We start from the raw sequence: 56,252 nt of genomic DNA on the forward strand, positions 1-56,252 counted from the left end.
ATATCGGGAGTTGGGTGGGAGGAACGGGGTCGAGGCCTCCGGGATGGAAGGGGTGGCAGCGCGCCAGACGTCTGAGTGTCAGCCACAGGCCGCGCCCGCAGCCGTGCGCGAGCACGGCCTCGCGGGCGTAATCCGAGCAGCTGGGATGGAAGCGGCAGGATGGCGGCAGCAAGGCGCGCCCCGCCTTCTGGTAGATGGCCAGCGCCGCCAGGACCAGAGGCTTCACGGCCTGTACACCCCCGCCTGGCGGGCCAAGTCCAGGATGTCCCGCTGCGCGTCGGCCAGGCCCTCCCAGCGGCAGCCGGGCCGCAGGTAGACGACGAAATCCCCCGGCTCGAAGCTGCCGCGGTTGAGACGGAAGCATTCCCGGACCAGCCTCTTGAGACGGTTGCGTCGGACCGCGCCGCCCACCTTGGCCGGGACGCTGAGTCCCAGCCGGGCCTGGGCTGGCGCCTGCGGTATCGGAAGTTCCGCAGGTGCCGGCCGGACGGATTTCCTTACCGCCGGCGGAGCGCACCAGAGAATGAGGCGCCGTCCGACGGACTTGCGGCCGTCGGTGAACACGCGCTGGAAGTCCCGTCGCGAACCCAGGCGGGCGCCCGGTCCGAAACGCGCACCAGTCATGGCGGCGCCTTCCTCAAGCGTCAGGCGTCGACCAAGGTGCGGCGGCCCTTGGCGCGGCGGCGGCTGAGCACCGCCCGGCCTCCGGCTGTGGACATGCGGGCGCGGAACCCGATCCTCCGGGCACGCTTGAGTCTATGGGGCTTATATGTCGGTTGCATGGTCAAGATTATATAAAATGTGAACATGTCCAGTTGGAAAGAATCTGGCGGGGGCGTCCTTTCGTGACGCTGGTCTGGCTGCGGAGCCTGGCCTACCTGGCGATGGCCCTGGCCCTGGCCTGGTGGCTGCTGACCCTGCTCGAACTGCGGCACGGCCCGGTCGCGGTCCGCGCGGAAGAGAATCGGGGGCCGGATCCGGCGGTGGCCGTGCGCTGGGCCCTGTTCTGCCTGCTGGCGCTGTTCGCTTCGCTGGCCCTGAGCTGGGTCGAGGCCGGCCCCCGGCAGCCTATCCAGGCCTTGTTCCTCACCATGGCTTGCGCGGTGGTGGCCGCCGCGGCGTCGGCGGCCTCGGCCTGCTCGGCCGCCCCGTCCGGCAGGGCAGACCGCCCGCCTTTCAGCGACGGCGGCCCCAGCGCCGCCGCCGCCGGGCCGTGGTCCGCGCTGCTCGCCGGGGCGGGGCTGGCGCTACTCTCCAGCGCCGAGGGCTACTGCGCCTGGAGGTGGGTCCCCATGATCGCGGCCATCGGCCGCCTGGGCACGGGTTTCGCCGGGCAGTCCCTGGCGGCCGGCCTGCCGCTGGCTCTCGGCGTCTCTTTGGCGCTCACCGCGGCGGCTTGCCTGCATCCGGAACTGCGCGGCGTGCGCCTGAGGGTGGCAGCGGCGCTGCTCCTGGCCTGGGCGGCGCCCACGGCCCTGGCCGAGTGGCGGCTGCGCTCGGCCTGGGGTTTCGGCCCGGAGACCCTCGGCGAGGCGGCGGGAGTGCCGGCGGCCTCCGCCGCGAGGCAGGTCGAGGTGGCGGTCCTGCGGCGTTCCGCCGCAGGCGCGTCCTTCCGATGGGAGCGGCGCACGCAGGCCGCCGAGGGCGTCGACGCCTCGTCCGAGAGCCTGGAGCGGCTGGCCGCCTACCTTAAGGAGCACGGCCATCGCGGCGTCTTCGCCCGCCAGGCCTTGGCCGCTGTGCGGCGGGGCTGGCTGCTCTGGTGGGATGCGGACCGGGCCCTGGAGGCCGCTTCTCTGGGCGTGCCCGGGAACTACGCCCCCGATTATCGCACGGCCCTGGCCCTCATCGCGGCGGGGCCGCTGACGCCCGAGCGCTTCGTGATTCTCAAACGCCTGCACGAGGTCGCGGTCTCCAGCCCCGCCGGGTTCGAGGACGTCAACGGCGCGCAGCTCGCTTTCGAGGCTTTTTCGGCGGCCTTCGCGCGCTTCGACGACGAGCCCCGGGCCCAGTACTGGCTCGGGCGCGTGGGGAACCTCTGGCCCATCAATGAGAAGAAGGTCGAGGTGACTCCCCTGCAGTCCCTGCGCGGCGGCTTGGTCCAGGGCACGCTGCTCATCGACGGCCGGCCCGCCTCCTCTGTGCGCGTCGGGCTTTTCCTGGAGACGACGAGCGAGGTGACCAAGAAGACCAAGTTCTCCTTGAGCGCCGGAGCGTTCCCGGACTCCGATGGGAACTTCCGCTTCGAGCATCTGGGCGGCGGCCGCTATCACCTCGAACTGCAAGGCACTCCGGAACAGATGCGCGGGGATATCCTGGGCAGCCCCGGCCCCATCGAGCTCTCCGAGGCCTCGTTCGTCGCGCGCCTGGGACCCGTCCGCATCTACACGCACGGACAGCCATCGGGCGAGTTCAAAGCCGCCGCCGAGGAGTGGCTGCGCGCCGAGCCGCAGGGCCTGGGCGGCCTGCTCGTCCCGGTCGGCAAGCGTTAGCCGACTATTCTGTATAATAAACGGATGTCCGCGCATGGGATGGAGCGAATCCGCGAGCTGGCCGGGACCGGCGCCTACGCCGAACTGCGTTCGTGGCTAGCCAGAGCCGACCGCGCGGATCTGGCGCGCGGCTGGCCGCGGCTGAAGCCCCTGCACAAACTCATCGCCTTCAAACTCATGGACGCCGCCTCCGCGCTCGATTTCTACCGGCGCCTTCCCTACGAGGAGAAATACTTCCTCTTCTCCGGGTTCCCTGCCGCCGCCATCGCCCCGGTCCTGGAAGACTCCCCTCCCTCCGTCCGCCGCCTTTTCGTCCAGCTCCCCGCCAAGTTCCATGGGGTCATGCTCCAGGACCTGGCGCGCGCAGGCGCGAATGTCAAATTTCAAGACCTGACCCCATGATACTCAACGACAACGCCGTCGTGCTGCGGCGGGGCGACTCGGGCGAATACGGCCGCTGGGCCGTGCTCCTGAGCGAGGGGCACGGCCTGCTGCCGGTGCGCTTCGCCGGCGTCAACCGGCCGGCGGGCAAGCTCAAGGCCCTTTCCGAGCCCATGGTCTGGGGCGAGTACCGCCTCTTCTTCAGCGGACGCTCGCCGGCGGTGCATGTGACGGGCGGCCGCCTGGCGTCGAGCTTCCCGGGCATCCGCGCCGAACTCTCCCGCACCCTGACCGGGCTGACGCTCTGCGAGATGACCTGGCGGCTGGCGGCCGAGCGCGTGCCCAGCCCGGCCAAATACCGTCTGCTCTGCCGGGCGCTCTGCCTCCTGGACCAGGGAGCCAGCCCCTGGCTGGAGACGGCCTTCGGGCTCAAGCTCCTCGAAGCCGCAGGCTACAGCCTGCGCGAGCTGCCCTTGCCGCCCGCGCAGGCCCCGCTCTGGCGCAGCCTGCACGAGTCCGCCCTGGAAGGGCTCGGCGACTTGCCGTGGGAGGCCGAGGCCGGCGGCCGCTTCCTGCAGGTGGTGCACGACCATGTGGAGGCGCACGCGGAGCGGCCGCTGCGTTCTCTCGAGGTGGCGCGGAGCCTGGAGCTCTTCGCCGCGAGATCCCGTCGCGCAAAGGAGTCCGTCCCATGCTGACATTCCAAGAGGTCATCCTCGAGCTGCAGAGGTTCTGGGCGCGCGAAGGCTGCCTGCTCATCCAGCCCTACGACATGGAGAAGGGCGCCGGCACCTTCAACCCCGCGACTTTCTTCGGGGCCCTGGGCTCCAAGCCCACGGCCGCGGCGTACGTCGAGCCCTGCCGCCGGCCCGGCGACGGCCGCTACGGCGACAACCCCAACCGGCTGGGCAAGTACTTCCAGTTCCAGGTGCTGCTCAAGCCCGCGCCGGCGGACATCACGGACCTCTACGTGCGCTCGCTCAAGGCCTTGGGCCTCGACTCCAGCAAGCACGACCTGCGCTGGATCGAGGACGATTGGGAATCCCCCACCCTGGGCGCCTCGGGGGTGGGCTGGGAGGTCTGGCTCGACGGAATGGAGATCACCCAATTCACCTATTTCCAGCAGATGGGCTCGCTGCCGCTGTTCCCCATCTCGGTCGAGATCACTTACGGCCTCGAGCGCATCGCCATGTACCTGCAGAAGAAGGACAACGTCTACGACCTCGCCTACAACGACGCGGTGACCTACGGCGACCTTCATAAGGAGCAGGAGCGGCAGTTCTCCACCTACAACTTCGAGGCGGCCGACGCCGCCATGCTCGCGCGGCACTTCGACGACTACGAAAAGGAGGGCGAGCGCATCGCGGCCCTGAAGCTCCCGTTGGCCGCCTACGACTGCGTGGTGCGCGTCTCGCACCTGTTCAACGTGCTCGAGGCGCGCGGCGCCATCTCGGTGACGGAGCGGGCCCAGTACATCGCCCGGGTGCGGGGCCTGGCCAGGAAGGTCATGAACCTCTATCTGGAGCTCAACGAAGCCAAAGCGGAGGCCGCCCATGTCTAAGGATCTCCTGCTCGAGATCGGCACCGAGCCGATGCCGGCCCGCTTCGTGGCGCCGGCCCTGTCTCAATTGCTGGAGAAGTCCCAGGCGGCGCTAAAGGCGAACCGTCTGGGCTACGCCGGCGCCCAGACTCTGGGCACGCTGCGCCGCTTGGCGGTCTGCGTCCGCGGCGTGGAGGAGAAGTCCTCCGCGCTGGAGAAGGAGGTGCAGGGCCCGCCGGCGCGTCTGCTCAAGGACGCGCAGGGCCGCTTCACGCCCCAGGCCGAAGGCTTCGCGCGCAAGCAGGGCGTGGCGCCCGAGGCTCTGGAGACCGTGACCACGCCCAAGGGCGAGTTCCTCCTGGCGCGGGTCCACATACCGGGAGAGTCGGCGCTCAAGATCCTGGCCCGCATCCTGCCCGAAGTCATCACGTCTTTGGAGTTCCCCAAGTCCTTGGAATGGGAGGAGTCGCGCCTGCGCTTTGGGCGGCCGATCCGTAGCCTGACGGCCCTTTTCGGCAAGAGCGTGGTCCCGTTCCGGCTGGCCGGGGTGAGCAGCGGGCGCAAGATCGCCGGCCTGCCCGGGCACGGCCACAGGCCGGTCACCTTGTCGGGCGGCGCCGAATACCACGACAAGCTGCGCGACCTGCTGGTGCTGGTGGACCCCGATGAGCGGCGCCAGTCCCTCCTCAAGCGGCTCGAGAAGGCGGCAGAGGAGGCGGGCGGGCGGCTCGACCTGGAGGGCGGACTCTTGGAGGAGACGGTCTACATGACCGAGCACCCGGTGCCGGTGGTGGGACGCTTCCGGGAGGAGTTCCTGCGCCTGCCCGCGCCGCTGCTGAAGATGGTCTTGAAGAAGCAGCTCAAGTTCTTCCCCTTGCTCGGCCCCCAGGGCCTCATCTCCTCCTTCGTGGGGGTGCGCGACGGCGTCTCCGATGGGCAGGCAGCGGTGCGGGAAGGCTTCGAGCGGGTGCTGACCGCGCGCCTCAGCGACGCGGCCTTCTTCCTCGGTCGCGACGAGAAGACCACGCTGGAGGCCAAGCTCCCGATGCTTGCGCGCGTGACCTATCAGAACAAGCTCGGCTCCATGGCGGAGAAGGCGGAGCGCGTCAAAGCCCTGGCCGCGTGGATGTGCGCGGAACTGCGGCGCCGGGACATGCCCTTGAACGATGACGCGGTCGGCGCTATCGCGGCCCTGGCCTACGCGGACCTGGTCTGCGAGACGGTCAAGGAGTTCCCGGAGCTGCAGGGCACCATGGGCGGCCATTATGCCCGGCACGACGGCCTCGACGAGCGCGCGGCCCTGGGCATCGAGGAATTCTACTTCCCGGTGGCGGCGAAGTCTCCGGTCCCGGTCACGCTGGAAGGCGCCGCAGCCTCCTTGTCGGGCAAGCTCGACAGCCTGGCCGGCAGCTTCGCGGCCGGAGTCGTGCCCACCGGCAGCGCGGATCCCTTCGGCCTGCGCCGGCAAGCCACGGGCTCTTTGCGCATCCTTCTGGAGAAGCAGCTTCCTCTGGACCTGGGCGCCGCGGTCGACGCGGCGTTGCAGAGCCTGCGGGGCCGCCTCAAGCTCGCGGCCGAGGACGAGCGCCGCATCGCCGCCGAGCTGCTCGATTTCATCTGGGTGCGGGCCCAGCACCTTTTCGAGGAACAGGGCTTCCGGGTCGATGAGATCCGCTCGGTGCGGGAAGGCGGCCTGCGCCACCTGCCCAATACCTATCTGCGCCTGAGCGCCATCCATGGCGTGCGGCAGAACCCGGAGTTCGAGCCGTTGGCCGCGGTGTTCAAGCGCGCGGCCAACATCCTCAAGCAGGCCGCTCTGCGCAAGGATGCGGTGCCCGAGAGCGGCCCGGAGCGCTCAGCCCTCAAGGAGCCGGCCGAGATCGCGCTGATGGATTCCCTGGACCGCGTCAGCGGCGAGATGGAGGAGCATCTGACGGCCGGGCGCTACGACCACTGCCTGCGCAGCGTGGTGAGTCTCAAGCCTCGGCTCGACGAATTCTTCGAGAAGGTCATGGTCATGGTCGACGACCCGGCTTTGAAGGCCGCGCGCCTGGCGCTGCTGGCGAGGCTGGTGCGGCTCATCAGGCGGGTCGCGGACCTCTCCGAGATCCAGGGTCCCGATAAGCAGGACCCCCACTAGCGAGGCAGACAGGCCTTGCCTGTCTGCCTCGCAACCGCCCCGCGCAGCGGGGCGGCTGCGCCCGATGCCCCGCATCGGGCGCTCTTCTGTTGGGCTGTCCTATGAGTCCTGCTACGGCAACCCGCGCTCGCAGGCCCGCAGTCCCTCCAGGTCGGCGACCAGCCGCTGCGCCGTCTCGTCGGAGCGGGCCTCTTCGCGCAGCGCTCTCTCGGCCACGGTCACCGCGGTCAGGAAGGCGAGCCTGGAGTAGTCCAGGTTCTCCTCCTGGGTGTCGTTCGCGTTGGCGAGTTCGATGAGGTAGGTCTTGAGCCAGGAGCCCCAGAAGCGGGTCCCCTGGTAGGAGGCCTTATCATCGTGCACGCGCCGCCGGAGCTCCGAGATCAGGGCGCGCAGCGCGCGGCCGCGCGGCGGGTCCTGGGACTGGGCCTGCTCGGCCAGGGCTTCCAGCCGGCGGGCCAGGGCCTCGCCGTGCTCTCCGTCCTGGAACAAGGGCAGGAGCCGCGCCAGGATGAGCCGCGCCTCGGGCTTGAGGTCGTCGACGGGCAGCAAGAGTTCGTCGACGGAGAGGTCCCTCTGGAAATCGGCCGCGGTCGCGCTGGAGGCCTCGGGGTCCCAGACTTCGTCTTCGGGCAGTGCGGCCATGGCGAGCGTGGCCGAGGAGACGGCGCCGTCCCGGCTCCAGGCCAGGCGCAGGATGGGGATGCAGTCGGCCGGCGGCCAGCCGGCGTCCGCTACGGCGCGGTGCAGGAAGAACGCCGACTGGTGCAGCCCGTCGCAGGCGGGCTCGGCGTCCCGGGCCTCGGCCTGGCAGCCCACGACCGAGACCTCGGGCTGCGGCAGGACGCGGCCGTCGCGCAAGGCTTTGACGACGCGGGCGTTGACGAGGTCGGCGTAGAGGACCGTGCCGTCCGGCAGGAGCTTGCGCGCGAGGCTGTGGTAAGGATAGGGTGCGCGGGCCTGCCTGCCCAGCCAGCGCGCGGCCGGCCCATAGAGCAGGAAGTAGTCCGAGGAGAGCATGGGGATGTCGTAGCCGGCGGGCTGGGCGACCACGCGGCCGTGGACTTCGCGGTAGTCGCGCTCCAGACCGCAGGCGTCCGCCCGGGCCGCGGCGAAGAGGTAGTCGAGGCGTTCTTCGGAGCGGTCCTCGTAGCAGCCTTCGGCCTTCTTCTCCGGCAAGGTGGAGAAGACGCCGCAGGCCGGGGCGAGCCCCGGGGCGGGCATGAGCGCCTCGGCGAAGCGGCCGCCGTAGCAGGTGAGGAACTGGCCTTTGACGGTCTTGCCCGCGCGGCGGGCCGAGGTCACGGCGTCGGTCAGGTCTTCGAGCCCTATCCAGCGGTCTTCCCCCTTCTGGTCCGTGCCCAGCCAGACGCCTTCGGGCCAACCGTGGCCCGTGAACAGGAGCCGGATGGTCTTCTGGGGCCTGGCGGCGAGGCCCTTGAGTGCGTCGGCGGCTCCGAGGGGGTCGGAGTAGGGGTTCTTCGTGGAGGAGCGGTGGGTGGCCGTGGAGGGCGCCGGCGCGAAGAGGGCGAGGCGGTCTTTGGGCACGCCCTCGGAGACGGCGCGCAGGTTCTCGAGGCCGAAGTCGTCGGAGGAGTCCTGTCCCGGGCCGACCAGGCCGAAGACGAACTCATCCGGCTTGGGGCGCTGGCAGGCCGGGAGATGGAAGGCCGCCGGCGACTTGGGGGATTTGGTCTTGGCTTCTGATGCCGGGGCGCATAGGAATGCCAGCGTGGCGGTCAGGAAGAAACCAGCCCATGAAATCCGTCCACGGAAGCTTGTCATCCGCAGCAATTCTACTAAATGGTCAGGAAGGGACATGATGGGGATGGAACAATTCGCCTTCTGAATCGTATTCATATTGAGGGGCCGTGGTCGGTACGGAGGCAAGTCGCGGACTATTGACTTTCTATATCGAAAGAGGTATCCTATGGCTAGAAACTTCATTCAGGCGGCTCTTGGGGCTACTGGCCCGGTCGGGGGCGAGCAGATAACGCTCTTCATCCCGAGCAAGAACCGTGCGGGGGAGGCGATAGACCAGGAGCGCTGGGCGGATGAGGCTCTGGACTTGCTGGGGAGATTGTTCCGCGGAGCGACCGCTTTCCCCCCCGGCAAGGGTGTCTGGAGGGACGACGCGAAAGGCGGGGAGTTGTTGCGGGAGATCACCGTGATGGTCGTTTCGCATGCGCCTCGGACGCTGCTGAGTGATGGACTTGGGACGCTGCGGGAGTTCTTGCACCGTTTTGGGCGCGAGGCCGGCCAAGGCGAAGTGGGTGTCGTCATCGACGGCCGCTATTTCGGTGTCTCTGCGTATGACGAGTCGTAGGAGGCGATATGGCGGGAAAGAAATTGACTCCAGATGCGATCGCAAGAGCGCTGGGAGCGTCACGTGTGGTCCGGCTGAGCAGCCGGCGTTCGAAGGGGCCGCTGGACTGGTTCGCGCTGGCGCAGACTCTGCAGGGCCGGCTCGTCTCGCGCGGCGGGAGGCCGAGCGATCCTCATTGGGACACCAAGCGGCTGGTGCCTTTCAGCCGGGAGACCTGGGAGCGGCTATCGGATGAGGCGGAGGAATTGAGCGCGCACGGCCGCAAGGTGGGGCCGGCTCAGCTTGCGGCCATCTTCATCGAGGAGCGGCTGGCTTCGTGGAAGGGGCGTCAGCCGGGCGTGTAGACGCGTTTTAAAAATGGTTTGAGAGAGCCGGTGCGTCCTTTCTTGATGTCCTTGAGCCCCTGGCCGATGGCCTTGATGTAGGTTTTTTCGTGCTTGAGCACCAAGTCGGTCTCCCTAATGGGAACGATGGCGACGGCGGGGTGGCCGTGCTGGGTCACGATGGCGGGCTCTTGGGAGGAGACGACCATCCGGATGACCTTGTTGGTGTCGTTCTTTAGGGTGACGGTGTTTATGAATCTCATAGCTATATTCCTGGCTATTATTTTAAGCCGTCCCCTGGCTGCTGTCAAGGCCCATTCTGACAAGGTCGGGATGTGCGTGTCTCTGTCGTCCTACTATTTACATCCATTGGTCAGCTTGGCATAGTTTTCTGGACTCAGGTCAACCCGGAGAGGACGGCCCATACCGTTAGGCGTTCGCGGACGCCCGGCACAGAGGGACCTTCCCGATAACATGACCAACCGGGCTTCAAGTCAATGCGGCTCCGAGCGGTGAGCCGTTAATACTTAGTAGTGCCTCCCCCCGTCTGGTCCTTCGGGTTGGCCGAGCCAACACAATGATTTGTGCTAAAAAAGTTAGCCCCGATTGGTATTCCAAATATCGTGACGCCGCTCTTGCAGGCAGCCAGCAACTTCATATCGCTATCGTAGGTTTTGACATATGAGGTGCAACCAGCCATAGCGCCCAACCCGAGCAGTCCAACCAATGCAATCACTTTTGTCATGCGAATCTCCTCTATCCTGTCAATCTGGACCGTAATATGCCTTTTATACCCCTTGTGTCACGGGGGCGTCAAGCAATTCGCCGATTTGAGCCGGCCCCGCCGCCGTTCGCCGGGCAACGATCCATCACTTCACTGACGTTCCCGCGAAGACTAGGTCAATTTGATTTGTGCCTTTTCGGTGATTAGCGTCACCTGGCCAAGAAAAAGAAAAGCCCACCTTTCGGAGGGCTTCATTTGTGCTCCCGTCAAATCTCTGCGGGATTAAGACTCGAACCTTTTCTTTGGGCGACCCCGGCCGCTAGAAGCTTCCCCGCGCAATAGGCATCCGCCTGCCCACCCCGAAGGCCTTGGGCGAGATCTTGAGGCAGGGCGCGGCCTGGCGCCGCTTGTACTCGTTGCGGTCGATGCGGCGGATCACGTCGCGCACCAGGTCTCCCGAGTGCCCCCGCCGGGAGATCTCCCCCGCGCCCCGGCGCTCCTCGATGTAGGCTGTCAGCACCGCGTCGAGCGTCTCGTACTCCGGCAGGTCGTCCTGGTCCTTCTGGTCGGGCCGCAACTCCGCCGACGGCGGTTTGTCGATGGAGCTCTGCGGGATCACCTCAGCTTCGCGGTTGATCCAGCGCGCCAGATCGTAGACCGTGGTCTTGGGCACGTCCGCGATCACCGCCAAGCCCCCGCACATGTCGCCGTAGAGCGTGCAGTAGCCCACGGAAAGCTCGGACTTGTTGCCCGTGGACAGGACGATGCCCCCCTCCTTGTTGGACAAGGCCATCAGCAGGTTGCCCCGGATGCGCGCCTGGATGTTCTGCTCGGCCAGCCCCACTTCGCCGCCTCCGAACGGCTTGCCCAAGGTGCGCAGGTAGGCTTCGTAGGCCTCGGTGATGGGCAGCTTCAGGAACCGGATGCCCAGGCTTCGGGCCAAGGCCTCGGCGTCAGCCACGCTGCCCGGCGAGGAATACAGGGAAGGCATGGCCACGCCCGTCACCGCTCCCGGCCCCAGGGCCTTCACCGCCAGAGCGCAGACCACGGCCGAGTCGATGCCCCCGGAGAGGCCGATGAAGGCCTTGGGCATCCCGCATTTGCGCAGGTAGTCGCGGATGCCCAGCGCCAGGGCCGCCTCGACCTCGGCGATGTCGGAAAGGCCGTAGGCAGCGGCGGCCTCGGGCAAGGCGTCGGTGTCCACCACCACCAAGTCCTCGGCGAAGGACACGCCGCGCGCCGCCACCCGGCCGCGGCCGTCCAAGACCAGGCTGTGCCCGTCGAAGATGAGCTCGTCGTTGCCTCCCACCTGGTTGCAGTACAAGAACGGCTTGCCCGCGCGCCGGGCATGCGCGCGCAGGAGCTTCTCGCGCAGGGCGCTCTTGCCCCTCTCGAAAGGCGAGGCCGAGAGGTTGACCAGGATGTCGGCACCGGCGCGGACCTGCTCGGCCACCGGGTCCGTCCGGTAGAGGCGCCGCGACTCGCCGGGGGCCCGGCTCCAAGCATCCTCGCAGATCGTGATGCCGACGCGCAGCCCGCCGAAGCGCACCGGGGCGTTGGCTGAGGCAGGCTCGAAATAGCGGCGCTCGTCGAAGACGTCGTAGGTCGGCAGCAGAGTCTTGCCGCGCAGGGCCGCGACCTTGCCCCGGTGCAGCAGGGCGGCCGCGTTGAGGATGGGCTTGCCCACGGGGCGCGGGTTGCGCACCGCGGCGCCCACGACCAGCGCCATCTCGCCCGTGCCGCGCGCCAGGTCCTTGAGCGCGGCCTCGCCGGCGCGCAGAAAATCCCCGTCTTCCCAGAGGTCGAGCGCCGGGTAGCCGCCCAAAGACTGCTCCGGGAACACCACGAGCTGCGCGCCGGCGCGGCGCGCGCGGGCCGCGCCGTCGCGGATGCGGCGCAGGTTGCCCGGGATGTCTCCGACCGTGGTGTCGATCTGGGCGAGGGCGACGCGCATGCCGGGCCGCGCCTCAGGGATGGCGGTCTTGGGCGGCCTTGACCAAGAGCCCGCCGAAGACCTCCCCGGTCCCTATGAAGTTGTGCTCCAGCGCTTCGCGGACGTTGGCCCCCACCTCCGGATGCCCCAGCACGCAGACCTCGGCGATGGCTTCCATGGCCCAGGTCATCAGATCGCCGGGGTCAAGGTGGGCCTCCTGGCCGAGGTGCGCCATGGATTTGACCAGCTCGACAGCTGTCAGCACCAGGTCCTTCTCGATGAGGAGCATGCCGGACATGACTCCCCGGCAGACCCCCGTGATCATCAGATGCGGGTCCTGGCGCCGGGTCGTGTCGGCCACGGCCGCGATGATGATCTTCTTGGCGACCGCCGCGGCGGTCTCGGCGGCGGCCTCACCGGGGATCCCCTTGAGCCGGCCGGTGACGGTCTCGCGGGCCAGTTTTTCGAAATCCGGGCTGTCTGGAGCGGCCATGAGCGGATTATACAACAAAAGATTTGAGTTATAATGTCTCCCATGCCGCCAGAAGACCGGCCTCAGCGCAAGCACCAGCGCTTCCTCATCGACCTGCCGCTGACCCTCTGGGATCATTCACACCGCCTCCTCGACAGCCACGCCTTGGCCCACGACGTGACTCCGGCGGGCTTCGGCTTCGAGACGCGGACCGACCTTGGCCATGTCGCCTGGGTCTATTTTGAGCTGAGGCTCCCGGACGGGGAGAGCGTCTCCGGCGCCGCCCGCCTGGCATGGCGGCAGCGAGGCGATTGGGGAACCTGGGCCGGGGCCCAGATCGTCTCGCTATCCGCGCGCAACCGGCGCAAGGTGATGCGGATCATCCACGGCGACGGCTATGACTGGATGGGCTTGGCGAACCGGGCGGTCGTCGCCGGGGTCATCATCATCTTGGTCGTGGCGGTCCGGATGGCGCTGAGCCGAGACGCCGACCTCTGGATGGGATTCCCGTTCCTGGCGCTGGCGGCCTGCGCGGTCGCGGCGGCCTATTTCAACACCCGCTGAAAGCTAGAAGCCCTCTCGGCAGCGGGGGTCCATGGCGTCGAAGAGGAACAGCTTCGGGCCGGTGCTGCGCAGGGAGAAGCCCCAGCGCTCTTCGCCCCACAGCGGCGGGTTGGGCGTGTATGCCAGGAGGAACGGGCTGTCCTGGCCGCTCGGATCGTAGGCCAAGAAGCGTAGCAGCGCCGTTTCCGCCATGAGCTTGTTAGGCATCTCCACGCACTGCCCCACGAGCCTCTCGCCGTCGGCAAGGCGCAGACAACGGCGGAAGGTCGCGGAGACCTGAGAAGCCTCGACGAAGGCGAAGGCGTCGGTCAGGCCCCGCACCGACAGCCGCGCGCCGAAGTCCATCTTCATCTGGATCTGCTCAGGCCTGGGGTCCTGTCGGAGCAGAGGGTTGGGGTCGTCGTCGAGGGCGAAGATGAACGCGCCGCTCTTGATGTCCGAGACCGTCGCGGACTTGACCGGGTCGCCCAGTCTGGAGTAGGTCCCTTCGTTGACCTCATTGGGAAGGGGCAGGTATCTGGCCTGCGACCCTTCGATATTGAAGTCCGTCCTGACTTTGATGCCGATGATGGGCGATCCGACCGCGCTGCGCGGCCCTCTGAGCAGGGCCGCGCGCAGCTTGACGGGCCTGTTCTTCCGGCAAGCGCCGCCGTAGGTGGCCGAAGTCCGGGCCACCGTGAAGAGCCCCGAGCCCCGGCTGCCCACGACCAAGAAGCGGGTCCCCAAGTCGAGGGGAGACGTCTGGCGGGACTTGGTCGGTCCGGGGTCCTTGTCGAAGATGACCCACTGCCCAGCGGTCTCGTAGACCGGATAGATGCCCTTGGACCCGTAGGCCTCCTGAGCCCGACCGGGTGCGGCGCAGGCCAGCACCAGGGCGGTCAGCAAGGCGCGCATGCTTTTTAGGATACCAAAAAAGGGGGCTCAAGGCGGCAGGGAGAGGGAGCGCGGCGCATGAGGCTTGGCCTTGGCCGGCATCTGGGCCTCGCTCCAGCGTCCCAGGACCGTCCCACTGCGAGCGTCGAAGAGCCAGGCCCCGTCCCCCGGCGTGATCATGGCCACGCGCTTGCCGTCCGCGCTGTATTCCATATGCGTCCCGGTCCCGGGGTGGATGAGGCCCTCCGCGCGCCGCTCCCCGAAGAGGCGGTAGCCCCAGACCTCGCCTTCGTGCAGCATGAACCATACGTCGTCGCTGCGCCACCACCAGCGTTCTGCGTGCCACAGCCAGGTGGGTTCGTCGGGCGCGGTCCACGCCCACCAATTCTTGCCGGATTTCTTGAGCCAAAGCCAGCCGCCGTCGTGCTGCAGGCCCCAGGCCGTCCCCTCATGGTAGGCGGGTTCGGGCCCGGAGTGCCAATGCGGACCGATCTTACGGCAGTCCGCGGCCGCCCCTGCCGGAGGCCGCACATCCTCGAGAGCCGTGGCCTCCGCGGGAGACTGGATCACGGGTCTGCCGTCGGGGCCCGTCCTGGGTGTGTCGCGGGCCAGGCGGCTGAAGTCCGGCGCTTGGCCCGCGGTCTTCGGGGGCCGGATGGCGTTGATGCCCAGGACCTTGGACAGCAGCACGGGGCGCAGCCGCGGCGGCTTGATGCTCATGGTCTTGCGCGCGATCTTGGCTTTCGGCTTAGCCTTCGGTTTGGGCCCAGCCTTGAGCTTGTGCGCACCCTTGGCCCTGAGATCGGCGCGCGGGAGCGCGGCGCGCCTGGTCGAGTCGCTCAGCGCGTGCCGCGACTGACGGCTGGAGGCGCGCGGAGCCCCCGTCAGCGCTGGCGCGGAGGCCCGAGCAGCGCGTATGCGGCGCAGCAGGTCTGCCATCCGGCGCGAGAGCTTGTCCGGCGAGAAGGTCTGGGCGGCATTCTCTTGGGGCCTGAAGACCTGCCCCGCCGGCCCTGCAGCTCTCAAGGACCGCCCGTTCGGGAAAGCATCGGCCTGCTTCAGCGGCGCTGACGCCCGCGGGCCGCCGTCCTTGGAAACGCGGCGGTAGGTGGCCGGGAGATCCTGTGCGACGGGCACGGCCGCCGTCTCTCGCTTCGTCACTCCCCAATAGGCGCGCCAGGGCGCCTGGATCAGTTCCCCTCCGGCCGGAGCCGCGCGCCAGGGCCCGTCGGCGACCGCGTCGCGGACCGGCTCGCCCGCCGGATCGGATCGCGTCCGGGCCTCGTCCGACGCCTCGTCGGAGGTCGGGTCCTCGGCCTCATCGCTGGGCTCGGTCCGTCCTGGGGGAGCTGACGCGGCGGCTGTCGGGCCCTCTGCCGAGGATGCGGAGTCGGGCGTCTGCGCGGCGATGACCGGGCCCAGCCGGGGGATGTCCTGCGCCGGCCAGAACAGGGCAGCCGCCACGGCGCCGAGGCAGGCGACGCAAACCGAGGACCTGGTGAGGCGAGAGATGTGTCGCAGCATGATGGCATGGAGATTTTGACGCGCTCTCCCGGGTCCCGGCAGGGTCCGAGGTCCCAGGAGGACTTGGGTCTCCCGGCCCCCGATCCGGGCCGCGGGCCTGGCGAAGACTTGAAGATGTAACAGGGCGGCCGTATACTGAGTCCGCCATGGAGCCTTACCATATCTGGCGGGAGGAGTACCGTCGCGAGGTGGAGAAGGTCCTCGATGAGATGCGCGCCGGCAAGGATGAGGCCTCGCCCGGCCCCGTTGTGATAGACTTGGTCGACGGGATCATCCCCCCCTCCAAGGTGCACAAAGAGCTGCAAGCGGCCTTGGCCGACGCCGCGTCCCTACGGAGGCGGGTCGAGGAGATGACCTCCGGGCTCGAAGCCAAGTCCCGTGAGCTGGAAGCGGAGCTGCGCCGCCGCGGCCGCCTCAAGGATCTCGCCATCAAGCTCCATCTCCAGGTGGACGCCCTCGAGCGCGAAGCCGAGGAGGCGCGTCATGGGGCGCAGGAATGCGGAGACGAATCCCGGCGGTCCGCCGAGGCCGCTCAGCAGGCGCAAACCCGGCTCCAGGAGGCCCTGCAAGAGCTGGAGGCCGAGCGGCAGCGCACCCGGCAGGCCCAGGTCCGGGCCGCCTCCTTCCAGAGCGGCATCGACGATCTGCAGATGCAGCTCGACGCCAAGGGTCGCGAGCTCAGCACCCTGCAGGCGCGCGCCGACGTCGCGGAGCAGGACTTCCGGGAGCGCCTGCAGCGTTTCGAGGCCAGGGGCATAGAGCTCGAGGGCGGGCTCGAAGAGGCGCGCCGGAGGGCCGCCGGGGTCGACGCCCTGGAAACGGGCTACCGGCGTCAGCTCCAGGAGGCCCGGCAGGCCCAGGACAGCTTGGAGGCACGCCTGGAAGCCGCGCTCAGGCAGAACGACGAATTGCGCCAGCAGGCCACCCAGACCCGTCGCGAGGCCCTGAAGCTCGAGGACGAGGCGGCGCAGCGAGCCCTCGATGAGGGGCGCGCGCTGCAGGCGGCCGGGCTGCGCCAGCAACAGGAGACGGAGCGGGCCCAGCGTGAGTCCGCGGCGCGCCGGGCCGAGGCCGAAGAGCTGATGGCCGAGGCGCAGCGCCGCGAGGCGGCCGCCGAGAAGTCGCTGCTCGATGCCGATCAGGTCAAGGCCGCGTCCGCGGAGGTCGCCAAGGCCCTGTGCCGCGAGAGTGAGCGTCTGCGCGACGAAGCCATGGGCGGGAAGGAGCGGCTGCGGGCCGAGTGCGAGGCTGGGCGAGCCCAGGCCGAGGCGGAGGTGCGGACGGAATTGGAGAGCCTGCGCCTCCGGCTGCGCCAGCTCACCGAGTCCCAGGCCGCGGCCGAGACCGAGCGAGAGCAACTGCGCGCGGAGCTCGTCAAGCAGAGGCAGGAAGGCGTCGAGAAGCAGGACCGCATCGCTAGCCTGCTCAAGCAACTTGAGGAGACCGCCAGCCCGATGGCGCCACCCGCCTTGTCTGCGCCGCCCGCGGCAGCCGTGGCGGTTCCCCACGCCACGGGCGGTCAAGACAGCGCCGCTGCCGCGTCGCCGCGGCGCGGGCTGCGGGCTTGGATCTTGCTTGGTGCTGCGGCGTTGATCCTGTTTTCGGGGTGGTGGTTCGGAAAGCCCTTGGGAACTGCCGGGCGGGACTATCCCCTTCCTTTCGCCCGGCCCGGGGCCTTGGCATGGCAGGGAGACATGCTGTGGGTCGCAGACCCGCAAGCCCAGGCGCTGCATAGATTCAAGCTGGAATCGGGCCGCCTGCGTGAGGATCGCAGTTTCCCCCTCCCCGGATCGCGCGTCGCCGGCTTGGCCGTGGCCGGGGGCGCGCTCTACGTGGCCGACGCGGGAGCTAATGAGATCCAGAAGCGCCGGGTCGACGATGCCCTCACTTTGGATAAGTCTTGGCCCGTGGCGGCCCAGGACATCTCGGCTTTGGCCAGCGACGGCAAGAGCCTGTTCGCGGCCTTCTCCAAGCCGGGGCGCATCCGACAGTATGCGCTCGATGAGAACCTTTCCTTCGTCAACACTTTCTTCGGCCCTCCGAACCCGGTGGGCATGGCCGTAGAAGGCGGCGCGCTCTGGACGGCGGATGGGGACTCCCGTCTGCTCCTGCGCTACAGCGTGGACTCGGCGCTGAGCCTCAGGGAGACCCGGGCCGTGCCGGGCCTCGGACCAGGCGCCCTGTCCGGCTTTGCGCTGCGCCGTCGCGCCGTCTGGTTCGTCCAGGACGGCCGGGCCCTGGTCCTGGAGCGGCCGCTGGCCATGCTGGAAGACCGCGCCCTGACGGATATCCCCGCCGAGGCTCCAGCCGCTCCACCCTCTCCCGCCCCAGGACCCTGATCGGCACTCCTTATCGGTTACGGTTATTTCCCTATTAAGGTCTTGGCTGACCCGCCGGAATTTGATATCATCATTGGCCTCAGAGGGACCGACAGTCCCGATTTGGCGTCAATCCAGAAGGAGTCAGGGAGGATAAGCACAGCGGATGATCAACGTATCCATGAAAGCCATGTTGGAAGCCGGAGTCCACTTCGGCCATCAGACCCGGCGCTGGAACCCCAAGATGGGCCGTTTCATCTTCGGCGAGCGCAACAGCATCCACATCATCGACCTGCAGAAGACGGTCAAGGAACTCAAGAAAGTCTACGCGTGGGTGCGCGACCAGGCGGCGGCGGGGAAGTCCTTCCTGTTCGTCGGCACCAAGAAGCAGGCGCAGGAGATCCTGCGCGCCGAGGCTCAGCGCTGCGGCGCGGCGTACGTCTCCGACAAGTGGCTGGGCGGCACGCTCACCAACTTCATGACCATCCGCAAGTCCATCAAGCGGCTCGAGGAGCTCGAGAAATGGCAGTCCGACGGCATCCTGGCGGTCATGCCCAAGAAGGACGCGGCCCGCGCCGGCAAGGAGATGGCGAAGATGCAGAAGGTCCTGACCGGCATCCGCGCCCTGGCCCGCCTGCCCGACGTCATGTTCGTGGTGGACCCCGTTGAGGAGGACCTCGCGGTCGCCGAGGCCCGGCGCCTGAACATCCCCATCGTGGCGGTCTGCGACACGGACTGCGATCCGGACCTCATCGACCACCCCATCCCGGGTAACGACGACGCGGCCCGCTCCATCAAGCTCTTCTGCGGCCTCATCGCCGACGCCGTGGCCGAGGGTACGGCGGCCTACGCCGCCGCCCAGACGGCCGCGTCTATGAGCGAGGCCGAGGCGGCGATGCTCGCCGCGGAGGGCGCGGCCGCGGAGGGCGGCGCCGCACCCGAGGGCGGTGTGGCCGCCGCTCCGGCCGAGGAACCCGTCGAGGAAGGCTTGGCGGCCTGGGAGAAGGAGATGCGCCCCGCCGCGGCCAAGGCTAAGCCCAAGCCCAAGGGCCGCACCAAGACTCGGGTCATGACCGAGATCGTGGAGGAACTGGAATGATCACCATGACCCCCGAAGAGATGAGCCGGCTGATCCGGGATCTGCGCGAGAAGACGGGCGCGGGCATGACGGCCTGCAAGAAAGCCCTGGAGGCCGCCGACTGGAAGCTCGACGCGGCCTTGACCGCACTGCGCAAGCAGGGGCAGGCCGACATGGCCAAGCGCTCCGCGCGAGCGACCAAGGAAGGCGCCGTGGCCCACAAGGTGCTGGGCAAGAGCGGAGCCATCATCGAACTCAACTGCGAGACGGATTTCGTCGCGCGCACGGATGAGTTCAAAGCCCTGGCCCAGTCCCTGGCCGACAAGGCCTGCGCGGGAGAGATCAAGCAGCCCTCCGACGCCGCGCCCTTGGTCGAGGCCGTGCAGGCCAAGATGCGGGAGAACATGACTTTGCGGCGGCTGGAGCGCTTCAGCCTGTCAGGCGAAGGCGTCGTCGCCGGCTACATCCACCTCGGCGCCAAGAACGGCGCCCTCATCGAGATCGCGACGCCGGACGCGGCGGTGGCCGCGAACCCGGCCGTGGCCGAGCTCGCCAAGGAGCTCCTCCTGCAGATCGTGGGCTTCAACGCCAAGTATCTGCGGCGCGAGGAAGTCCCGGCCGAGGAGATCGCCAAGGAGAAGGAGATCCATACGGAGACGCTGCGCAAGGAGGGCAAGCCCGAGGCCGCGATCCCCAAGATCGTGGAGGGCAAGATCAACAAGCTCTTCTACCAGACCTTCTGCCTGCTTGAGCAGATGAGCGCGCGGGACGGCAAGACCCCGATCGCGAGCATCATCAAGGACGCCTCGGCCAAGGCCGGCGGCGAGCTCAAGGTCGTCCGCTTCGCCCGCTACACGCTCGGCGGATAATGCCCAAGACCCGGCGAGTCCTGCTCAAGCTCTCGGGGGAATCCCTGGGCGGACGGGCCACGCGCGGCATCGACTCGGAGTCCTTGCTGCGCATCGCGGCCCAGGTCAAGCGCGCCTGGTCCCAGGGCATCCAGATCGGCGTGGTGGTGGGCGGCGGCAACATCTGGCGCGGCGCCCTGGACCGGGGCCACGCCATCGGCCGCGTCACGGCCGACTACATGGGGATGCTCGCCACCGTCATCAACGCGCTGGCCCTGCAGGACGCCCTGGAGGACCTGGGCGTGCAGACCCGGGTGCAGACCGCCATCGAGATCTCCAAGCTCGCCGAGGCCTACATCCGCCGGCGAGCCATCCGGCATCTGGAGAAGGGGCGCGTGGTCATCTTCGCGGGCGGGACGGGCAACCCTTACTTCACCACGGACACGGCTGCGGCCCTGCGCGCGGTGGAGATCGAGGCGGACGTGCTCCTCAAGGCGACGCAGGTCGATGGGGTCTACGATGACGACCCCCGGACCAACCCCAAGGCCAAGCGGCTGGTGCGCGTCACCTTCATGGAGGCCATCCGGCGCCGGCTGCGCGTCATGGACGCGACGGCGCTGACGCTGTGCATGGAGAACCGCATGCCGATCGCGGTCTTCGACGTGGCCGTCCCGGGCAACATCGCCCAGGCGGCGGCCGGCAAGAAAGTCGGAACCTGGATAACGGAGTAAGACCATGCCGATCACCGAAGCGATCAACGGAGTCGTGGGCAAGATGGAAGAGGCCATGAAGGAGCGCATCACCCGGCTGAGCCGGGACTTCTCGGCCCTGCGCACCGGCCGCGCCAACCCGATGCTCCTGGAGGGCGTCAAGGTCGAGTACTACGGCCAGATGGTGCCCTTGAAGCAGGTGGCCGCGGTCTCGGTGCCCGAGGCGCGTACCATGGAAGTCCGGCCCTGGGACCCCACGGTCCTCAAGGCCCTGGAGAAGGCGCTTTCCCAGGCGGACTTGGGCAGCGCGCCCCAGAACGACGGCAAGCTCATCCGGATCAACCTGCCCCAGATGAACGAAGACCGGCGCAAGGAAATGGTCAAGGTCGTCAAGAAGATGGGCGAGGAATCCAAGGTCGGACTGCGCGGCGACCGCCACGAGGCGCTGGAGAAGCTCAAGAAGGCGCAGAAGGCCAAGGAGATGAGCGAGGACGACCTCAAGCTCATGGAAGCCAAGGTCCAGAAGTCCATCGACGCGTTCTCCAAGCAGGTCGACGAGGTCGTCGCCGGCAAGGAAAAGGAAATCACGACGGTCTAGCGCCGTCCCCGGGCGAGCGCTCCCGAAGGGAGCGCTCGCAACCGGCGACCGAAGGTCGCCGGAGCTGTTTGATAAGGAACTCCTTGAAGACCACATCGGCCTCGTCTCTCGACCGCTCCCGCCTGCCCCGGCACCTGGCCATCATCATGGACGGCAACGGCCGTTGGGCCAAGGCCAAGGGCCTGCCCCGGCTGGCCGGGCACAAGGCCGGGGTGGATACCGTACGCGAGATGGTCAAGGCCTGCTCCGAACTGAAGATCCCGATCTTGACGCTCTACGCTTTCTCCACCGAGAACTGGGCGCGGCCCCAGGACGAGGTCACGGACCTCATGGGGCTGCTGGCCTTCGCCTTGCGCCGAGAAGCCGACATGCTGCACAAGAACGACGTGCGCCTCAGCGCCATCGGCCACCTTGAGGGCCTGCCCCAGAGCGTGCGCTCCGAGCTCGAACGCGCCATTGAGCGGCTCAAGGACAACACGGGCCTGCACTTGAACCTGGCCCTGAACTACGGGGCGCGCCAGGAGATCGTTGACGCCGTCAACCGCCTCATCGCCGAGGGCCGCAAGTCCATCAGCGCTGAGGAGCTCTCCGGCGCGCTTTACACGGCCGGCATCCCCGACCCGGATCTCGTCATCCGGACTTCGGGCGAGATGCGGGTGTCTAATTTCATGCTCTGGCAGATCGCTTACTCCGAGCTCTATGTGACCCCGGTCTTCTGGCCCGACTTCAGCCGCGAGCATCTTTACGCGGCCTTGGCTGAGTACCAGCGCCGGGAGCGGCGGTTCGGGAGGCTCTGAGTGCTGCTGCCGCGGGTCCTGACGGCCGCGGTCGGCATCCCGCTGCTGCTCTATCTCATCCACGCGGGCGGCCTCGCCTGGGCGGGCTTCACCGCCGCCGTCTGCATCCTGTGCGTCTATGAATACGGGCTCATCCTGGCCGCGGGCGGGCGGCCGGTGCAGCGCTGGGTGCTGCTCTTGTGCGCAGCGGCCCTGGCGCTCAGCGTGGCTTTGGGCGGGCCGAGCCAGGCCGTCCTGACCGCGGTGACGGCCGCCATCCTCCTGCGCGAGATGTTCAGCCGGGTGCACTCTTTGGAGCGGCTCGCCTTCACGCTCCTCGGCGCGCTGCTCCTGGGCTGGATGCCGGCGCATCTGGCCCTCATCCGCGACTTGCGGCCGGACGGGGAGAAGCTGACCTACATGCTTTTTGCGACGGTCTGGCTCATGGACACCGCGGCCTACTTCGGAGGCCATGCCTTCGGCCGCCACAAGTTGGCCCTGGGCCTGAGCCCGAAGAAGACCTGGGAAGGGGCCGTGGCGGGCTTCATCTTCGCCGTGGGCGCGATGTATCTGCTGCAGCGTCTGCTGGCTCCGGCGGGCTTGGGTCCGCGCGGGGCCCTGGCCATGGGCGCGCTCATCGGCGTCTGCGGCCAGCTCTCGGACCTGGCCGAGTCCTTGGTCAAGCGCGCCGTCGGGGCCAAGGACTCCGGCAATCTGCTTCCCGGCCACGGCGGGGTCATGGACCGGTTCGACTCCTTCATCCTGGCCGCCCCGGCCGTCTACTACTTCCTGACGCTCAAGTAGGCCGTTTCTCCCCCACTGGCGGTCTCCCTCTCCCGCGTCTTGCGCCACGGCTTGCGGTAGGGCCGGGCCTCCCGGACTCGGCCAAGCGGGCCCGGTAGCAAGATGGGTTCGTAGCCCAGGGCTGCGAAGATCGCAGAGATGGTGCTCCAGTTGAAGTCCGCCCCAGCCTCGATGCGGGAGAGCCGGGCTTGGGTGATGCCGGCCTTGTGCGCAAGCTGGCCCTGGGTGAGATGCTGGCGGATCCTCAGATACCACAGCTGTCGGCCCAAGGTCCAGGCTGCCCAAGGTCCGATGGAAGAATCAAAATTCCGATTGATTAACTCAAAAGGTTCAGGCGCCTCGAGGGCTTTCCGCAGCTCTGCAAGGATCTCTGATTGGCTCAGTCCCATAAGATTATGTCCTCGACGATATTATCACCCGTTGCGCACCGAGTGTTTATGTCCTGCAGAATATAATCACTTTCACAGTGGAAGTGATTATATCGGGGACGACATATCGGGTGTCCACTCCCTACTAAATATACGAGCTGGGCCTGAAAAAGTTCCAGGCCTTCGGGTGGCTCAGGGCTTGAGGAAGGTCCCCTTGCCGCCGGTCCCGAGGACCGCCTGGCAGAGGTTCCGGCCGTCCTTGGCGCAGCGCAGGATGCGCGCGGAGCCGGCGCGGCCGTGGCTGAGCAAGGCGAAGAGCTTCTCCACCTTCTTGCGCATGCCTCCGGTGACGTCCGGGGCGTGGGAGCCGCGGATTACGCCGAAGAGCTCCTTGATGTTGGCGCGGCTGATGGCGGGGATGGTCTTACCGTCGTGCCCAAGGACCCCGTCGGTGTCCGAGACCATCACGATGCGGTCGAAGTGGATGCGGCGGCTCAGGGCTTCCAGCAGGGCTTCGGTGGAGGCGATGGTAAAGCCCCTCTTGGAATCGAGGATGACGTCGCCGTGCAGGACGGGGACCTGTCCTGCTTCCAAGAGCGCCTGGATGCTGGATATGTCGAGGCGGCGCACGGCTCCGCTTGCGGCCCGAGCTACGGCGAAAGGCGAGACGGTGACGGGGTAGAGTCCCCCCCGGTAGCAGTGCTTCAGGAAAAGCTGGTTCATGTGCGTCATGGACTCGCGGATCTTGTAGAGGCCTTCCCAGCCGTGCCTGGGATGCACGCCCGCGACCGCGCCGTACTTCTTGGCCAGGATGTGTCCGTAGGAGCCGGCCCCGTGGCCAAGGACCAGTCGGATGGGCCGGCCCTTGCGCGCGGAGGCGTCCATGGCTTTGCGGATGGCACGGGCGGCCGCGGCGATGCGGGCGCCGTTGAGGCTGTCCGTGACGGTCTTGTCCGTGATGAACGAGCCGCCGAGCTTGACGAAGACGCTAACAGGCTTCAAAGATGACCTCCTGATCCTTGACCCTCACCATGGCGCCGTCTTTGAGCGCCGAGAGGTCGATGCTGTCGACGGTGGGGATGGAGCCGATGATGGCGCCGACGGCCACGATGGTGTCGCACTCGGAGAGGATCATGGCCGCCGGGGCTTTGCCGGTCTTGCGCAGGGCGTAGAGGATGTAGGAGCCGACCGTGCTGCCCTTGGCGCGCGGGAAGACCAAAATTCGGCCTTTGACGCATTTGCCGTCGAGGGGATGCCCGGCTTCGCGGTAAACACCGGTCTTGGGGTCGAGGTGGCCGAAGAGGCCCAGCGGAGCGTCGGACTTGAGCACCTTCCCCGCGCCGGTGCCGCTGAAGATGAGGCGGCCTTTCAGCCCTCTTCTAGGCATCGGGTGCCTCCTTCCAGAAGCCTCTGAGCGCGGCCTCGACGTTCTGCTCCAAGGAGCCGAAGTACACGCCGGCCCCATGATGGGACGGCAGATAGAAGGCCGCCTTGGCGGAATCCGTGGCCACGGTATGGATGCCGAGCTCCTGGAGCGGCGCCACCACGATGCAGGTGTCCGCCACCAAGGTCGCGCCGCAGCGCCCCAGAGCCGCGGCCACGCCGGTCTCCCCGGCGTGCTTGCGCACGTCCTCGGCCACGAATATCCAGAAAGGGACCTTGGCCTTGCGCCAATTCAGGAGCCTCAAGATGCGAGTCAGGTCCTCGGGCGAAGCGTGCGGACAGCCCACCGCCACCACGTCGAGCTTGCCCTTGCCGCAGTTCAAGGCCCGGCGCCCCTCGTCGAGACTGTCGACCACGCTCTTCTGTTTCGCGGCCTTGGCCAGCTTGGAGCCCTGCGCCGCCGCCTCCGGAGTCACGCAGTCCAGATGATATAAGCCCACCGAGCCCGAGGCGGCCATGCCCGCGCCCAAAGCCTTGAGCCAGGTCAAACGCTCAGGCCCGGCCGGCGGCGTCGTGCCCGTGAGGAACGGGACGCCCCCGTTCTTGTCCGACGAGACCAGACGCCCTACAAGATAGCCCAATGCCCCCGCATCCGCGGCCGCGGGAACCAGGCATCTCACCTCGATGACGCGGGTGGGCAGACGCCCTTCGTCCGTGTGCAGGGTGTGCCGAGGCGTCAGCCCGGTCAAAGCCGCGGCGATGGCGGAAGGCCCCCCCTCGCGGTTGGTGCGCGCGCCCAGCACGGAGTTGGCGAAGCAGACGGCCGAAGACTCGGCCCAAGCCACATGCTCCCCGAGCTTGGGAGTCACTCCCACATGGTACGGCGTGCAGGTCAACGATGGCCTGATGCCCAGCCCTTCCAAAGCCTTGATCACGCGCTCCTGCTTGCGCACGTATGCGGCGGAGAATCCCAGGCTCTTCCAAATCCGGCGGTCCGAGCCGCCCGGGTTCATGGTGGCGGGAACCACGGCTTTGGAGCCCATCGCCGCCCACTCCTCGAGGAAGGCCAGCCCGTGCTCGCCGATGTTCCCGTAGCTGACGCCCGAGACCTGCACCGAGCCGACCGGGACCATGTCCCGGGCGCCGTGGATGCGGCCCAAGGCCTCCAGGATCTCCATGGCCTTGGCCGCGCCCTTGCCTTTCTTCATTCCGCAACTTTCTGGAAGAGCGACAAGTCGCCGGACTTCACCGTGGCGTCGAGGCCCAGCTTCGCGCTGCGGCTCTTGCCCCCCTCCACGTGCCGCGCCGAGGGGTCCAAGGAGCTGGCCGGCTGGTCCTTGAGGATGAGAGTGTCGGTGTCGGCCTGGAAGCGCGTGGCCAAGGCCCACTCCACCTCGGCCGGGTCCGAGATGTCCACGTCTTCGTCCACCACGACGCAATGCTTCAGCGAGCGGTGGGCGCGGAAGGCCGATTCCAGGGCCTTAGGGCCGTCCTCGGCGCGCTCCTTGGATATCCTCACCGCGGCGTGCAGCCAGGAGCAGCCTCCCGGCGTGATGCGCACGTCCACACAGCGGCAGACCTTATTGACCTCGCGGTAGATGTCGAGCTCCTTGGGGATGCCCATCAAGGTCTTATGGTCGAGCTTCCCCGGGACGATGGCGTAGTGGATGGGGTCTTTCCTGCACGCCACCCGCGTGATCTCGAAGACCGGCTGCTGGCGTACGAAATCCATTGTGCCAGTGATGTCCACGAACGGCCCCTCGGGCCCGCGGTCGCCCGTGAAGCGGCCCTCGATGACCATCTCGCAGTCATCGGGGACCTCCAGGTCCACGGTCTTGCAGCGCGACAAGCGCACCGGGCCGAGGTTCGCGGCCAGGTCCAACTCGCTGACGTCCGGGGCCGGGGACAGCGCCGCGGCGAAGAGCACGTGCATGGGAGCGCTGACGCAGATGGCGGCCTCGGCCTTGCCGCCCAGGCGCTTGAGCGCGGTGTCCGTGCCGCGGTTCTCCACCACGCGCACCGTGCCGCGCGAAGGCTCGGACATCATGAGCCGGTGGTAGGAGGCGTTGACGCCCAGCTCCGGGTCTTTGACGATCCAGACCCCGGCGGTCAGGTAAGGCCCGCCGTCGCCCTTGTAGTAGGTGAGGAAAGGGAGCTTCCCCCAGTCCTTGCGGGGAACTTCCACCTCGCCGTAGACCTCGCCGGTGCTCGCGGCTTTCGCCCCTTTCTCCAGGAGGCTGTCCAGCTCGAAGAGGAACTTCTCCGGGGCGACGCCCAAGCGGCGGGCCAGCGTGTCCCGGTCCGGAAGGATGTTGGCCAGGACCTGGGAGCCGCCCGCATCAGCGAGGAGGACCGGCTTCGGCTCGGCCTTGCGGATGAGCGCCGAGGCTTCCAGGAAGAGCTTCGCCTTCTTCCTGACCGGGCTCAACTTCGCCGCGATGGAGCGCAGGTCCAGGCTCATCGCTGCCCCCAGCGGCGCATCAGCTTGTTCTCCACGCCCAGCAGGTCCAGGATCTTCGCCACGAAGAAATCCGTCATGTCGTCGACGGTCTTGGGGCCGTGGTAGTATGCGGCGCAGGGCGGCATGATGATCGCCCCGCCGCGCTTGAGGGCCGCCATGTTCTCTATCGCGGCCAGAGAGAGCGGAGTCTCCCGGGGCACCACGACGAGCTTGCGGCCCGTGCGCAGCATGCCGTCGGCGGCGCGGACCAGCAGGTTTTGGGCGTAGCCCGAGGCCATGGCGGAGAGGGACTTGACCGAGCAGGGGGCCACGACCATGGCGTCGACCAAAAAGGATGTGCTGTTGAGCGGCGAGGCCGAGTCGTCCTCCGCGTGCACGACCGCGCCCTTGGGGAAGCGGAAATCCTTGCCGACCTCGTGTCGGATGACTTCCCGGGCCGCGTCGGTCACGATGACGTGCACCTCTCGGCCCGCGGTCAGGAGCTCCTCCACGGTGCGTATCCCTATGATGACCCCGGAGGCCCCGGAGATCCCGACCACGAACCGTTCAGTCTTCTTCATGGTCGCTCACCTCCGTCAGGAACGTGGCGGCCGCGCCGGCGGCCTTGAGGGCGCGCTGCGCGCGCTTGGCGCAGAGCGGGTCGTCCGTGAGGGCCGCCATGCACCCCCCGCGCCCCGCGCCGCTGAGCTTGGCGCCCAGCGCGCCCGCGGACCGGGCCGCGCCGACCAAGGCGTCGAGCTCGGGCGAGGACACCCCGAGGCTTATGAGCAGCTCCTGATTGCGGTCCATGAGCCGGCCGAGCTCGCTCCAGCGGCCGGCCTGGAACGCCTCGGCGCCCGGCCCGGCGAGACGGCCGATGTCCTTGAACAGCGCGTCGTAGCGGGCCGGGTTCGTGCCGCGGGCCCGGGCCACCTCGGCCACGATCTCCGCGGTGCGATGCCTTTTGCCCGTATGCCCGACGACCAAGAAGCCGCGGGTCCGGGGCGCGGAGAGGAACCGGGCCGGAGTCCCCTTCCTGAACAGGATCGGCCGCCCCAGCGCGATGACGGTGTTGTCTATGCCGCTGGGCTTGCCGTGGTGGAGCTTCTCTATCTCATAGACCAGCTCGGAGAGGACCTGCGGGGTGTAAGGGACGCGGAAATAGCGGAAGATGGCCCGGAAGGCGGCGGCCGTGACCGCGGTCCCGCTGCCCAGCCCGCAGCCCGAAGGGATCTCCGAGCGCACCGAGAGCTTCCAGCCCCGGGTGGGGACCACGGGAAAGCGCCTGACCGCGGCCTGGATGATGCGGGAGAAGGACTCGGCCTCGGGCGGGGGCGCGGACATGCCATCCCAGCGGATGTCGTAATCCGTCAGCTCGACGGCCACCGCCTGGCTCGGGGCCGCCTGGCAGACCTTGGCTTGGGCCCTGGGATCTTTCAGGGGCACGGCCAGGGCGGCCTCGCCGTAGACCACGGCGTGCTCCCCCAGGAGGATGAGTTTCGAGGCGGCTTCCGCGGATTCGCAGCGCAAAGGCTATTGGCCGTCGTTCTCCGGGGTGTCCTGCTTGTGGGCGATCATCTTCTTGAGGATCTCCTTGGCCCGGTCGAAGCGGATGCGGCCTTCCTGTATCATCTGGTTGGCGACCGCGATGGCCATATCCCCGATGGCGCCGGCGGAATAGGCGACATTGCGGGCGTGGAGGGTCATGTGCCCCTCCTGGATGCCTTCCGTCACCAGAGCCTTCAGAGCGGCCAGGTTCTGCACCAGCCCCACCGTGGCCACGACCTCGGCCAGCTCGCGGCGCGAAGGCATGCCCATCAAGCGCAGCAGGAGCTCCACGCCGGTGTGCAGCTTCGACACCCCGCCCACCACTCCCACGGCGATAGGCAGCTCGATCTCGCCGATGAGCTTGCCGTCCTCGAGGCGGTACTTGGAGAGCGACCGGTAGCGGCCGGTCTTGGCCGCATAGGCGTGCGCGCCCGCTTCCACGGCCCGCCAGTCGTTGCCGGTGGCGATGAGCACCGCGTCGATGCCGTTCATGATGCCCTTGTTGTGAGTGGCGGCCCGATAGGGGTCCGCGTCGGCGAAATGGTAGGCCTTGACGATGCGCTCGGCCACGGCCTGCCCGTCGAAGGTCTTGCTCTTGAGGCAGGCCGGGTTGAGCTCCACGCGGGCGCGGACCAAGGACTTGTCGCAGAGGTTGGAGATGATCTGGCAGACCACCTCGGCCTTGGCGATCTCTCCGAGGATCGGCCCGAGGGTCTCGACCATGGTGTTGACCGCGTTGGCGCCCATGGCGTCCACCACGTCCACGGCCAGATGCACGATGAGCATGGTGCCGCTCTCGGTCTCCAGGCGCCGCGTATAGAGGTCGCGGGCCCCGCCCCCGAGGTTGACCAAGGTGCGGTCCTGCTTGTTGGCCAGCAGGAGGAGCCGCTCCTTGGCTTCCGCGATGTCCTTGACGGCCTGGTCCGGGTCGTGCGGATGGACCAGTTGGACCTGGCCTTCCATGATGGCGTGGGAGGCGTTGGCGGTCAGCTTGCCGTTCTCCCGGATGAGCTTGGCCAGGTTGCTGCAGGCCGCTACGATGGAGGTCTCTTCCACGGCCATGGGGATGACGTAGTCCTTGTCGTTGATCCGGAAATTGACCGCGACACCCAAAGGCAGGCCGAAGACGCCGATGACGTTCTCGACCATCACGTCGGCCTGCTCGGCGGTCAGGCTCTCGTTCTTGAGTATCCACTTCTCCTTGGTGGTCAGGGGGTACCAGTCCGCGAGCTTGTCCAGGCGCTCCCAGACGTCGAGGTTGTAGAAGCCGGGGAAGCGCGAGGTGCGCAGCATCTTCTTGTCGGCGGGCGGCTCTATCTTGGCTTTCGGCTTCGGTTGTTGATCCATTCTCTCAATTGTCCTGTGATCACGGGCTTGTGCCTCTTCAGGGCCGGGATATCCCGGGCCCCGACCAGGAGCATGACGGCCTTGAGCTCCGCGATCACGTCTTGCAGGCAGGCCAGCGCGCCGCCGTAGCCGCCGCGCCTATAGGCGCGCAGCACCGGCAACGCCAAGCCCACCACGTCGGCGCCGAGGACGAGGCATTTGGCGGCGTCCAGGCCGTCGCGGATGCCTCCCGAAGCCACGAGCTCGAAGCCCAGAGGGGAGGTCTCCCAGAGCGACGCGGCCGTGGGGATGCCCCAATCGTCGAGCCACGACCGCTGCGCCGGGTCGACGCCTTTCCTGAGGTTCTCCACCCGCGGCCAGGACGTCCCGCCCGCGCCCGCCACGTCCAAGGTCCGTACGCCTGCGGCCTTGAGACGGCGCGCCACCTCCCGGGAGATGCCGCAGCCGGTCTCCTTGACCATGATCTTTCCGGGCATGCGGCGGGTCAGGGACCTGAGGGTCTTGAGGCCGCCGATGAACCGCTTGTCGCCCTCGGACTGGCTCAGCTCTTGGGCCGGGTTGAGGTGGATGGCCAGACCGTCGGCCTGTATGCTGGCGACGAGTCGTTCCACATCCGAGGGGTCCGCGGCGGCGGCCTGCTGCAGGCCGATGTTTCCCAGGATCGGGATGTCCGGAGCGAAGCGCCGGAGGGCATAGGAGCCGATCAGGCCGGGGTCCTCCAGCATGGGGCGCTGGCTGCCCAGGCCGAAGGCGATGCCCAGTTGCTGGGCGACTTTGGCCAAGTCCCGGTTGAGAGCCTGGGCCGCTTGGAGCCCGCCCGAGATGGCGGTGATCATGAGAGGCGCGCGCAGAGGCCTGCCCATGAACCGGGTCTCGGTGCTGATCTCATCGAACGAGACCTCGGCGAGGGCGGCATGCACCAGCCGGATATGCTCCAGCCAGGTGCTCTGGCGCCGGAACTCCACGTCCATCTCAGTGCAGATTCGGAGATGGTCCGCCTTGCGGCCCTGGCTCATGCACCTCTATTTTCCCATTTTTCCGACCTGCCGTCAAAGCTTAGCCCGGCGCTCGCGCCGCTTTTGGTACAATGTCGCGGGTACTTTGATGAAGCGCATCGCCATCCTCGGCTCCACCGGCTCGATCGGCCGCAACGCCCTGCGCGTGGTCGACGCCATGCCCGGGCGCTTCCGTGTCGTCGGCCTGGCCGCGCATTCCAACGGGGAACTGCTCTTCCGGCAGGCTTTGCGCTACAAGCCCGCCATGGTCTCGCTCTTCGAGCCCGCCGCCTCCGAAGGCCTCCAGGGCCGGCCTCACGGCTGCCGGCGCCTGCCCTCCGGGGTCGAGGGCCTGGTCGAGATGGCCTGCCACCCCGACGTGGACCTGGTCCTGACCAGCCTGGTCGGCGGCGTGGGCTTCGCCCCCCTCCTGGCGGCGCTGCGCGCGGGCAAGACCGTGGCCCTGGCCAACAAGGAGCCCATGGTCATGGCCGGCGCCCAGTTCATGCGCGAGGCCAAGCGTTGGGGCGCGCGCATCATCCCCGTGGATTCCGAACCCTCCGCCGTTTTTCAATGCCTCAACGGCTCGCCGGGGGGAAGCGTGCGCCGCGTCCTGCTCACCGCTTCGGGCGGCGCCTTCTACGGGCGCCGGGGTTCTCTAGATCGGGTCCGGGTCGCCGAGGCCCTGCGCCATCCGACCTGGAAGATGGGCCGCAAGATCACGATCGACTCGGCGACGCTGATGAACAAGGGCTTCGAGACCATCGAGATCATGCACCTCTTCGGGCTCGGGCACAAGGCCATCGAGATCGTGATCCACCCCCAGTCCATCGTGCACTCGGCCGTGGAGTTCTCCGACGGCTCGGTCCTGGCCCAGATGGCGCCCCCGGACATGCGGCTGCCCATCCAATACGCCCTGGCCTACCCCGAACGCGCCGCCGCGATCGTCAAGAGGCTCGATCTGGCCGCGGCCGGCGGCCTGACCTTCTCGCGGCCTGATTTCCGGCGCTTCCCCTGCCTGGCGCTGGCCCTCGAGGCCGCGGCGGCCGGCGGCGGCATGCCCGCGGTGCTCAACGCGGCCGACGAGGTCGCGGTGGACGCCTTCACGGCCGGGCGCATCCGTTTCACGCAGTTGGCGCGGGTCGTGGAAAGGACCATGCGGTCCTTCCGCGGCGGCCGCGGGCTGCCCGGCTTTTCCGAGGTCGTGGAGATCGATCAGTGGGCCCGGAGCAAGGCCCAGGAGGCTTGCACCCGGCTATGAACACCCATAATGTCGTGAGTTTCATCCAGTCCGTGGCGGCGGTGCTGCTCACTTTCGGCCTGGTCATATTCCTGCACGAGCTGGGACACTTCCTCATGTGCCGGCGGCTCGGCGTCCGCGTCGAGAAGTTCGCTTTCGGCATGGGACCCGAGCTCTTCGGCATGACCCAAGGCGAGACGCGCTATTCTCTCTGCGCTTTCCCCGTGGGCGGCTTCGTCAAGCCCGCCGGCGAGGAGCTCGAGACCTCCACGGGCAAGCCCGACGAGTATTACGGGCAGGCTTGGTACCGGCGTCTGGCCATCGTCTACTCCGGGCCGCTCATGAACTACGTCCTGGCCTTCCTCCTTTTCACCGGCGTCATCTACCTCAAGGGCCTGCCCGAGTACGGCGACAAGCCCGTCATCGGGAACCTGGTGACGGGCTACCCCGCGGACCGGGCCGGCATCAGGATCGGCGACGAGATCCTGGCTTTCAACGATCAGCCCATCACCGTCTGGAAGCAGCTCTCCGAGGGGATCCATGCGCTGCCCCAGCGCGAGGTGACGATCCGCTACCGCCGCGACGGCAAGGAGTCTGAAGCCCGGCTGACCACCAAGAGGGACGAGGCCACCGGTTACGGCGTCATCGGCATCATGCCCGAATCCGTCTACAAGCCGGTCGGCCTGCTGACCGCCGCCTGGGAAGGCGCGGCCCAGTGCTACAATTTCACGGCCGTCACGGCCAAGACCATCGCCTCCAAGATCTACCATCGCCAGCGCCCGGACCTGGCGGGACCCGTGGGCATCGCCCAGATGGTCAGCCGCGCCGCGCATTCCGGCTGGGAGGACCTGGTCTTCCTCATCGGGTTCATCTCCGTGGCCATCGGGTTCTTCAATCTCCTGCCGGTGCCTCTGCTCGACGGAGGCCACGCCGTCCTTTATTTATGGGAAGGGCTCTCCCACCGCAAGCTCACCCAGGAGCTCATGACCCGGGCCAACAGCGTGGGATTCGTGCTGCTCGCCCTGCTCATCATCTTCGCCACCTACAGCGACGTGGTGCGCCTGCGCGACGAGCACGCCGCCCGGCGGGAGCAACCCGTGGAGGCCGCGCCCTAGCAGAGGTCCGGCCGGCTTGCTATCGGCGGTTGACAGGGTCCGGAATGGCTTGATATAATCTCATCGTAGCCTGAACACGAAAGTGGCTGCAGTCAAGCCACTTTTTTTATTGACCGGAGGCCACTTGGACGCAGCACGGATCGAAAGCGTGGTGGAGCCCCTTTTGGCGCAGGAGGCCGTCGAACTCGTGGACATCGAATCGATCCATGAGCACGGCCGCCAGGTCCTGCGCTTCTACCTGGACAAGAAGGGCGGCATCACTCTCGATGACTGCGAGCATCTTTCCAACCGCATCGGCGCCCTCCTCGACGAGGCCGACCTGATCCCCGGCGCCTACGTGCTGGAGGTCTCCTCTCCCGGCCTGGACCGGGTGCTCAAGAAGGAGAAGGACTTCGCGCGGTTCGCGGGCAAGACGGTGCAGGTCCGCCTCAAGGCCCCGCAGGACGGCCGGCGCAATTTCAAGGGGACCCTGCAGGGACTGGCGGACGGCAAGGTCGCAGTCGAGTGCGAGGGGGCCCGGTTCGAATTCGCCCTCGGGCTCATCGACGAGGCCCGGTTGGATTACCGGGCGGAGGTCTAGGACGCCATGGCAAAATCGGAACTGGTTCTGGCTTTGGAGCAGTTGGAGCGCGAGAAGAACATCCGCAAGGACGACATCCTCAAGATGATCGAGGAGGCCGTGGTCAGCTCCCTGCGCAAGCACGTGGGCAAGAACGCGGTCATCGAGGCGAGCATCGACCCGGAGACCGCGGAGTTCAAGGCCGCGGTGGTCAAGAAGGTCGTCGAGACCGTGGCCGACGCGGAGCTCGAGATCGGCCTGCCCGAGGCGCGCCGCTTCAAGAAGGACGCCGCGGTCGGCGATGAACTGCGTCTGCCCGCTCCGGTGACTGACTTCGCCAGAATCGCGGCCCAGACCGCCAAGCAGGTCCTGGCCCAGAAGATCCGCGAGAAGGAACGGGACAGCCTCTTCGACGAGTATAAGCCCAAGGAAGGCGAGATCGTGACCGGCAGCGTGCATCGCTTCCTGGAGCGCAACGTCATCGTGGACATCGGCAAGACCGAGGCCATCCTGCCGGTGCGCGAGCAGATCCGCCGGGAGCGCTACCCCATCGGCGGCAACGTGCGCGCCATCATCCTGCGCGTGGACAAGGCCCAGCGGGGGCCCCAGGTCGTCATCTCGCGCGCAGCGCCCCTGTTCCTCAAGCGGCTCTTCGAGCTGGAGGTCCCCGAGATCGGCGACAAGATCGTCGAGATCGTCGCCGTCGCGCGCGACCCCGGGTTCCGGGCCAAGGTCGTGGTCAAGTCGAGCGACCCCAAGATCGATCCCGTCGGCTCCTGCGTCGGCCTGCGCGGCTCGCGCATCCGCAGCATCATGAACGAGCTCGCGGGCGAGCGCATCGACCTGATCCCTCACGACGATCAGATCGAGAAGTTCCTCGCCAACTCGTTGGCTCCCGCCAAGGTCGTCTCGGTGCGGGTCATGGACCCGGAGAACAAACGCGCCGAGGTCCTGGTCTCCGAGGAACAGCTTCCCCTGGCCATCGGCAAGGACGGGCAGAACGTCCGGTTGGCCTGCCGGCTCACCGGCTGGGAGCTGGAGGTCCGCGCCGTCGGACCGGCCGCGGCGGCGCCCGCCGGAGCGGCCGGCGGCTTGCTGGCGCTCGAAGGAGTGGGCGCCAAGACCGCCGAGATCCTGGCTGCGGCCGGGTTCGCTCAGCCGCAGCGCCTTGCCGCTGCCACGCCGGAGGAGCTCAGCGCCTTGGAAGGCATCGGCGAGAAGACCGCGGCCAAGATCATCGCCAGCGCCAAGAAGCACTTGCAGGAGAACCCTCCGGCACCCGAACCGGCGCCCGCGCCGGAGGCCCCTGGCGGCCCCGAGGCCGGGGACGCCGCGGCCTCATAAATGCTACACTTAGGTCCGGTGATGGAGAAAAAGAAAACCGATAAAGCTGAGAAGACCGAGGCGGGGGCCAAGAAGGCCGCCAAGGCCTCGGCGCCCAAGAAGACGGCGAAGAAATCCGCCGCCGACGGCAAGCCGGCCAAGACCGCGAAGAAGGGGTTGGCCGGCGTGCGCAAGGCGGCGGCTGAGACCCGCTCCGTCCAAGAAGAGGGCTCCATCGCGCCTCCATCTGCGAACCTCGTCTCCGCCTTCGACCTATTCAGAAAGAAGAAGCTCCTGCATTCCACCGGCCCGACCGTGACTCGCCTGGCGGCTGGCGCCTCCTTGCCCAAGCCTCCGGCGCCGCCCTCCAAGGTCGAATCCGCTCCTGCCCCGGCGGCCTCGGCCTCTGCGGCGCCCGCGCCGCAGGTCGCTGCCGAACCCGGCGTCCCAGTCTCCAAGCCGGTGACGGCCGTACCGGGAGCTCCCGCTGTCCGGCCTGCGGCCGAGCCCGCGGCCAAACCCCTCTCCGCGGCTCCTGCGGTCGTCCCGCCGGCGCCGGCCAAGCCCGGCGTAGTCGTGCCGATCTCCAAACCGGCTCCCGTCCGTCCTGTGATGCCTTCCGTGAGGATCGGAGCGCCCGCGCCTCGCTCTCCGGGCGCCCGGGCTCCGGCTCCGGGAGCGCATCCCGGCGGCGCGAACCGCTCTGCTGCCAAGCCCGGGTTCAGGCCCGTGGCCAGACCCGCCATCCCGGCCCGGCCCGTGCTGGCGGCCAAGCCGGCGGAGTCGGCCGCGGCGAAATCGGCTCTCAAGAAGCTGCAGGTCTCGACCATGATGACCGTGCGGGAACTGGCTGAGAAGATGGAGGTCAAGTCTCCCGATGTCATCAAGAAGCTCATGAGCCTGGGGGTCTTCGCCACCATCAACCAGCGCCTGGAGACGGAGTCGGCCTCCATCATCGCCCAGGAGTTCGGCTTCGAGCTCGATTTCCAGAAGCTCTACAAAGAGGAGGAGATGGCGGCCGCCGTCGAGGCGGAGAAGCCCGAGTCCCTCAAGCCCCGGCCTCCCGTGGTCACGGTCATGGGGCACGTGGACCACGGCAAGACCAAGCTCTTGGACGCCATCCGCTCCACGCGCGTGGCCGAGGGCGAGTCCGGCGGCATCACCCAGCACATCGGCGCCTACCGGGTCCATACCGCCAAGGGCGACATCGTTTTCCTCGACACTCCCGGCCACGAGGCCTTCACGGCCATGCGCGCCCGCGGGGCCAAGGTGACCGACATCGTGGTCCTCGTGGTCTCCGCGACGGACGGGGTCATGCCCCAGACCATCGAGGCCATCGACCACGCCAAGGCCGCGGACGTGCCCATCGTGGTCGCCGTCAATAAGATCGATCTGCCCGGGGCCAATCCCCAGAAGATCCGCCAGGACCTCGCCAACCGCGGCATCCAGGCCGAGGAGTGGGGCGGCAAGAACATATTCGTCGATGTATCGGCCAAGCAGAAGCTGCACATCGACACCCTGCTCGACATGATCGCTCTGCAGGCCGAGATGCTCGACCTCAAAGCCAATCCGGACCGGCCCGCCTACGGCGCGGTCCTGGAGGCGCGCCTCGATCCCAAGAAGGGCGTGGTCGCCACCGTCCTGGTCCAGGCGGGGACGCTCAAGCCCGGCGACGCCTTCGTGGCAGGTCTCGCTCACGGCAAGGTCAAGGCTTTGCACGACGACACGGGCAAACGCATCATCTCCGCCGGACCCGCCACGCCGGTCGAGATCCTGGGCGTCATGAACACGCCCCAGGCCGGAGACGTCTTCACCGTGGTCAAGGACGAGCGCCAGGCCCGCGAGATCGCGGAGCGCCGCTCCCTCATCGCCCGCGAACAGGCCCTGGCCCACCAGAAGCACATGACCCTCGTGGGCCTCAAGAGCGCGCTCTCGGCCGCGGCCGGCAAGGCCGCCAAGGACCTCAACATCGTGCTCAAGGCCGACGTGCAGGGCTCTCTGCAGGCCCTCAAGGACTCTTTGGAGAACCTCTCCACGTCCGAGTGCCGCGTGCGCATCATCCACGGCGAGGTGGGCAACGCGAACGAATCCGACGTCCTGCTGGCCTCGGCCTCCGACGCCGTGGTCATGCTCTTCCATACCACGTTGGATACGCGGGCCGAGGAGGTCTCGACCCGCGAGGGAGTGGAGGTCCGCAAGTACGAGATCATCTACGACCTCATCGAGGACGTCAAGGCCGCGCTCGAAGGGCTCCTGGAGCCCGAGATCGTCGAGGTAGTCTCGGGCAAAGGCGAGATCCGCGAGCTCTTCAACGTCAAGGCGGGCCGGGTCGCCGGCTGCATGATCCGCGAAGGCAAGGTGGTCCGCGGCAACCTCGTGCGCATCAAGCGCGACGGAGCCTCGGTCTACGAGGGCCGTGTGTCGGGCCTCAAGCGCTTCAAGGACGACGTCAAGGAAGTGGAGAAGGGCCTGGAGTGCGGCATGGACTTCGAGGGCTTCAAGGACTTCCAGCAGGGCGACGAGCTGGAGTTCTACGTCAAGGAGACCCGCACCCGGCGGCTGAGCCAGTCCAAGTAGGGCGTCGCGGAAACGGGAGGTCCTGTGTTCGACCGAAACGAGCGGCTCCGCGAGCTTTTCCGCGGCGAGATCATCAAGGCCCTTCGCGACATCAAGGATCCCGGTCTCTCCGGCCTGCTGACCGTCACCGACGTCGAACTCAGCCAGGACCGCAAGACTCTGACTGTGTTCTACTCGGTGCTGGGGACTCCCGTGGAGCGTCGCCGCACGGACAAAGCCCTGCAGCGTTGCGCGCCGTACATCCATCATCTCCTCATCAAGCGCCTCGCGCTCAAGCTGGTCCCCAAGATCGCGTTCAGCTTCGACGACACGCCGCGCCGGGCCTCCCGCATCGACCAGCTCCTTTTGGACATCGAGAAGGAGCACGGCGGATGAGGTCCGCGGACCGCGGCGCCGGGCCCGGGGTCTCCGGGATGCTGCTCTTCGACAAGCCCGAGGGCTGGACCTCCCACGACGCGGTGGCCGCCTTCCGCCGGATGCTGCCGGCCGGCACCAAGGTGGGCCACTGCGGCACGCTCGACCCTTTGGCCACGGGCCTGCTCATCCTCCTGGTGGGCCCCTGCACCCGGCTGCAGGCGCGGATGCAGGGCCTCGACAAGGTCTACGCCGGCAAGATCCGCCTGGGGCTGGCCACCGACACCGGAGACGTCACGGGCAAGGTCCTGGAGACCCGGCCCGTGCCGCCCGTGGACCTCTCCCGCATCCAGTCCTGCCTGGACGGCCTGCGCGGCGTCCTGGATATCCCGGCGCCGGCCTATTCCGCCGTCAAGCACAAGGGCAAGGCCCTCTACAAGTATGCCCGGGCCGGGATCGCGGTGCCCGCCAAGCCCCGCACCTGCACGGTCTACGCCTGGTCAGCCCTCTCTTTGGTCAGCCCGGATTTCGAGCATCGGCTGACCTGCTCGAGCGGGACCTACGTGCGCTCGCTGGCCGAACTGGTCGGAGCCAAGCTCGGCTGCGGGGCGACGGTGCTCACTTTGCGCCGCGAGCGCATCGCCGATTTCCGGATCGAGGACGCCCTCACTTTGGAAGCGGCCAAGAAGCTCGATCTTCCTACCCTGCGGCGTCTGTTGACCTCCTCCTTGGCTCCCCTGGGGGAGGCCCTGGCCGCAAAACGGTGAAATCCCTCGTCCTGCGCGGCAAGGTCGTCCGGGGCGCCGGGCTCGGGCGCCGGCTGGGCTTCCCGACGGCCAACGTCGTCATCCCCCCGCAGAAGCTCCCCCCCTACGGCGTGTACCGGGTGGAGGCCGTCTGGGGCGCCTCGATCCATCCGGCGGTCTGCAACGTGGGCGTCAGGCCCACTTTGGGGCCTTCCGGTGAGGTCTGGCTGGAGGTCCACGTCCTGGGCTTCGACGGCGATCTCTACGGCCGTGAGCTGGAGGTGCGCTTCCTGGAGAAGATCCGGGATGAGAAGCGCTTCGACTCCTTGAGCGAGCTCGTAGAGCAGATCCGCAAGGACGCCGAGGCGGTCCAGAAGGCCTGCCTCGGGTCCCAGCCGGAGTAGCGGTCATGCGTCGGGAAGGCAAGGTCCTCGTCGTCACCTTGGGCTGCTCGAAGAATCTCTATGATTCCGAGGTCCTGATGGGCCGGCTGCAGGCGGGCGGGATCGCAGTCGAGCACGAGGGCGGCCTGCGCGGAGCCTCCATCGTGGTCATAAACACCTGCGGCTTCATCGCTAGCGCCAAGACCGAGTCCATCGACACGATCCTGCGCTATGCCCGGGCCAAGAAGGAGGGCCTGATCTCCAAGCTCTTCGTGACCGGCTGTCTTTCGGAGCGCTACAGGCAGGAACTCCAGAAGGACATCCCGGAGGTGGACGGCTACTTCGGCACGCGCGAGCTGCCCCGCCTGCTGGAATCCCTACGGGCTGACCTCCGGCGATCCCTCGTGGGAGAGCGCCTCCTGACGACCCCGCGCCACTTCGCCTATCTCAAGATCTCGGAGGGCTGCGACCGGCCCTGCTCCTTCTGCGCCATCCCGCTCATGCGCGGCCGGCATGTCTCCAGGCCGATCGCGGACCTGGTCGCCGAGGCCCGGCGCTTGGCTCGTGCCGGCACCCGGGAGCTGCTCCTCATCGCCCAGGATTCGACCTACTACGGGCTCGACCTCTACGGCAAGCGCCGCCTGGCGGACCTGCTCAAGGCGCTCTCGGACGTCGACGGCCTAGGCTGGATCCGCCTGCACTACGCCTACCCGGCGGGCTTCCCCATGGACGTGCTCGACGTGATGCGCCGGCGCCCCAACATCTGCAAGTATCTGGACCTGCCGCTGCAGCACATCAACGACCGGTTGTTGGCCTCCATGCGGCGCGGGACCACCAAAGCCAGGACCGACGAGCTCATCGCCGAGATCCGCGGGCGGGTGCCGGGCATCGCCCTGCGCACCTCTCTGATCGCGGGCTACCCGGGCGAGACCCGGAAGGACCACGAGGAACTCTTAGACTGGATCCGCGCCACGCGCTTCGACCGTCTGGGGGTCTTTGAGTATTCCCACGAGGAGGACACCCGGGCTTTTTTGCTGCGCGACGACGTCCCCCCTCGGGAGAAGAAGCGTAGGGCCGAGGCCGTGCTGGCCCTGCAGCAGGGAATCTCCCGCGAGATCAACGAGGCCAAGATCGGCCGGACCGTGAAGATCATCGTGGACCGCAGGCAGGGCAGCCGCTTCGTGGGGCGCACTGAGCATGATTCGCCCGAGGTGGACAACGAGGCGCACGGCGACGCGGGGCGGCGGCGGCTCAAGGCGGGAGACTTCGTCCAGGTCCGGGTCACGGCCGCATCGGAGTACGATCTGGCCGTCGAGCAGGTCTGACCGGCGGTCCTTCAGGGCAGGAGGTCGTGGCGGGGCAGCCCGTCGGCGGCGCCGGCGCGCTTCGGGCTGCGGCGGAACTCGGTGACATCCGAGCGGTAGAAGAGCAGCACCTTCCTGACGTAGTTGCGGGTCTGGCGCATGAAGCTGTTGCGGGTCAGGGCCCGCGGTCCCGCGTTGTAGGACGCGATGATGCGCTGCACCACCCAGAGGGGAGCGTCCGGGTACTTCACGCCCTTGAGCCGGTACTGCTTCCAAGCGGCGCGGTAGAGCCGCTCCAGGTAGGCCGTGCCCACGTGGATGTTGGCTTGGGGGTCGTGGAGGGCGGAGCGGGGCACGCCGAGCTCCTCGGCGGTGATGGGCATGACCTGCATCAGGCCCTGGGCTCCGTGCGGGGAGAGGGCCTCGGTGGAGAATTCCGATTCGGCGGCGATAAGGGCTTTGACCAAGCGCGGATCCATGCCGTGCCGCAGGGAGTTCTCCAAGATGAGCTCGTCGTAGCGGTCCGTGATCTCGGGATGCTCGGAGAGGACATGGAACGTGTACTTGTAGGCGGGCGTGGGCTTGGGAACGGGCACGACCAAGGGGGTCCGGCGGGTGACCTTGAGGTCCTTGGGCGGCGCGATGCTGGAGCCGGGAGAATGCGGAGCCAGCCGCGCGCCCAGGCCGAAGGCCGCGCTCGGGATGGCGGGGAAGGGGCGCAGCGTCGCCTGGGCCAAAAGCGGCCCGCGAGAGACGCTCTCCCTGAGGGTGCCTGGGTCGGGGCTTACGGCGTGAGCGCAGAGGATGGAGAAGAGGACTACCCCCACGACCCAAGCGAGCAACGACTGCCTTTTGGTGCTGCTCACTAGTCCGACATTATACCAAAACCCCCCTTCCCCGTCGAGGGATAAAGGGCCTATCGGGGGCGGGTCCTTTGCCGGCTGGGGCTGGGTCTGGCGGGGCTTGCGGCTGTGCTTGATCGGCCGTGCTTGTCCCATTCCTGGTCAAAAGCCGCGATGATGTGGCGTCAGCTACACCAACAGCTGGAGGCAGGCGTTCGTGGCCGCCGCCAGCGCATCCAGCGGCGGACGGAGAGCGAGCTTTACGGCCAAAGCCATGGCGCTCTGGGCGAGGGCCCCGCCCGAGGACGCCCGATCGATGGCCTTCGCGATCTCGTCCTTTTTGGCGTCCCTCTGCAGGCGCACGCCCACCCCCAGGGACTCGAGGGCCTTGGCCGTCAGGTCGGCTTCGACGTGGGTCGGCAGAAGCACCTGGGGCCGGCCGCCGATCATCGCGGCATGCGCCGTCGTCGAGCCCGCGTGCGAGACGACCGCCGCGGCCCGGGGCACGACCTCGCAAAGCGCCGGCGGGCTCTCGTGCACCCGCGCGCCGCGCGCGGTCAACAGCCGCCGCAGGCTGCCGACCTCGCCCCGCAGGTAGGCCTCGACGGGGGCTTTGCGCTCGGCGAGGAGCTCCACTATCGTCTCGAGCGCCGGGTGCTCCTCCCCGAGATAGGCGAACAACCGGCCGTCCAGCGGCAGCGGAGCATGCGACGGCATCTTCTCCATGGGGCCCAGCACGGGCTCGCGCCTGGTCTTGCGGTACGGGTCCAGTTCGGGCAGGGTGCCGACGGCGCGCAGAGGGGCGTCGAAGAGCGCGGGCAAGGTCGGCGGCGCCGGACGGCCGCGCCGGCGCTGCACCGCATGGACGTTCTCCAGCAGCCGCGCCTCCGACATCAGAGGCGGCGCGTCGCAATAGAGCGGCGGGAAGCTCGCCTGATCCGCCGGAGGCACGGTGAAGCCGTTGCCGACCACGGCGACGGGGATCGCCCCGTAGGCCGCCAGGCAGACGGTGGGGCTGTGGTCGGCGACGATGAGGTCGGGCTTCACGAGCCCGATGAGGGCGTCCCAAGACCGGACCAGCGCCGCCAGGTCCGCGGCGCCGGAGAACCCCAGGGCCGCCAAAATGTCCGAATAGCTCGACGGCCGGAACGGCCGGCCGCGCACGACGGCTCCTTTCGTCCATCTCGGCGCCTGGAGGACCGGGATGTCCTCGTCCTCCAGCAAGGCCCGCGGGCCGACGACGTCGCGCAAGGCGAAGACCGGGCGATGGCCGTGGCGCCGCAATTCGCGCGCGACGCTCAGCAGGGGCCCGACATGACCGAAGCCCGCCCCCAGCTCCCACGTCAGCAAGACCGTCTTCATCCGGCCGCAGCCCTCGATTTTCGCTCCGCTGTTCGCTGGCTTTTCATGCAGCGATCCAGGCAGACGGGCCATGACCAGATCCGCGGCATGCTCGACTCCCGGATCCCTCGACAGGTCCTCCGCCAGCGCACGAACACGCCGACAGGCCTCCGGGGACAACACCTTGTTTTCGAGCAGTTCAGCCAGCGCTTCGGGCGTCATCCCGCGGGGCTGAGCTTCGGCGCCGATCCCCAGCTTCACCGCGCGGCCGGCGTTGAAGAACTGGTCGTTTCCGTACGGTTCGATGAGCATCGGCTTGCCGCAGCGCACGGCTTGCGCCAGCGTCCCGATCCCTCCATGGTGGATGACGGCCGCCGAGCGCGCGAAAAGCCATTCGTGCGGCAGTTCGCCGGCCACATGCACATGCTCCCGGCACTCGCGAGGCACGTCCTCCTTTTGGAATCCGGCCCATCCAGAGAGGACGACGAGCCTGCGGGAGAGCAGCAGCGCGGTCCGGGCATGGATCCTGAGCACGGATGGCGCGTCACGGAGAGGGAGGCTGCTGAACGTCAGGACGAGCGGCGGATGGCCCTTTTCGACGAAGCGTTCCAGCGCAGGGTCGGGCCGCCAATCGCGCCATTCCGGCCGTTCGTGGAACCAGAAACCCGTAAAATCGATATTCGGGAACTTCTCGATATCCGGATCGCAGAAATGGCTGCTGATGGCGGCGACGATATCGCTGGCGGCGCCCGGCAACAGGCCGTCCGGCCTCTCCGGCAGGCCGATGCGGCCTCGGAACTCGCGTATGTGGTCCAGCAGATGAACCAACGGCTCGCCGTTGATGGGAGGCGGCCTGTCTTCGGGACTTTGCTGCGGAGACGTTCGGGGCGCATCGACGTTTTCCGGCCGGCGGGCGACATGCGGCGGGACTATGGCGACGGCCAGCGAGGGGATTCCCGTCTTCTCCGCAACAAGCTTGCCGAGAAACTGGGTCGTTGAATAGATGAAGAGAGCCGCATCCCGCGCCGCCGCCATGAGGTCCTGATAACGGCCCTCGAGATCGATGACGCTGGGCAGTCCCCACCAAAGCCGCCTGCCCTGGCCCCAATGATCCCAGGAATGGGCGCCACGGCGCGCACGTTCGGCATCGACCGGCGGGCGGCAGTCCCACGTTTCCATCCCGAGCTTTCCGGCGTGGGGTAGAAAAGATCCGGGCGCGCAGAGACGGACGCGCGCTCCCCTTCGGATCAGCGCTTCGCCGAGATCCAATATCGGCCAGAGGTCGCCGAGCGTGCCGGTCGTCGCGAGAACGATGATGGGATTGCCGCTATGACGATGTTTTATATTTCTGGAAGAAGGCACGGCGGGCAATATATTCTAATCAAGGGGCTCGTTCAATGGAGGGGGACCACCAATGGTCGTGTTTGTAGGAGGGGAAGTCTGGTCGTTGGACGACGTGATATTGTTGTTGGGCGGCGTGATATTGGTGCCGCCCGCCTGGCTCACGGCGCCGCCGCCGCCGCCCCCTCCGCCCGCGTCGCTGAAGGCGGGCGGGTCGTCCTCGCGGTGTCGACGGATCAGCGTCTTGGCCGGGCCGAAGTAGTAGCGGAAACCCACGAAGGCGTAGCCGTCCTTCTGCCCGGCCTCCTTGCCGTTCTGGTCGCTGATGCCGGCGTCGGCGAAGACGCTCAGGCTGGAGAGGGCCTTGGCGCCCAGCTGGCACTCGACGGCGAGCAGCGCCAGCGAATGGCCCGGCTTGATGTCCGCGCCGGCGCTGAGCATCAGGTTGTCCTCGGGGTACCATCTGACGTCGACCACGGTGAAGGCGCCGCGAGGGATCTGGCCGCTCTGATAGCCCGGGGCCAGCGAGCCGGTCCATTTCCCGTAATAGTACTCGCCCTCGCCGCCGTAACGGTTCGCGTTGATGGTCGAATTCGTCTCGGGGACGGTCCGGGCTACGTGGGAAGCGAAGCCGCCCAGCAGGCCTTTCTCGGGATCGCGCCAGAAGCCCTGGCCCGCGACCCCCCAGATGGAGCGGTCATGCACGACGCCGTCCATGACGTCGGCCTGCACCCCGAAGCTGTGGCCCACCGGGGCGGTGATGCTGCCCTCGCCGATGCCGCTCCAGTAGCCGTCCACGGTGCCGCCTGCGACCGACACCTTGCCGTTGAGGGCCGAGACGGCGGGCTCGTCGCCGGCCCGCGCCTGGCCGGGGAAGGCCATGCCGAGCAGGGCGGAGATCCCGCTGGCGAGCAGGCCCGCGTGGACCCGGCTCCACCACGGCGACTGGCGCGCTTCGCGGCGCGAGGCCTCGTCGGCGGCGAACAGCGGCAGCCTCGGCAGCCCGATGCACAGGCGGATCGCGAGGTCGAAAGAGTCGGCGTCCTCCTTGCGCCAGGCCTCGATGACGGCCGCGGCCCGCGTCGTGAGGCCCTGCCGGCGGGCCTCGTCGATGCGGCCTTCGGTCAACAGTCCTTCGCGGCGGCACAGGACGAACAGCGTGCGGCTTCCGGGGTCAAGGTACGCGCCGCGCACGATGTCCCCGAGCGAGGCCCTTAATCGCTCGACGCAGCGCAGCAGCGACTGGGAACGCGTCACGGACCCGGTGGGATCGTAGACCACGCATTCGTGCGCGAAGTGCTTGAGCACGCCTTGCAGGCTGCCCGCGCGCTCGATGCGGCGGTGGTCGAAGGCGCGGACCTCGCAGCGGGCTTCGATGCCGGCGCGGGAGAGGGCCTCCTGCGCCTCTCGGCGCAGCGAACGGCGCTTGCGGGCGTCGGCGACATGCAAGGTCAGGCGGCCCGGCGCGGAGCCGTCGAATCCGGCTAGAAAGACCTTCTCGGAAAGCGAGCGCAAGGCGGTCTTCGCGGCTTCGGTGCTGAAGTCATTCATTGGTCATCCCGCTTCATCGTCCCACGCAGGCGAAGTATCACCTATGCTATCACATTTGCGATGTAGAACATGATAAATCAACATGGACCGAGGCCTGCGCCGTCGGACCAATTTGTATAATGCGCGTGCCGCCCATGCTGACCGTCGCGATCGCGACCCATGACCGGGAAAAAACGCTCAAGCGCTGCCTGCTGGCTCTGAGCGCGGCGCAGGCGCCGCCCGGGGGCTGGAAGCTCATCGTCGCGGACGACGGGAGCACGGACGGGACCCGCGCCGTCGTTTCGGAGTTCGCGGGGCTCATGCCCCTCGAATACGCCCATGGCGGGTGCTGCGGCAAGAGCGCGACGCTCAACTCGATCGTCCCCCGGCTCGACGGGGACGTCGTCGTCCTGTGCGACGACGACATCCTGGTTCCTCCCGGCTGGCTCATCGAGCATCGGCGCCTGGCCGACGACACGCCGGATTACGACGTCTTCGGCGGCCGCCTCCTGCCCGAATGGGAGCAGCGGCCTCCGCCCTGGCTCTTGCGCGCCGTCCCGCCCAACACCGCTTTCGCGATCACCGCGGACGACGCCGTCGAGGGCCCCTGCGAGCCATGGGCGATCTGGGGCGGGAACATGAGCGTGCGCCGCAGCGTCTTCCGGGAAGGCTTCCGTTACGATCCCGATCTGGGCCCCAGCGCCCGCACGGGCGATCGCGCCATGGGCGAGGACTACGATTTCGTGCAGCGGCTCGCGGCGGCGGGCCATCGCTGCTGGTTCAGCAGGAAGGTGGCGGCCCGCCATGTCATCCGGGCGGAGCAGCTCAAGGCCCCGTGGCTCCACGCGAGAGCCGAGAGCTACGGGCGCGGGCTCGGCAGGGCCTATAGCGATGGGGGCGCGGCGCGGGCGCTCGCCGCCGGCGCGCGCGAGGCCGCCAAGCTCCTCGTCTCGGGCTGCCGGAGGCTCGCGCCCGGGCCGGAGAGCCGCCTGCGGGCCGGCTGGGACTTCCACCAGAGCCGGGGAATCCTGCGCCAGCTTGCCGCGGAGCTCGCCGGGCGCGCGTCGAGGCCGGCCGAGCCGATCGTTCCGCCGCGCTGTGATGACGGCGTCGGACTGAGCGTCGTCATCGCCTCCTTTCACCGCGCGGCCGGACTCGACCGGCTGCTCACCCTCCTGCGCCCGCAGGTGGAGGGGCGCGCCCGGCGGCGCGTGATCGTGGTGAGCGACGCGAGTCATGACCGGGCTTGCGCGCAGGTGCTCGGGCGCCATCGCCGGTTCGTCGACTCCGTCGCGGCCCCGAAAAATGGCGGGCTCGCGGCGGCGCGCAACCTCGGCGGCGCGCGCGCGGACCAGGACTTCCTGGTGTTCATCGACGACGACTGCGAGCCTCCGCCGTACTGGCTCGATTGGCTGGCCTCCGTCATCGCCGAAAACCCGGATGCCGACGCGGTCGGCGGGGCGACTCGCCCTTTGCTGTCGCCGCGCCCCGGTGTGTTCGAGCGCTTCCTCGCCGAATGCGGCTTTCATCCCAACCCCGTCGCGCACGACCGCCGCCTGACGCTGATGGTCACGGCCAACCTCGCGGTGCGGCGGGCGCTGTTCCTGGCAGTGGGCGGGTTCGACGAGACGATGAGGACGGCAGAGGACCGCAATCTGACGTACCGGCTCTCCCGCCGCGCGGCTGTGCTCCACCTCGATCCGGCTTGGTTCGTCTATTACAGCATGACCAGCTCGCCGTGGGCGCATTTCCGGCACTACTACCACTACGGCCGGGGACTTTCGCGCGCGCTGGCGCTCGAGGCGGATCCTCCTGACCGCGCCTTGTGGCCGCCGGAGGAGAGGCCGCCGGGCTACTGGCGCTCGCGAGCCGCGCAGAGGCTCAGGAACGAGCGCTCTCGCCCGGAGTATGGCGAGCGCCCGTTGCTGGAGCGGTATCTCTTCGCCGCCCTCGCCGCCCTGACCCATCTCGCCTTGGACATGGGCTTCGCGCGGGCCGGCAAGCGCCCGGATGCCGGCTCGTCAGCGCCAAGCCCGACCGAGCGGATGCTCGCGAAATTGAAGAAATTCGTAAAAATGGGCGTTTCATGTTGTCGTCACGCCAAGCGGGCTTTGCTGCTGGGAAAAGAGCCGGAGCTCATCATCATCGTTCCTTACCGTCAGCGCGCAGAGGACCTCAAGCAATTCGTGCCCCACATGCATCGCTTCTTGCGGGACATCAAGCATCGCATCGTCGTGATCGAGCAGGCGGGGAGCGGCTTGTTCAACCGGGCCAAGCTGCTCAACGTGGGCTTCAAGCTGTACCAGGATCAAAAGGCCTACTTTTGCTTTCACGACGTCGACATGCTGCCGGAATCGGCCGCGTGCGATTACTCGTACCCTGTCATGCCGACTCATCTTGCCGCGTATTGCTCCCAGTTCGATTATCAGATGCTGCCGTCGTACTTCGGAGGCGTGCTTCTGGTCAATAAAGAAGACTTCCAGCGTATTAATGGGTGCAGCAATCAATACTGGGGGTGGGGCGGGGAGGATGATGATTTAAGAAAGAGGTTTGATCAAACCTGGACGATTCCAAGGCGCCGCCGGATGGGCAGGTATCATTGCATCGAGCGCCTGGCTTGCGATCATCCCATGGCGCATGAGGAAGCCAAGCGCCAGGGCAACCCGCAGTATGGGACAAATAGGACGCGCCTGGGATCGGGTGAGGTTTTGCCTTATGATTCAGGAGACGACGGGCTGTCGGGCCTTCGCTATGAACATGTCGAAACGATCATCGAGGACGGTTACGTGAGACATGTCGTGCTTATTTGACGAACGCTTTTCCAAACGGGTGGAAGGCCCTTCTCCCGGACTGCTTGGCAAGCTCTTCGGCGATTGTCGATAAGCTGATTTCTTTACTGTCGCAATTGAAGAACCCTTGCTCTTGTTCGTCGAACCATTTCCTGCATAAGCGAGTGTCATAGAGCTTGAAGCCAAAAACCTGGCTGAACAAGGGGATTCTCAGTTCATCATGGCATAGCTCGGGGATATCGGCGTTGCTGTATTCCTCCAAAAATCCTCTTGGCATGCATGCGCCTGGGAACTCGCATGCAAATGGTTCCTGACTATAGCCGTACTTATCCTTCACGAATCCCAAAAGACGATGCCATTGAGTTCTTAAGGATTCTTCGGAAAGCCAAAACCACTGTTTCTCTATATTCTTCAACGGTATCAATGAGGTGAGGCCTATGCCTTTCTCAGGTATGTGGCCGTACATCTTCTCCAAAGATTCGAGAAGCAGCAGATCCCATTCAATATAATGGATGGTGTCGAAGGAAACCATCTTGCCGACTTCCTCGTACCATAACTTCATTGCCAAGTCGCCGTGCGTCCGCTTCCAAGATGGCGACTTTTCTCTAATGCAATATAAATCTTCCAGGTATGGATTCAGCGCCTCTCTAAAATGCTCCGAATCATTTTCCTGGCCGCCAAAAAGACCGAAAATCGCGACGCCGGGGTTGTGCCTTTTCAAAAGCTCCAGCCTATTCCTGCAGACAGCGGCATCAGTGTGGAATCTGAAAAGGATTATCCTCTTCATGGCTTATGCCTTGGACTCTCATCGGCCTTGAAGGCAGCTATGGCTCCGGCATAAGCATCTACTGTCTGCCGCGCAATCACATTTATATCGAAATCTGCGCGTATCGATTCGACAGCTCTTTGCGATATCTCCTGCCTCAACTGATCATTTTGAAGCAATTCCACCAGACCATCAGCCAGCGCCTCCACATCGCCGGGAGGGATTAGCAATCCTGATTGTCTGTCCTTGATGACCTCTCCGAGACCGCCCGCCCTGCTGGCCAGCACTGGACAGCCGCAAGCCATCGCCTCGAAGACCACCGTACCGCCGGGTTCGTAAAGGGAAGGCACGGCGCAGATCGTCGCCGTCTGATAATATCGGATGAGCTCTTGCGTCGATAGGGAGCCCAAATAGATGACATGCTCCGTGGAAAAATAATCCATCAGGCGTTGGGACCATGACCGGTGACGGTCATCATATTCCTGATCCTTCCCCGCAAAACAGAATCTTGCTTTGGGCATTTTTCTTAGAACCAAGGCGATGGCATGCGCAAGTATTTCGATCCCTTTGGATTTTTCCAATCGTCCCGCAAAAAGGATCAATTGTTCTTCCCGAGAGGCGCCGCTTGGGTGAAAGAGGTTCGAATCAACGGCAATGGGGATGATCTGTACTTCTTTCCCCTTGATTTCCCATGCCTCTCGGACGAAATCAGTATAAGACTGCGATACCCCTGTGACAAGATCTGCGGACAAAATGTGCTTTCTTTTGCTGGTCCAGTAAAAATAATTCCTGGGCCATCGTTTTAGTATTCCCCCGTCGAATTCGGCTTTGAATCCGGGATAGCCGTGCAGCCTCACACAAACAGGCACTTGGCGTTCAGGCAAATAATGCCCGGCATCAACCCCCCAATCTGTCGCTTCTATTATGTCGATGGCGTGATCCTTGACGATGGCGGGCAGGACCTCTTTCATGCGGCGGCTGTAGCGCCAGGTGGATAAAGGGAAGATGCTCTCTAATCGCAAGAATCCGCTAAAGGGATCTTCTCTTAGACTGAATTGATGGATAGATATTCTGTCTTCGAAGCCTTTGAGGTCCCGTTGGCCTTTCCCGGTCAGTGAAACGATATGTACATTATGCCCCAGCCTGGCCAGGGCTATTGACATATTGTGGACATAACTCTCTGTTCCTGCCTGAGTGCTGAAGGAACGGATCAGATAACAGATGTTCATTTCTGCCTTGCCGTCGTGTGGCATGCGCCCCTATCCGAGGCGGGACCTTCGGTTCAGGATACTCTGCAGCGCCAGGAACGTGATGGTGATGCCCAGCAGGCAGGATGCCAAAGCGTTGATCTCGGGGGTGACCCCGAATTTCATCATCGAGTAGATCTTGATGGGCATGGTCACGATCCCGATGCCCGCGATGAAGAAGCTGGTCACGAAATCCTCGAAGCTCACCGTGAAGGCCAGAAGCGCCCCGCTGATGATGGCCGGCCGGGCCAGAGGCAAGGTGATCTTCCGGAACGCCTCCCATTCCGTGGCGCCCAGGTCCATGGCGGCGTCTTCGAGATTGTTCTCCTTCAAGGAGAGCAGTCTGGCGCGGATGGCCGCGGTCGTGTAGGGCAGCGCGATGAGCGCGTGAGCGCAGGCCAGGCTCCAGAAGTTCAACGGCATGCCCACCCGCGAGAAGAAAGACAGCAGACCTACCCCCATCACGATCTCGGGCATCATCAAGGGCGCGTTGAGCAGAGCCGAATACAGACCCCGGCCCCGGAAAGGCGCGTGGCGGGTCATGGCATAGGAGGCGAGCATGCCCATGACCGCCGCCAAGAGGCTCGCCACCACGGCCAGCTCCAGCGTGGTCGCCACGGCGCGGGCCAGTTCCGCGTCATGGAAGAGATTCCCGTACCACTGGAAGGTGAAGCCCTTCCAGGCCACGTTGCGCCTCGCCTCGTTGAAAGAGAAGGCCACCATCACCGCCAGAGGCAGATACAAGAAGGCGTAAAGGCCCGCGCAGTAGGCTTGCAGGCCGCGCCCCTTCATTCGGCCTCCTCGAATAGCCCCTGCTCCTCGAACCGGTGCCGGGCGTAGAGTCCGGAAACCAGCAGCAGGACCAGGCACGATGTCAAAGCCGAGCCGAACTGCCAGTCCTGGGACATGAGGAACTGGTTCTGGACCAGGTTGCCCACCAGATAGGTGCGCGGGCTGCCTAGGAAATCGGCGCACAGGAAATCGCCCATGCAGGGCACGAAGGTCAGGATGGCCCCGGCCAGGACGCCGGGCAATGAGAGCGGCAGCGTGACCTTCAAGAAGGCCTCGGTCTTGCCCGCGCCCAGGTCGTGCGCCGCCTCCACGTAGGAGCGCGGGATCTTCTCCAGACTCGCGTAGAGGGGCAGCACCATGAAGGGTAGGTAGAAATAGACCAGGCCCAGGATGACCGAGAACGAGGTGCCCAGGAAGGCGATGGGAGGGAGGCCCAAGTGACGCAAGAGCCCATTGAGCAGCCCTTCTCTGCCCAGGATGATGATCCAGGAATAGATGGCCACGAGCCAGGAGGTCCAGAACGGGATCATGAGCAGCGCCAGGAACAGGTCGCGCCTCTTGCCGGCCTGGAAGCTCAGGAAATAGGCCAGCGGGTAGCCCAAGAGCAGGCACAGCAGCGTGGTCGAAGTCGCATAGCATACGGTGCGCACTAGGATGGGCAGGTACTTGAGGTCCAGGGCGCGGCGGAAATTGGCCAAGGTGAAGACCCATTCGAAGGCCCCGTAAGGCCCGCGATGGGTGAAGCCCAAGCACAGCAAGGAGGCCACGGGAAGGACGAGGAATACGGCCAGCCAGAGCGTGGCCGGGGCCAGCAGGAGATGGCTGGCCGAAGACCTCTCCCCGCGGATGAGCCAGGAGAAAGTCCGGTCTACAAAGCTTTGACGTCGGACCAAGTCTCGTTCCAAAGGACGTAGGCCTCCGGGTCGGGAGGAGTGTGGTAGCGCAGGCCGCGCGCGACTTCCGGCGGCGGGAAGATTCGGCGGTCTTTGAGGACGGCGGGGTCTATCTTGGCCCTGGCCGCGGCATTCGGGCTGCCATAGCGGACCGCGTTGCAGATCTCGGCGGCCACTTCGGGACGCAGGAGGTAGTCGATGAGCCGGACCGAATCGGCCAGATGGGGCGCGCCGCGCAGCAGGCACATGGAATCCACCCACATGTAGCCCCCCTCCTTGGGAAGGGCATAGTCGAGGTGCGGGTTCTCCTTGACCGCCTGCAGCACGTCTCCGGAATAGGCCATGGCCAAAGCGGCTTCGCCGGCGACCAGGCTGTCCACGTAGGTCGCGCTGGTGTACTGCTTGACCAAAGGCTTCTGCTTGAGCAGGAGCTCCTTGGCCTCCTCGAAATCCTTCTCGACGCCGGTGGTCTCGGGATGGCCCTTGAGCAGCAGCGCCGTGCCGATGCACTCGCGCGGGCTGTCGAGCATGCAGATGCGGCCCTTGTACTTCTCGTCCCAGAGGTCCCACCAGGACGTGGGCGGCTTGGCGACCAGCTTCTTGTTGAAGCCGATGCCGGTGGTGCCCCAGAGGTAGGGGACGCTGAACTCCTGGTCCGGGTCGTAGGGCGTGCGCAGGAATCTCGGGTCGATGTTGAGGAGGTTCTTGACGTCCGCCATGGGGATGGGCGCGATGAGGTTGCCGGCCCGCAGGCGCGGCAGCAGGTAGTCGGTGGCCACGATGAGGTCGTAGCCCATGGCCCCGGAGCGCAGCTTGGCGAACATCTCCTCCTCGTCGGCGAACACGTCGTAGTTCACCTTGATGCCCGTCTCCTTGGTGAAGCTCGGCAAGGTGTCCTTGGCGATGTAGGAGGACCAGTTGAAGAAATTGACCACCCGGTCGGTCTCTTTCTTGGCGCAGGCCAGCAGCCCCGACACCAGGGGGCCCGCTGCCGGCAGCAGCAGCCCCAGGCGCAGGAAGTCCCGCCGGGTCAGGCTTGATTCAGCCACGGGCGGGCGGCTCCAGGAGCAGGATGTCGCCCCAGCGGATGTCGGCCCAGACCGGCGTGCCGTCGCGGCGCTGGGCCTGATGGCGCGCGTCCATGGACGCGGCGAGCACGGTCTTCTCCGACTTCGTGAAGAGAGATAGGAACATCTGGGTCTCGTCGCCCAGGTTGATGGTGTCGGCCAGGCGCGCGGGCAAAGACACGCAGTCGCCCCGCAAAGGCAGTTCTTCCTCGTAGCGCACGTGGATGCGCTCCGGCCGCACGGCCACGCAGAGCTCCCCTCCTTCCGGGACGGCGGGCGGCTCGGAGCAGGGCAATTCCAGATCGATCTCTCCTTCGATGCGGATGCTCGCGCAGCCGTCGTGGAAGCGCAGCAGGCGCCCGGACAGGATGTTGGCCGAGCCCATGAAGTCCGCCACGAAGCTGGTGCGCGGCTTATGATACACCTCGGCGGGAGTGCCGACCTGCTCGATGTGGCCCTGGTGGAAGACGATGATCCTGTCGGACATGGCCATGGCCTCGTCCTGGTCGTGCGTCACGTAGACGAAAGCGATGCCCAGGCGCCTCTGGATGGCCTTGAGCTCGAGCTGCATCTCACGCCGCAGCTTGAGGTCCAGGGCTCCCAGCGGCTCGTCGAGCAGCAACAGGGCGGGGCGCCCCACGATCGCGCGCGCCAGGGCGATGCGCTGCATCTGGCCGCCGGAAAGGGCGGTGGTGCGGCGGGCTTCGAAGCCGGAGAGCTTGACCAGGGCCAGGGCTTCCAGGACCCGGCTCTTGACCTCGCTTTCGGGCAGCTTTCGGATACGCAGGCCGAAGGCCACGTTGTCGAAGACGCTATAGTGCGGGAAGAGGGCGTAGTGCTGGAAGACCGTGTGCACGTCGCGGCGGTAGGGCGGCAGGTCGGTCACGTCGGCCCCCCGCAGCAGGACCCGGCCGCCGTCGGGCTGCTCGAAGCCCGCGATGATGCGCAGAGTCGTGGTCTTGCCGCAGCCGGAAGGGCCCAGGAGGGTGAGGAACTCGCCGTGGCCGACGGTGAGGCTTATGCCCGTGAGGACCCGGGTGGCGCCGAAGGACTTGGTGACCCCGATGATCTCGAGGAGGGGCCCGTCTGGCATGGCGTGATGATACTATATTTCGTCGGGGAGAGCCTTGCACCGCCGTCATGTTTTTGCGATGCTATGGCTCATGCAGCGCACGCTCGCCGCCGTGCTCCTGGGCTGCGCGCTGGGCCGCCCCGCGACCGCCCAGGACCCTGCGCCGGGTGTCTTCATCATGGGCCAGGCGCGCTTCACGGTGCTGGCACCCGAGTGCATCCGCATCGAGTACAGCACGCGGAGTCTCTTCATCGACGACCCGTCCCTCTTCGCAGGGCAGCGGCAGACCCGCTATCTCGGCTACAGCGTCGAGCAGTCTACGGGCCGGCTGGTCCTGGACACGGGCCGCATCCGGCTGACCTACGCCCCGGACGGGTGGCCCTTGAGCGTGGCCAACCTCAAGGCCGAGATCCGGGTGGGCACGCAGACCGTGACCTGGACGCCGGAGTGCAACGACGAGAGCCGCCTGGACGCCGCGCGCAGCCGCGACTGGGCCCAGGGACGTTCGCTGCGGGCTCCTGAGCTCTCCCCGCGCGCGGGCTGGAGCCTGGCGGACGACTCCGAGGGCAGGATCATCCTCAAGGACCGGAGGGCGGCGGCCCGCCCGGCCGGCCACGGCACGGACTGGTTCCTCTTCGGCTACGGCCTCGACGCCAAGGCCGGCCTCAGGGCTGTGGCCGCGGTGTGCGGGGCCCCGCCTTTGGCGCGCCGGCAGGCTCTGGACCGCGACGCTGCGGGCGCGGGCTTGCCCCCGCGGCTGCGTTCGCAACTGCAGCCGTACACCGATTCCGCCGCCTGGCAGACCCACGCCTACTCCCTGCCCATCTGGCGGCCCCTGCACCTCGAGTTCCCCCGGCAGGAGGAGGCTTACCGCCACCCCGAAGAGCGCCTCTACGGCGACTCGCTGCTGGCGGCCGCCGGCCCCGTCGCGCAGGACGTGTGGCTGCCTGAGGGAGACTGGTACGAGTTGCCCACCGGCCGGCGCGCCTTGCGCCTCTACGCCAAGGGCGGGGTCCCGCTGACCCTGCGGCCCGCCTCCGGCCCGCAGCGGGCCGTGGTGCTGCGCTGCTATCCCGGCCGCAGCGGCGAGACCGGGCGGGCCACTCTCTACGAGGACGGCGGCTCAGGCGGCGACGGAGCCTTGACCGAGGTCTCCTATCTCAGGCAGGGCGCGCGGGTGCGCATCAAGGCGGAGCCGACCCAAGGCGGCTTCAAGGGCCAGCGGCCCGAACGAGCCTACTCCATCGAGCTGCCCGGGGCGCAGGCGATCCAGGCCGCCCTGGACGGGAAGGCCGTGCCTGCGGCCTATTCGGCCCAGGAGAAGCTCAGCCGCGTCTCCATCCCGGCGCGCGGCATCCGCCAGGGCTTCACATTGTACGTCTGGCTGCGGTAGCCTCGGGCCCCTCAGCGCGCCGCCAGCCAGACCCCCGCGGCCAAGGCTTGAGCCAGGCTCATGCCGTAGAGCGGGATGAGGGCGATCCAGGCGCGGTCGCCGCTGAGCATCCAGCGCCGGACCGGCGGGAGCATGGGGATCCTCCAGAGCCAGGCGTCGCGGCGGTGGATGGCCGGGGCCAGCCACAGGGCGAGCAAGGCGAAACTCAGGCCGATGACCGCCTTGTCGACGACCAGGGCCCAGCCGATGCCCAGGCGGAGCATGGTCCAGCGCACGAAGGGGTTGCCTTCCAGGGACAGGTTCTGGCCTATGCCGTCGCGCGTCAGGACGCCGTCGTACGCCGCGAAGACGGCGTAGAGGGGCAGGCCCCCTAGGGCGATCCAGCGCAGACGCTTCTCGGACTCCGGCATCCCGGCTTCTCCCTAAGGCTTGCGCAGCGTCGGCGGGCGGCGCGGCTCGAAATGCTTGGCGTTGACTTCCTTGAACACCTTCTCGATGGTGCTGACCGCCAGGTCCATCTCCTTGGCCGTGAGGGTCAAGGGCGGCTCGATGCGCAGGGTCTTGGCCGAGAACAGCGTGCCCGCCACCAGCACGCCGTTGTCGAAGAGCCCTTTGGAGACCTCGTAGCCGATGGCGTCGGTCGGGAACTCGATGCCGATCATGAAGCCCTTGCCGCGCACGTCGGTGCAGAGCTTGGGGAAGCGCCGGCGCAGGGTCTTGAGCTTGTTGATCATCTCCGTGCCCATCTTGTCCGCGCGCTCCGGCAGCTTCTCGTCGAGGAGCACGTGGATGCCCGCGATGGCCGCCACGCAGGCCAGCGGGTTGCCTCCGAAGGTGGTGGAGTGCAGCCAGGGCTCGGGGAAGAGCTGCTCCCAGATGGTCTTGTTGGACACGAAGGCGCCGATGGGCATCACTCCGCCGCCCATGCCCTTGCCCAAGCACATGATGTCCGGGACCACGTTCCAGTGGTCCACGCAGAACATCTTGCCCGTGCGGCCGAAGCCGGTCTGGATCTCGTCGGCGATGAGGAGCGCTCCGAAGCGGTCGCAGAGCTCGCGCACCCTGGGGAAGTAATC

55 protein-coding genes and 1 pseudogene (1 of these 56 running past the window's edge) are annotated in these 56,252 nt (G+C 67.2%); 27 read left to right on the top strand and 29 right to left on the bottom strand.

What is annotated here, in order from left to right; genetic code table 11:
* The 3 genes from yidD to rpmH form a co-directional block, all read right to left on the bottom strand.
* Nucleotides 1-226, bottom strand: a 226-nt coding sequence (gene yidD, locus NTY77_00505) for a membrane protein insertion efficiency factor YidD (protein MCX5793960.1), incomplete at its 3' end; no start/stop codon positions are given.
* Nucleotides 223-624, bottom strand: coding sequence for a ribonuclease P protein component (gene rnpA, locus NTY77_00510; protein MCX5793961.1), 402 nt, complete (start codon nt 622-624; stop codon nt 223-225). The genes rnpA and yidD, both read right to left, overlap by 4 nt.
* Nucleotides 625-644: 20 nt before the next feature.
* Nucleotides 645-782 (bottom strand): 50S ribosomal protein L34, encoded by a 138-nt coding sequence (rpmH, locus tag NTY77_00515; protein MCX5793962.1) that lies wholly within the window; start codon nt 780-782, stop codon nt 645-647.
* A 33-nt stretch (nt 783-815) separates the two neighbouring features.
* Here rpmH and NTY77_00520 point away from each other — a divergent pair, with 33 nt between their 5' ends.
* Genes NTY77_00520 through glyS form a run of 5 tightly spaced genes read left to right on the top strand, consistent with a single transcriptional unit; the run spans nt 816 to nt 6,553 of the window.
* Complete coding sequence (locus tag NTY77_00520; GenBank protein ID MCX5793963.1) at nt 816-2,492, top strand: hypothetical protein; 1,677 nt, start codon at nt 816-818, stop codon at nt 2,490-2,492.
* A 24-nt stretch (nt 2,493-2,516) separates the two neighbouring features.
* A complete protein-coding gene (locus NTY77_00525) occupies nt 2,517-2,894 on the top strand; it encodes a hypothetical protein (GenBank protein ID MCX5793964.1) in 378 nt (125 codons plus the stop codon).
* Entirely contained in the window at nt 2,891-3,571 is a 681-nt protein-coding gene (recO, locus tag NTY77_00530; GenBank protein ID MCX5793965.1) for a DNA repair protein RecO, read from the top strand. Before NTY77_00525 ends, recO begins: the two co-directional genes overlap by 4 nt.
* Nucleotides 3,568-4,434, top strand: coding sequence for a glycine--tRNA ligase subunit alpha (locus NTY77_00535; protein MCX5793966.1), 867 nt, complete (start codon nt 3,568-3,570; stop codon nt 4,432-4,434). Before recO ends, NTY77_00535 begins: the two co-directional genes overlap by 4 nt.
* On the top strand, nt 4,427-6,553 hold the full coding sequence (glyS, locus tag NTY77_00540) for a glycine--tRNA ligase subunit beta (protein MCX5793967.1): 2,127 nt from the start codon (nt 4,427-4,429) through the stop codon (nt 6,551-6,553). The genes NTY77_00535 and glyS overlap by 8 nt, the downstream gene beginning before the upstream one ends.
* A 111-nt stretch (nt 6,554-6,664) precedes the next feature.
* Here the strand turns inward: glyS and NTY77_00545 are convergent, their stop codons facing one another.
* Nucleotides 6,665-8,335 (bottom strand): hypothetical protein, encoded by a 1,671-nt coding sequence (locus NTY77_00545; protein MCX5793968.1) that lies wholly within the window; start codon nt 8,333-8,335, stop codon nt 6,665-6,667.
* Nucleotides 8,336-8,480: 145 nt separating this feature from the next.
* Here NTY77_00545 and NTY77_00550 point away from each other — a divergent pair, with 145 nt between their 5' ends.
* Both NTY77_00550 and NTY77_00555 read left to right on the top strand, forming a co-directional pair.
* A complete protein-coding gene (locus NTY77_00550) occupies nt 8,481-8,876 on the top strand; it encodes a hypothetical protein (GenBank protein MCX5793969.1) in 396 nt (131 codons plus the stop codon).
* Nucleotides 8,877-8,884: 8 nt separating this feature from the next.
* A complete protein-coding gene (locus NTY77_00555) occupies nt 8,885-9,220 on the top strand; it encodes a hypothetical protein (GenBank protein ID MCX5793970.1) in 336 nt (111 codons plus the stop codon).
* On the opposite strand, the gene NTY77_00560 is transcribed toward NTY77_00555, so the two are convergent.
* From NTY77_00560 to NTY77_00570, 3 genes are all read right to left on the bottom strand, one after another.
* Nucleotides 9,205-9,462: a type II toxin-antitoxin system Phd/YefM family antitoxin gene (locus NTY77_00560; GenBank protein MCX5793971.1), complete on the bottom strand. Its 258-nt coding sequence runs from the start codon at nt 9,460-9,462 to the stop codon at nt 9,205-9,207. The genes NTY77_00555 and NTY77_00560 overlap by 16 nt on opposite strands.
* Before the next feature lie 780 nt (nt 9,463-10,242).
* Nucleotides 10,243-11,877, bottom strand: coding sequence for an NAD+ synthase (locus tag NTY77_00565; protein ID MCX5793972.1), 1,635 nt, complete (start codon nt 11,875-11,877; stop codon nt 10,243-10,245).
* A 13-nt stretch (nt 11,878-11,890) separates the two neighbouring features.
* A complete protein-coding gene (locus NTY77_00570; GenBank protein MCX5793973.1) occupies nt 11,891-12,349 on the bottom strand; it encodes a hypothetical protein in 459 nt (152 codons plus the stop codon).
* Between the two features lie 42 nt (nt 12,350-12,391).
* Between NTY77_00570 and NTY77_00575 the strand changes: the two genes are divergently transcribed.
* Nucleotides 12,392-12,892, top strand: coding sequence for a hypothetical protein (locus NTY77_00575; GenBank protein MCX5793974.1), 501 nt, complete (start codon nt 12,392-12,394; stop codon nt 12,890-12,892).
* Nucleotides 12,893-12,895: 3 nt separating this feature from the next.
* Here the strand turns inward: NTY77_00575 and NTY77_00580 are convergent, their stop codons facing one another.
* On the bottom strand, nt 12,896-13,786 hold the full coding sequence (locus NTY77_00580) for a hypothetical protein (GenBank protein MCX5793975.1): 891 nt from the start codon (nt 13,784-13,786) through the stop codon (nt 12,896-12,898).
* 27 nt (nt 13,787-13,813) lie between these two features.
* Entirely contained in the window at nt 13,814-15,289 is a 1,476-nt protein-coding gene (locus NTY77_00585; GenBank protein ID MCX5793976.1) for a hypothetical protein, read from the bottom strand.
* A gap of 146 nt (nt 15,290-15,435) precedes the next feature.
* Here NTY77_00585 and NTY77_00590 point away from each other — a divergent pair, with 146 nt between their 5' ends.
* The 7 genes and pseudogenes from NTY77_00590 (at nt 15,436) to NTY77_00620 (ending at nt 22,421) form a co-directional block, all read left to right on the top strand.
* On the top strand, nt 15,436-17,628 hold the full coding sequence (locus NTY77_00590) for a hypothetical protein (protein MCX5793977.1): 2,193 nt from the start codon (nt 15,436-15,438) through the stop codon (nt 17,626-17,628).
* A 145-nt stretch (nt 17,629-17,773) separates the two neighbouring features.
* Nucleotides 17,774-18,445 (top strand): annotated as a pseudogene (gene rpsB, locus NTY77_00595) (30S ribosomal protein S2).
* 257 nt (nt 18,446-18,702) lie between these two features.
* On the top strand, nt 18,703-19,554 hold the full coding sequence (gene tsf, locus NTY77_00600) for a translation elongation factor Ts (GenBank protein ID MCX5793978.1): 852 nt from the start codon (nt 18,703-18,705) through the stop codon (nt 19,552-19,554).
* Complete coding sequence (gene pyrH, locus NTY77_00605) at nt 19,554-20,264, top strand: UMP kinase (GenBank protein MCX5793979.1); 711 nt, start codon at nt 19,554-19,556, stop codon at nt 20,262-20,264. The genes tsf and pyrH overlap by 1 nt, the downstream gene beginning before the upstream one ends.
* A 4-nt stretch (nt 20,265-20,268) precedes the next feature.
* Entirely contained in the window at nt 20,269-20,841 is a 573-nt protein-coding gene (gene frr / locus NTY77_00610) for a ribosome recycling factor (protein ID MCX5793980.1), read from the top strand.
* 83 nt (nt 20,842-20,924) lie between these two features.
* Entirely contained in the window at nt 20,925-21,638 is a 714-nt protein-coding gene (locus NTY77_00615; protein ID MCX5793981.1) for an isoprenyl transferase, read from the top strand.
* Entirely contained in the window at nt 21,639-22,421 is a 783-nt protein-coding gene (locus NTY77_00620) for a phosphatidate cytidylyltransferase (protein MCX5793982.1), read from the top strand. It abuts the gene before it with no gap.
* On the opposite strand, the gene NTY77_00625 is transcribed toward NTY77_00620, so the two are convergent.
* The 9 genes from NTY77_00625 to fni all read right to left on the bottom strand — a co-directional run bounded on the left by NTY77_00625 (nt 22,400) and on the right by fni (nt 30,523).
* A complete protein-coding gene (locus tag NTY77_00625) occupies nt 22,400-22,690 on the bottom strand; it encodes a helix-turn-helix transcriptional regulator (protein ID MCX5793983.1) in 291 nt (96 codons plus the stop codon). The two genes, NTY77_00620 and NTY77_00625, sit on opposite strands and share 22 nt — an antisense overlap.
* Nucleotides 22,691-22,981: 291 nt before the next feature.
* Complete coding sequence (locus NTY77_00630) at nt 22,982-23,791, bottom strand: isopentenyl phosphate kinase (protein MCX5793984.1); 810 nt, start codon at nt 23,789-23,791, stop codon at nt 22,982-22,984.
* Nucleotides 23,778-24,176 carry a DUF126 domain-containing protein gene (locus NTY77_00635; GenBank protein MCX5793985.1) on the bottom strand — a complete coding sequence of 133 codons (399 nt, stop codon included), beginning with the start codon at nt 24,174-24,176 and terminating at the stop codon, nt 23,778-23,780. Before NTY77_00635 ends, NTY77_00630 begins: the two co-directional genes overlap by 14 nt.
* Entirely contained in the window at nt 24,169-25,380 is a 1,212-nt protein-coding gene (locus NTY77_00640) for an aconitase X catalytic domain-containing protein (GenBank protein MCX5793986.1), read from the bottom strand. The genes NTY77_00635 and NTY77_00640 overlap by 8 nt, the downstream gene beginning before the upstream one ends.
* The gene (locus tag NTY77_00645; GenBank protein MCX5793987.1) at nt 25,377-26,633 is read right to left on the bottom strand and encodes a UbiD family decarboxylase; all 1,257 of its coding nucleotides are present in this window, start codon (nt 26,631-26,633) and stop codon (nt 25,377-25,379) included. Before NTY77_00645 ends, NTY77_00640 begins: the two co-directional genes overlap by 4 nt.
* Nucleotides 26,630-27,193 (bottom strand): UbiX family flavin prenyltransferase, encoded by a 564-nt coding sequence (locus NTY77_00650; protein MCX5793988.1) that lies wholly within the window; start codon nt 27,191-27,193, stop codon nt 26,630-26,632. The genes NTY77_00645 and NTY77_00650 overlap by 4 nt, the downstream gene beginning before the upstream one ends.
* Nucleotides 27,180-28,142 (bottom strand): mevalonate kinase, encoded by a 963-nt coding sequence (mvk, locus tag NTY77_00655; protein ID MCX5793989.1) that lies wholly within the window; start codon nt 28,140-28,142, stop codon nt 27,180-27,182. The genes NTY77_00650 and mvk overlap by 14 nt, the downstream gene beginning before the upstream one ends.
* 3 nt (nt 28,143-28,145) lie before the next feature.
* Complete coding sequence (locus tag NTY77_00660) at nt 28,146-29,507, bottom strand: hydroxymethylglutaryl-CoA reductase, degradative (protein ID MCX5793990.1); 1,362 nt, start codon at nt 29,505-29,507, stop codon at nt 28,146-28,148.
* Nucleotides 29,474-30,523 carry a type 2 isopentenyl-diphosphate Delta-isomerase gene (gene fni, locus NTY77_00665; protein ID MCX5793991.1) on the bottom strand — a complete coding sequence of 350 codons (1,050 nt, stop codon included), beginning with the start codon at nt 30,521-30,523 and terminating at the stop codon, nt 29,474-29,476. The genes NTY77_00660 and fni overlap by 34 nt, the downstream gene beginning before the upstream one ends.
* 88 nt (nt 30,524-30,611) lie before the next feature.
* Here fni and dxr point away from each other — a divergent pair, with 88 nt between their 5' ends.
* From dxr to rimO, 9 genes are all read left to right on the top strand, one after another.
* Entirely contained in the window at nt 30,612-31,763 is a 1,152-nt protein-coding gene (gene dxr / locus NTY77_00670; GenBank protein MCX5793992.1) for a 1-deoxy-D-xylulose-5-phosphate reductoisomerase, read from the top strand.
* Complete coding sequence (locus NTY77_00675) at nt 31,760-32,857, top strand: M50 family metallopeptidase (GenBank protein ID MCX5793993.1); 1,098 nt, start codon at nt 31,760-31,762, stop codon at nt 32,855-32,857. The genes dxr and NTY77_00675 overlap by 4 nt, the downstream gene beginning before the upstream one ends.
* A gap of 124 nt (nt 32,858-32,981) precedes the next feature.
* Nucleotides 32,982-33,437: a ribosome maturation factor RimP gene (locus tag NTY77_00680; GenBank protein MCX5793994.1), complete on the top strand. Its 456-nt coding sequence runs from the start codon at nt 32,982-32,984 to the stop codon at nt 33,435-33,437.
* A 6-nt stretch (nt 33,438-33,443) separates the two neighbouring features.
* Complete coding sequence (gene nusA / locus NTY77_00685) at nt 33,444-34,760, top strand: transcription termination factor NusA (GenBank protein MCX5793995.1); 1,317 nt, start codon at nt 33,444-33,446, stop codon at nt 34,758-34,760.
* Nucleotides 34,761-34,781: 21 nt separating this feature from the next.
* Nucleotides 34,782-37,316, top strand: a complete 2,535-nt coding sequence (gene infB, locus NTY77_00690) for a translation initiation factor IF-2 (protein MCX5793996.1) — start codon at nt 34,782-34,784, stop codon at nt 37,314-37,316.
* Between the two features lie 24 nt (nt 37,317-37,340).
* A complete protein-coding gene (gene rbfA / locus NTY77_00695) occupies nt 37,341-37,691 on the top strand; it encodes a 30S ribosome-binding factor RbfA (protein MCX5793997.1) in 351 nt (116 codons plus the stop codon).
* Nucleotides 37,688-38,437 (top strand): tRNA pseudouridine(55) synthase TruB, encoded by a 750-nt coding sequence (gene truB / locus NTY77_00700; protein ID MCX5793998.1) that lies wholly within the window; start codon nt 37,688-37,690, stop codon nt 38,435-38,437. The genes rbfA and truB overlap by 4 nt, the downstream gene beginning before the upstream one ends.
* On the top strand, nt 38,434-38,820 hold the full coding sequence (locus tag NTY77_00705; GenBank protein MCX5793999.1) for a riboflavin kinase: 387 nt from the start codon (nt 38,434-38,436) through the stop codon (nt 38,818-38,820). Before truB ends, NTY77_00705 begins: the two co-directional genes overlap by 4 nt.
* A gap of 5 nt (nt 38,821-38,825) precedes the next feature.
* Entirely contained in the window at nt 38,826-40,124 is a 1,299-nt protein-coding gene (rimO, locus tag NTY77_00710) for a 30S ribosomal protein S12 methylthiotransferase RimO (protein MCX5794000.1), read from the top strand.
* Between the two features lie 11 nt (nt 40,125-40,135).
* Here the strand turns inward: rimO and NTY77_00715 are convergent, their stop codons facing one another.
* Nucleotides 40,136-40,969: a lytic transglycosylase domain-containing protein gene (locus NTY77_00715; protein MCX5794001.1), complete on the bottom strand. Its 834-nt coding sequence runs from the start codon at nt 40,967-40,969 to the stop codon at nt 40,136-40,138.
* Between the two features lie 165 nt (nt 40,970-41,134).
* On the bottom strand, nt 41,135-42,820 hold the full coding sequence (locus tag NTY77_00720; GenBank protein MCX5794002.1) for a hypothetical protein: 1,686 nt from the start codon (nt 42,818-42,820) through the stop codon (nt 41,135-41,137).
* Between NTY77_00720 and NTY77_00725 the strand changes: the two genes are divergently transcribed.
* Entirely contained in the window at nt 42,806-43,285 is a 480-nt protein-coding gene (locus tag NTY77_00725; GenBank protein ID MCX5794003.1) for a hypothetical protein, read from the top strand. The two genes, NTY77_00720 and NTY77_00725, sit on opposite strands and share 15 nt — an antisense overlap.
* A 378-nt stretch (nt 43,286-43,663) precedes the next feature.
* Here the strand turns inward: NTY77_00725 and NTY77_00730 are convergent, their stop codons facing one another.
* The gene (locus tag NTY77_00730) at nt 43,664-45,178 is read right to left on the bottom strand and encodes a hypothetical protein (protein MCX5794004.1); all 1,515 of its coding nucleotides are present in this window, start codon (nt 45,176-45,178) and stop codon (nt 43,664-43,666) included.
* 134 nt (nt 45,179-45,312) lie between these two features.
* Here NTY77_00730 and NTY77_00735 point away from each other — a divergent pair, with 134 nt between their 5' ends.
* Nucleotides 45,313-47,967: a glycosyltransferase gene (locus tag NTY77_00735; protein ID MCX5794005.1), complete on the top strand. Its 2,655-nt coding sequence runs from the start codon at nt 45,313-45,315 to the stop codon at nt 47,965-47,967.
* On the opposite strand, the gene NTY77_00740 is transcribed toward NTY77_00735, so the two are convergent.
* From NTY77_00740 to NTY77_00765, 6 genes are read right to left on the bottom strand one after another with little or no spacing between them, the layout of a single operon-like run.
* Nucleotides 47,960-48,733: a hypothetical protein gene (locus tag NTY77_00740; protein ID MCX5794006.1), complete on the bottom strand. Its 774-nt coding sequence runs from the start codon at nt 48,731-48,733 to the stop codon at nt 47,960-47,962. The genes NTY77_00735 and NTY77_00740 overlap by 8 nt on opposite strands.
* The gene (locus tag NTY77_00745) at nt 48,730-49,965 is read right to left on the bottom strand and encodes a glycosyltransferase family 4 protein (GenBank protein ID MCX5794007.1); all 1,236 of its coding nucleotides are present in this window, start codon (nt 49,963-49,965) and stop codon (nt 48,730-48,732) included. Before NTY77_00745 ends, NTY77_00740 begins: the two co-directional genes overlap by 4 nt.
* Before the next feature lie 6 nt (nt 49,966-49,971).
* Nucleotides 49,972-50,751 carry an ABC transporter permease gene (locus NTY77_00750; GenBank protein ID MCX5794008.1) on the bottom strand — a complete coding sequence of 260 codons (780 nt, stop codon included), beginning with the start codon at nt 50,749-50,751 and terminating at the stop codon, nt 49,972-49,974.
* Complete coding sequence (locus NTY77_00755) at nt 50,748-51,656, bottom strand: ABC transporter permease (protein MCX5794009.1); 909 nt, start codon at nt 51,654-51,656, stop codon at nt 50,748-50,750. The genes NTY77_00750 and NTY77_00755 overlap by 4 nt, the downstream gene beginning before the upstream one ends.
* On the bottom strand, nt 51,620-52,693 hold the full coding sequence (locus NTY77_00760) for a spermidine/putrescine ABC transporter substrate-binding protein (protein ID MCX5794010.1): 1,074 nt from the start codon (nt 52,691-52,693) through the stop codon (nt 51,620-51,622). The genes NTY77_00755 and NTY77_00760 overlap by 37 nt, the downstream gene beginning before the upstream one ends.
* Entirely contained in the window at nt 52,686-53,804 is a 1,119-nt protein-coding gene (locus tag NTY77_00765) for an ABC transporter ATP-binding protein (protein ID MCX5794011.1), read from the bottom strand. The genes NTY77_00760 and NTY77_00765 overlap by 8 nt, the downstream gene beginning before the upstream one ends.
* Before the next feature lie 70 nt (nt 53,805-53,874).
* Here NTY77_00765 and NTY77_00770 point away from each other — a divergent pair, with 70 nt between their 5' ends.
* Entirely contained in the window at nt 53,875-55,176 is a 1,302-nt protein-coding gene (locus tag NTY77_00770) for a DUF5110 domain-containing protein (GenBank protein MCX5794012.1), read from the top strand.
* A gap of 11 nt (nt 55,177-55,187) precedes the next feature.
* Here the strand turns inward: NTY77_00770 and NTY77_00775 are convergent, their stop codons facing one another.
* Nucleotides 55,188-55,586, bottom strand: coding sequence for a hypothetical protein (locus NTY77_00775; GenBank protein ID MCX5794013.1), 399 nt, complete (start codon nt 55,584-55,586; stop codon nt 55,188-55,190).
* A 12-nt stretch (nt 55,587-55,598) separates the two neighbouring features.
* On the bottom strand, nt 55,599-56,252 hold the final stretch of the coding sequence (locus NTY77_00780; GenBank protein MCX5794014.1) for a putrescine aminotransferase. 729 nt of this gene lie beyond the right edge of the window; only the last 654 of its 1,383 coding nucleotides appear in the window; its start codon lies off the right edge, out of view; its stop codon occupies nt 55,599-55,601.

It is taken from the genome of Elusimicrobiota bacterium (genome assembly GCA_026388095.1).
Classification (GTDB): Bacteria; Elusimicrobiota; Elusimicrobia; order UBA1565; family UBA9628; genus UBA9628.

Bases quoted from the DNA above. Each gene is read 5' to 3' on its own strand.
- rnpA (MCX5793961.1), bottom strand. From the start codon at position 624: ATGACTGGTGCGCGTTTCGGACCGGGCGCCCGCCTGGGTTCGCGACGG.
- rpmH (MCX5793962.1), bottom strand. From the start codon at position 782: ATGCAACCGACATATAAGCCCCATAGACTCAAGCGTGCCCGGAGGATC.
- NTY77_00525 (MCX5793964.1), top strand. From the start codon at position 2,517: ATGTCCGCGCATGGGATGGAGCGAATCCGCGAGCTGGCCGGGACCGGC.
- recO (MCX5793965.1), top strand. From the start codon at position 2,891: ATGATACTCAACGACAACGCCGTCGTGCTGCGGCGGGGCGACTCGGGC.
- glyS (MCX5793967.1), top strand. From the start codon at position 4,427: ATGTCTAAGGATCTCCTGCTCGAGATCGGCACCGAGCCGATGCCGGCC.
- NTY77_00545 (MCX5793968.1), bottom strand. From the start codon at position 8,335: ATGACAAGCTTCCGTGGACGGATTTCATGGGCTGGTTTCTTCCTGACC.
- NTY77_00550 (MCX5793969.1), top strand. From the start codon at position 8,481: ATGGCTAGAAACTTCATTCAGGCGGCTCTTGGGGCTACTGGCCCGGTC.
- NTY77_00555 (MCX5793970.1), top strand. From the start codon at position 8,885: ATGGCGGGAAAGAAATTGACTCCAGATGCGATCGCAAGAGCGCTGGGA.
- NTY77_00560 (MCX5793971.1), bottom strand. From the start codon at position 9,462: ATGAGATTCATAAACACCGTCACCCTAAAGAACGACACCAACAAGGTC.
- NTY77_00565 (MCX5793972.1), bottom strand. From the start codon at position 11,877: ATGCGCGTCGCCCTCGCCCAGATCGACACCACGGTCGGAGACATCCCG.
- NTY77_00570 (MCX5793973.1), bottom strand. From the start codon at position 12,349: ATGGCCGCTCCAGACAGCCCGGATTTCGAAAAACTGGCCCGCGAGACC.
- NTY77_00575 (MCX5793974.1), top strand. From the start codon at position 12,392: ATGCCGCCAGAAGACCGGCCTCAGCGCAAGCACCAGCGCTTCCTCATC.
- NTY77_00580 (MCX5793975.1), bottom strand. From the start codon at position 13,786: ATGCGCGCCTTGCTGACCGCCCTGGTGCTGGCCTGCGCCGCACCCGGT.
- NTY77_00585 (MCX5793976.1), bottom strand. From the start codon at position 15,289: ATGCTGCGACACATCTCTCGCCTCACCAGGTCCTCGGTTTGCGTCGCC.
- NTY77_00590 (MCX5793977.1), top strand. From the start codon at position 15,436: ATGGAGCCTTACCATATCTGGCGGGAGGAGTACCGTCGCGAGGTGGAG.
- tsf (MCX5793978.1), top strand. From the start codon at position 18,703: ATGATCACCATGACCCCCGAAGAGATGAGCCGGCTGATCCGGGATCTG.
- pyrH (MCX5793979.1), top strand. From the start codon at position 19,554: ATGCCCAAGACCCGGCGAGTCCTGCTCAAGCTCTCGGGGGAATCCCTG.
- frr (MCX5793980.1), top strand. From the start codon at position 20,269: ATGCCGATCACCGAAGCGATCAACGGAGTCGTGGGCAAGATGGAAGAG.
- NTY77_00635 (MCX5793985.1), bottom strand. From the start codon at position 24,176: ATGCCTAGAAGAGGGCTGAAAGGCCGCCTCATCTTCAGCGGCACCGGC.
- NTY77_00640 (MCX5793986.1), bottom strand. From the start codon at position 25,380: ATGAAGAAAGGCAAGGGCGCGGCCAAGGCCATGGAGATCCTGGAGGCC.
- NTY77_00645 (MCX5793987.1), bottom strand. From the start codon at position 26,633: ATGAGCCTGGACCTGCGCTCCATCGCGGCGAAGTTGAGCCCGGTCAGG.
- NTY77_00650 (MCX5793988.1), bottom strand. From the start codon at position 27,193: ATGAAGAAGACTGAACGGTTCGTGGTCGGGATCTCCGGGGCCTCCGGG.
- NTY77_00660 (MCX5793990.1), bottom strand. From the start codon at position 29,507: ATGGATCAACAACCGAAGCCGAAAGCCAAGATAGAGCCGCCCGCCGAC.
- fni (MCX5793991.1), bottom strand. From the start codon at position 30,523: ATGAGCCAGGGCCGCAAGGCGGACCATCTCCGAATCTGCACTGAGATG.
- dxr (MCX5793992.1), top strand. From the start codon at position 30,612: ATGAAGCGCATCGCCATCCTCGGCTCCACCGGCTCGATCGGCCGCAAC.
- NTY77_00675 (MCX5793993.1), top strand. From the start codon at position 31,760: ATGAACACCCATAATGTCGTGAGTTTCATCCAGTCCGTGGCGGCGGTG.
- nusA (MCX5793995.1), top strand. From the start codon at position 33,444: ATGGCAAAATCGGAACTGGTTCTGGCTTTGGAGCAGTTGGAGCGCGAG.
- infB (MCX5793996.1), top strand. From the start codon at position 34,782: ATGGAGAAAAAGAAAACCGATAAAGCTGAGAAGACCGAGGCGGGGGCC.
- truB (MCX5793998.1), top strand. From the start codon at position 37,688: ATGAGGTCCGCGGACCGCGGCGCCGGGCCCGGGGTCTCCGGGATGCTG.
- rimO (MCX5794000.1), top strand. From the start codon at position 38,826: ATGCGTCGGGAAGGCAAGGTCCTCGTCGTCACCTTGGGCTGCTCGAAG.
- NTY77_00725 (MCX5794003.1), top strand. From the start codon at position 42,806: ATGGATCCTGAGCACGGATGGCGCGTCACGGAGAGGGAGGCTGCTGAA.
- NTY77_00730 (MCX5794004.1), bottom strand. From the start codon at position 45,178: ATGAATGACTTCAGCACCGAAGCCGCGAAGACCGCCTTGCGCTCGCTT.
- NTY77_00735 (MCX5794005.1), top strand. From the start codon at position 45,313: ATGCTGACCGTCGCGATCGCGACCCATGACCGGGAAAAAACGCTCAAG.
- NTY77_00740 (MCX5794006.1), bottom strand. From the start codon at position 48,733: ATGAAGAGGATAATCCTTTTCAGATTCCACACTGATGCCGCTGTCTGC.
- NTY77_00745 (MCX5794007.1), bottom strand. From the start codon at position 49,965: ATGCCACACGACGGCAAGGCAGAAATGAACATCTGTTATCTGATCCGT.
- NTY77_00750 (MCX5794008.1), bottom strand. From the start codon at position 50,751: ATGAAGGGGCGCGGCCTGCAAGCCTACTGCGCGGGCCTTTACGCCTTC.
- NTY77_00765 (MCX5794011.1), bottom strand. From the start codon at position 53,804: ATGCCAGACGGGCCCCTCCTCGAGATCATCGGGGTCACCAAGTCCTTC.
- NTY77_00770 (MCX5794012.1), top strand. From the start codon at position 53,875: ATGCAGCGCACGCTCGCCGCCGTGCTCCTGGGCTGCGCGCTGGGCCGC.
- NTY77_00775 (MCX5794013.1), bottom strand. From the start codon at position 55,586: ATGCCGGAGTCCGAGAAGCGTCTGCGCTGGATCGCCCTAGGGGGCCTG.